General features: G+C 67.0%; 57 protein-coding genes and 4 pseudogenes (2 of these 61 only partly in view). 29 read left to right on the top strand and 32 right to left on the bottom strand.

Translation table 11 applies throughout. From position 1 onward, the window contains the following. The 3 genes from BLQ77_RS17290 to BLQ77_RS17280 form a co-directional block, all read right to left on the bottom strand. A protein-coding gene (locus BLQ77_RS17290; RefSeq protein ID WP_089961475.1) for a DEAD/DEAH box helicase crosses the window boundary here: on the bottom strand, positions 1-1376 show its beginning. 3565 nt of this gene lie to the left of the window's left edge; the window shows 1376 of its 4941 coding nt (coding positions 1-1376); it begins with the start codon at positions 1374-1376; its stop codon lies beyond the left edge, outside the window. Further along, complete coding sequence (locus BLQ77_RS17285; RefSeq protein ID WP_131822031.1) at positions 1373-4339, bottom strand: hypothetical protein; 2967 nt, start codon at positions 4337-4339, stop codon at positions 1373-1375. Before BLQ77_RS17285 ends, BLQ77_RS17290 begins: the two co-directional genes overlap by 4 nt. Before the next feature lie 303 nt (positions 4340-4642). After that, entirely contained in the window at positions 4643-5527 is an 885-nt protein-coding gene (locus BLQ77_RS17280; RefSeq protein ID WP_110476909.1) for an SAVED domain-containing protein, read from the bottom strand. Between the two features lie 260 nt (positions 5528-5787). On the opposite strand from BLQ77_RS17280, the gene BLQ77_RS17275 reads away from it, so the two are divergent. After that, a complete protein-coding gene (locus BLQ77_RS17275; protein WP_089961467.1) occupies positions 5788-6249 on the top strand; it encodes a type II toxin-antitoxin system RelB family anti-toxin in 462 nt (153 codons plus the stop codon). 112 nt (positions 6250-6361) lie between these two features. Here the strand turns inward: BLQ77_RS17275 and BLQ77_RS17270 are convergent, their stop codons facing one another. The 3 genes from BLQ77_RS17270 to BLQ77_RS17260 form a co-directional block, all read right to left on the bottom strand. Then, positions 6362-7855 carry a pyridoxal phosphate-dependent decarboxylase family protein gene (locus BLQ77_RS17270; protein ID WP_242661765.1) on the bottom strand — a complete coding sequence of 498 codons (1494 nt, stop codon included), beginning with the start codon at positions 7853-7855 and terminating at the stop codon, positions 6362-6364. Between the two features lie 65 nt (positions 7856-7920). Continuing rightward, positions 7921-8205: a nickel-binding protein gene (locus tag BLQ77_RS17265; RefSeq protein WP_089961463.1), complete on the bottom strand. Its 285-nt coding sequence runs from the start codon at positions 8203-8205 to the stop codon at positions 7921-7923. Between the two features lie 28 nt (positions 8206-8233). Next, positions 8234-9319, bottom strand: a complete 1086-nt coding sequence (locus BLQ77_RS17260; protein WP_089961460.1) for a PLP-dependent cysteine synthase family protein — start codon at positions 9317-9319, stop codon at positions 8234-8236. A gap of 125 nt (positions 9320-9444) precedes the next feature. Here BLQ77_RS17260 and BLQ77_RS17255 point away from each other — a divergent pair, with 125 nt between their 5' ends. After that, positions 9445-10995 carry a winged helix-turn-helix domain-containing tetratricopeptide repeat protein gene (locus tag BLQ77_RS17255; RefSeq protein WP_089961456.1) on the top strand — a complete coding sequence of 517 codons (1551 nt, stop codon included), beginning with the start codon at positions 9445-9447 and terminating at the stop codon, positions 10993-10995. A 907-nt stretch (positions 10996-11902) separates the two neighbouring features. On the opposite strand, the gene BLQ77_RS17250 is transcribed toward BLQ77_RS17255, so the two are convergent. Both BLQ77_RS17250 and BLQ77_RS17245 read right to left on the bottom strand, forming a co-directional pair. Next, positions 11903-13024, bottom strand: a complete 1122-nt coding sequence (locus BLQ77_RS17250) for a YfjI family protein (RefSeq protein ID WP_089961452.1) — start codon at positions 13022-13024, stop codon at positions 11903-11905. Further along, a complete protein-coding gene (locus BLQ77_RS17245; RefSeq protein WP_446000279.1) occupies positions 13021-13518 on the bottom strand; it encodes a toprim domain-containing protein in 498 nt (165 codons plus the stop codon). The genes BLQ77_RS17250 and BLQ77_RS17245 overlap by 4 nt, the downstream gene beginning before the upstream one ends. Positions 13519-13574: 56 nt before the next feature. Here BLQ77_RS17245 and BLQ77_RS17240 point away from each other — a divergent pair, with 56 nt between their 5' ends. The 3 genes and pseudogenes from BLQ77_RS17240 to BLQ77_RS17230 all read left to right on the top strand — a co-directional run. After that, complete coding sequence (locus BLQ77_RS17240) at positions 13575-13769, top strand: helicase-related protein (RefSeq protein ID WP_242661764.1); 195 nt, start codon at positions 13575-13577, stop codon at positions 13767-13769. 697 nt (positions 13770-14466) lie between these two features. After that, a complete protein-coding gene (locus BLQ77_RS17235) occupies positions 14467-15408 on the top strand; it encodes a YihY/virulence factor BrkB family protein (RefSeq protein WP_089961442.1) in 942 nt (313 codons plus the stop codon). A 229-nt stretch (positions 15409-15637) separates the two neighbouring features. Next, positions 15638-15895 (top strand): annotated as a pseudogene (locus tag BLQ77_RS17230) (transposase); the annotation flags it as partial. On the opposite strand, the gene BLQ77_RS28845 reads toward BLQ77_RS17230, so the two are convergent. Both BLQ77_RS28845 and BLQ77_RS17220 read right to left on the bottom strand, forming a co-directional pair. After that, positions 15817-16233, bottom strand: coding sequence for an amidohydrolase family protein (locus BLQ77_RS28845; protein WP_165617142.1), 417 nt, complete (start codon positions 16231-16233; stop codon positions 15817-15819). The pseudogene BLQ77_RS17230 and the gene BLQ77_RS28845 sit on opposite strands and share 79 nt — an antisense overlap. A gap of 420 nt (positions 16234-16653) precedes the next feature. Beyond that, on the bottom strand, positions 16654-18288 hold the full coding sequence (locus tag BLQ77_RS17220) for an acyl-CoA dehydrogenase family protein (RefSeq protein WP_089961436.1): 1635 nt from the start codon (positions 18286-18288) through the stop codon (positions 16654-16656). A 165-nt stretch (positions 18289-18453) separates the two neighbouring features. On the opposite strand from BLQ77_RS17220, the gene BLQ77_RS17215 reads away from it, so the two are divergent. Beyond that, positions 18454-18747 (top strand): hypothetical protein, encoded by a 294-nt coding sequence (locus tag BLQ77_RS17215; RefSeq protein WP_008884501.1) that lies wholly within the window; start codon positions 18454-18456, stop codon positions 18745-18747. Positions 18748-18786: 39 nt separating this feature from the next. On the opposite strand, the gene BLQ77_RS17210 is transcribed toward BLQ77_RS17215, so the two are convergent. Then, entirely contained in the window at positions 18787-19245 is a 459-nt protein-coding gene (locus BLQ77_RS17210) for an Lrp/AsnC family transcriptional regulator (RefSeq protein ID WP_008885637.1), read from the bottom strand. 255 nt (positions 19246-19500) lie between these two features. Here BLQ77_RS17210 and BLQ77_RS17205 point away from each other — a divergent pair, with 255 nt between their 5' ends. Then, positions 19501-20559 carry a Glu/Leu/Phe/Val dehydrogenase dimerization domain-containing protein gene (locus BLQ77_RS17205; protein ID WP_089961434.1) on the top strand — a complete coding sequence of 353 codons (1059 nt, stop codon included), beginning with the start codon at positions 19501-19503 and terminating at the stop codon, positions 20557-20559. Between the two features lie 311 nt (positions 20560-20870). Here BLQ77_RS17205 and BLQ77_RS17200 read toward each other — a convergent pair whose 3' ends face one another. Both BLQ77_RS17200 and BLQ77_RS17195 read right to left on the bottom strand, forming a co-directional pair. After that, entirely contained in the window at positions 20871-21698 is an 828-nt protein-coding gene (locus tag BLQ77_RS17200; RefSeq protein WP_089961432.1) for a nitrogen fixation protein NifZ, read from the bottom strand. Continuing rightward, on the bottom strand, positions 21698-23212 hold the full coding sequence (locus tag BLQ77_RS17195) for a nitrogenase component 1 (RefSeq protein ID WP_089961430.1): 1515 nt from the start codon (positions 23210-23212) through the stop codon (positions 21698-21700). The genes BLQ77_RS17200 and BLQ77_RS17195 overlap by 1 nt, the downstream gene beginning before the upstream one ends. A gap of 216 nt (positions 23213-23428) precedes the next feature. On the opposite strand from BLQ77_RS17195, the gene BLQ77_RS17190 reads away from it, so the two are divergent. Then, positions 23429-23860 carry a DsrE family protein gene (locus tag BLQ77_RS17190; protein WP_089961427.1) on the top strand — a complete coding sequence of 144 codons (432 nt, stop codon included), beginning with the start codon at positions 23429-23431 and terminating at the stop codon, positions 23858-23860. Between the two features lie 322 nt (positions 23861-24182). On the opposite strand, the gene BLQ77_RS29425 is transcribed toward BLQ77_RS17190, so the two are convergent. The 5 genes and pseudogenes from BLQ77_RS29425 to BLQ77_RS29060 all read right to left on the bottom strand — a co-directional run. After that, entirely contained in the window at positions 24183-24347 is a 165-nt protein-coding gene (locus BLQ77_RS29425; RefSeq protein WP_242661763.1) for a hypothetical protein, read from the bottom strand. Between the two features lie 45 nt (positions 24348-24392). Beyond that, complete coding sequence (locus tag BLQ77_RS29420; RefSeq protein WP_242661762.1) at positions 24393-24716, bottom strand: nitrogenase component 1; 324 nt, start codon at positions 24714-24716, stop codon at positions 24393-24395. Continuing rightward, complete coding sequence (locus BLQ77_RS29415) at positions 24713-24904, bottom strand: DUF3364 domain-containing protein (protein ID WP_242661761.1); 192 nt, start codon at positions 24902-24904, stop codon at positions 24713-24715. The genes BLQ77_RS29420 and BLQ77_RS29415 overlap by 4 nt, the downstream gene beginning before the upstream one ends. 140 nt (positions 24905-25044) lie before the next feature. Next, positions 25045-25464: pseudogene (locus tag BLQ77_RS29790) on the bottom strand (nitrogenase component 1); the annotation flags it as partial. Next, positions 25459-25706 (bottom strand): annotated as a pseudogene (locus BLQ77_RS29060) (AAA family ATPase); the annotation flags it as partial. The pseudogenes BLQ77_RS29790 and BLQ77_RS29060, both read right to left, overlap by 6 nt. A 313-nt stretch (positions 25707-26019) precedes the next feature. Here BLQ77_RS29060 and BLQ77_RS17175 point away from each other — a divergent pair. Both BLQ77_RS17175 and BLQ77_RS17170 read left to right on the top strand, forming a co-directional pair. Beyond that, a complete protein-coding gene (locus BLQ77_RS17175) occupies positions 26020-26493 on the top strand; it encodes a MarR family winged helix-turn-helix transcriptional regulator (RefSeq protein ID WP_089961425.1) in 474 nt (157 codons plus the stop codon). Further along, the gene (locus BLQ77_RS17170; RefSeq protein WP_089961423.1) at positions 26490-27599 is read left to right on the top strand and encodes an FUSC family protein; all 1110 of its coding nucleotides are present in this window, start codon (positions 26490-26492) and stop codon (positions 27597-27599) included. The genes BLQ77_RS17175 and BLQ77_RS17170 overlap by 4 nt, the downstream gene beginning before the upstream one ends. An 80-nt stretch (positions 27600-27679) precedes the next feature. Here the strand turns inward: BLQ77_RS17170 and BLQ77_RS17165 are convergent, their stop codons facing one another. The 5 genes from BLQ77_RS17165 to BLQ77_RS17145 form a co-directional block, all read right to left on the bottom strand. Then, positions 27680-28177 (bottom strand): superoxide dismutase family protein, encoded by a 498-nt coding sequence (locus BLQ77_RS17165; protein WP_008884018.1) that lies wholly within the window; start codon positions 28175-28177, stop codon positions 27680-27682. 226 nt (positions 28178-28403) lie between these two features. Beyond that, positions 28404-28946 (bottom strand): peroxiredoxin, encoded by a 543-nt coding sequence (locus tag BLQ77_RS17160; RefSeq protein ID WP_008883752.1) that lies wholly within the window; start codon positions 28944-28946, stop codon positions 28404-28406. 229 nt (positions 28947-29175) lie between these two features. Continuing rightward, positions 29176-29763, bottom strand: coding sequence for an FAD:protein FMN transferase (locus tag BLQ77_RS29685; protein ID WP_278184706.1), 588 nt, complete (start codon positions 29761-29763; stop codon positions 29176-29178). Beyond that, positions 29760-30506 carry an FAD:protein FMN transferase gene (locus BLQ77_RS29680; RefSeq protein WP_278184705.1) on the bottom strand — a complete coding sequence of 249 codons (747 nt, stop codon included), beginning with the start codon at positions 30504-30506 and terminating at the stop codon, positions 29760-29762. Before BLQ77_RS29680 ends, BLQ77_RS29685 begins: the two co-directional genes overlap by 4 nt. Before the next feature lie 75 nt (positions 30507-30581). Then, positions 30582-30869, bottom strand: coding sequence for a 2Fe-2S iron-sulfur cluster-binding protein (locus BLQ77_RS17145; RefSeq protein WP_089961421.1), 288 nt, complete (start codon positions 30867-30869; stop codon positions 30582-30584). Between the two features lie 405 nt (positions 30870-31274). On the opposite strand from BLQ77_RS17145, the pseudogene rsxA reads away from it, so the two are divergent. The 4 genes and pseudogenes from rsxA (at position 31275) to BLQ77_RS17125 (ending at position 34181) form a co-directional block, all read left to right on the top strand. Continuing rightward, a pseudogene (gene rsxA / locus BLQ77_RS17140) lies at positions 31275-31855 on the top strand (electron transport complex subunit RsxA). A gap of 20 nt (positions 31856-31875) precedes the next feature. Beyond that, on the top strand, positions 31876-33291 hold the full coding sequence (locus BLQ77_RS29405) for an RnfABCDGE type electron transport complex subunit C (protein WP_242661760.1): 1416 nt from the start codon (positions 31876-31878) through the stop codon (positions 33289-33291). A gap of 9 nt (positions 33292-33300) precedes the next feature. Next, positions 33301-33441, top strand: a complete 141-nt coding sequence (locus BLQ77_RS29400; RefSeq protein WP_242661759.1) for a hypothetical protein — start codon at positions 33301-33303, stop codon at positions 33439-33441. Continuing rightward, entirely contained in the window at positions 33441-34181 is a 741-nt protein-coding gene (locus tag BLQ77_RS17125; RefSeq protein WP_089961419.1) for an electron transport complex subunit E, read from the top strand. Before BLQ77_RS29400 ends, BLQ77_RS17125 begins: the two co-directional genes overlap by 1 nt. Positions 34182-34410: 229 nt before the next feature. Here BLQ77_RS17125 and aroB read toward each other — a convergent pair whose 3' ends face one another. Then, complete coding sequence (gene aroB / locus BLQ77_RS17120; protein ID WP_089961416.1) at positions 34411-35523, bottom strand: 3-dehydroquinate synthase; 1113 nt, start codon at positions 35521-35523, stop codon at positions 34411-34413. Then, positions 35520-36098, bottom strand: a complete 579-nt coding sequence (locus BLQ77_RS17115) for a shikimate kinase (RefSeq protein WP_089961413.1) — start codon at positions 36096-36098, stop codon at positions 35520-35522. The genes aroB and BLQ77_RS17115 overlap by 4 nt, the downstream gene beginning before the upstream one ends. Before the next feature lie 97 nt (positions 36099-36195). On the opposite strand from BLQ77_RS17115, the gene BLQ77_RS28835 reads away from it, so the two are divergent. From BLQ77_RS28835 to BLQ77_RS17100, 4 genes are all read left to right on the top strand, one after another. Continuing rightward, positions 36196-36345 carry a hypothetical protein gene (locus tag BLQ77_RS28835; RefSeq protein ID WP_008884661.1) on the top strand — a complete coding sequence of 50 codons (150 nt, stop codon included), beginning with the start codon at positions 36196-36198 and terminating at the stop codon, positions 36343-36345. Next, positions 36335-37942, top strand: a complete 1608-nt coding sequence (locus BLQ77_RS17110; protein WP_242661758.1) for a hypothetical protein — start codon at positions 36335-36337, stop codon at positions 37940-37942. The genes BLQ77_RS28835 and BLQ77_RS17110 overlap by 11 nt, the downstream gene beginning before the upstream one ends. Beyond that, positions 37939-38865, top strand: coding sequence for a site-specific tyrosine recombinase XerD (locus BLQ77_RS17105; protein WP_008884377.1), 927 nt, complete (start codon positions 37939-37941; stop codon positions 38863-38865). The genes BLQ77_RS17110 and BLQ77_RS17105 overlap by 4 nt, the downstream gene beginning before the upstream one ends. A gap of 86 nt (positions 38866-38951) precedes the next feature. Continuing rightward, entirely contained in the window at positions 38952-40286 is a 1335-nt protein-coding gene (locus tag BLQ77_RS17100) for an HlyC/CorC family transporter (RefSeq protein WP_089961409.1), read from the top strand. Here the strand turns inward: BLQ77_RS17100 and BLQ77_RS17095 are convergent. Then, positions 40243-41415, bottom strand: coding sequence for a histidine kinase dimerization/phosphoacceptor domain -containing protein (locus BLQ77_RS17095; RefSeq protein WP_008885159.1), 1173 nt, complete (start codon positions 41413-41415; stop codon positions 40243-40245). The genes BLQ77_RS17100 and BLQ77_RS17095 overlap by 44 nt on opposite strands. Before the next feature lie 209 nt (positions 41416-41624). Here BLQ77_RS17095 and BLQ77_RS17090 point away from each other — a divergent pair, with 209 nt between their 5' ends. Then, positions 41625-42233, top strand: coding sequence for a nucleotidyltransferase family protein (locus BLQ77_RS17090; protein ID WP_040383998.1), 609 nt, complete (start codon positions 41625-41627; stop codon positions 42231-42233). Positions 42234-42289: 56 nt separating this feature from the next. On the opposite strand, the gene BLQ77_RS17085 is transcribed toward BLQ77_RS17090, so the two are convergent. Beyond that, positions 42290-43561: a glycerate kinase type-2 family protein gene (locus BLQ77_RS17085; RefSeq protein WP_089961652.1), complete on the bottom strand. Its 1272-nt coding sequence runs from the start codon at positions 43559-43561 to the stop codon at positions 42290-42292. 60 nt (positions 43562-43621) lie between these two features. Then, positions 43622-44068, bottom strand: coding sequence for a lipocalin/fatty acid-binding family protein (locus BLQ77_RS17080; protein ID WP_089961406.1), 447 nt, complete (start codon positions 44066-44068; stop codon positions 43622-43624). A 180-nt stretch (positions 44069-44248) separates the two neighbouring features. Here BLQ77_RS17080 and BLQ77_RS17075 point away from each other — a divergent pair, with 180 nt between their 5' ends. Next, positions 44249-44443, top strand: coding sequence for a hypothetical protein (locus BLQ77_RS17075; RefSeq protein WP_089961403.1), 195 nt, complete (start codon positions 44249-44251; stop codon positions 44441-44443). A 7-nt stretch (positions 44444-44450) separates the two neighbouring features. Here BLQ77_RS17075 and BLQ77_RS17070 read toward each other — a convergent pair whose 3' ends face one another. Together BLQ77_RS17070 and BLQ77_RS17065 are read right to left on the bottom strand one after the other, a co-directional pair. Continuing rightward, positions 44451-45167, bottom strand: coding sequence for an RlmE family RNA methyltransferase (locus BLQ77_RS17070; RefSeq protein WP_008884792.1), 717 nt, complete (start codon positions 45165-45167; stop codon positions 44451-44453). A gap of 77 nt (positions 45168-45244) precedes the next feature. Further along, positions 45245-46153: an AAA family ATPase gene (locus tag BLQ77_RS17065; RefSeq protein WP_089961401.1), complete on the bottom strand. Its 909-nt coding sequence runs from the start codon at positions 46151-46153 to the stop codon at positions 45245-45247. 418 nt (positions 46154-46571) lie between these two features. Here BLQ77_RS17065 and BLQ77_RS29395 point away from each other — a divergent pair, with 418 nt between their 5' ends. From BLQ77_RS29395 to BLQ77_RS17055, 3 genes are all read left to right on the top strand, one after another. After that, entirely contained in the window at positions 46572-47036 is a 465-nt protein-coding gene (locus BLQ77_RS29395) for a hypothetical protein (RefSeq protein WP_242661757.1), read from the top strand. Between the two features lie 23 nt (positions 47037-47059). Then, positions 47060-47425, top strand: coding sequence for a hypothetical protein (locus BLQ77_RS29390; protein WP_242661756.1), 366 nt, complete (start codon positions 47060-47062; stop codon positions 47423-47425). A gap of 391 nt (positions 47426-47816) precedes the next feature. After that, on the top strand, positions 47817-48755 hold the full coding sequence (locus BLQ77_RS17055) for a phosphoadenosine phosphosulfate reductase (protein ID WP_089961398.1): 939 nt from the start codon (positions 47817-47819) through the stop codon (positions 48753-48755). Positions 48756-48761: 6 nt separating this feature from the next. Here the strand turns inward: BLQ77_RS17055 and BLQ77_RS17050 are convergent, their stop codons facing one another. Next, complete coding sequence (locus BLQ77_RS17050) at positions 48762-49529, bottom strand: GNAT family N-acetyltransferase (protein ID WP_089961395.1); 768 nt, start codon at positions 49527-49529, stop codon at positions 48762-48764. Positions 49530-49538: 9 nt separating this feature from the next. After that, positions 49539-49991, bottom strand: coding sequence for an outer membrane protein assembly factor BamE (locus tag BLQ77_RS17045; RefSeq protein WP_008884053.1), 453 nt, complete (start codon positions 49989-49991; stop codon positions 49539-49541). A 95-nt stretch (positions 49992-50086) separates the two neighbouring features. On the opposite strand from BLQ77_RS17045, the gene BLQ77_RS17040 reads away from it, so the two are divergent. The 6 genes from BLQ77_RS17040 to BLQ77_RS29385 all read left to right on the top strand — a co-directional run. Then, complete coding sequence (locus BLQ77_RS17040; RefSeq protein WP_089961392.1) at positions 50087-50701, top strand: YceD family protein; 615 nt, start codon at positions 50087-50089, stop codon at positions 50699-50701. A gap of 175 nt (positions 50702-50876) precedes the next feature. After that, positions 50877-51083 (top strand): 50S ribosomal protein L32, encoded by a 207-nt coding sequence (rpmF, locus tag BLQ77_RS17035; RefSeq protein WP_008884064.1) that lies wholly within the window; start codon positions 50877-50879, stop codon positions 51081-51083. A 21-nt stretch (positions 51084-51104) separates the two neighbouring features. Then, the gene (plsX, locus tag BLQ77_RS17030) at positions 51105-52217 is read left to right on the top strand and encodes a phosphate acyltransferase PlsX (protein ID WP_040383995.1); all 1113 of its coding nucleotides are present in this window, start codon (positions 51105-51107) and stop codon (positions 52215-52217) included. Next, a complete protein-coding gene (locus BLQ77_RS17025) occupies positions 52214-53185 on the top strand; it encodes a beta-ketoacyl-ACP synthase III (protein WP_089961389.1) in 972 nt (323 codons plus the stop codon). The genes plsX and BLQ77_RS17025 overlap by 4 nt, the downstream gene beginning before the upstream one ends. A gap of 109 nt (positions 53186-53294) precedes the next feature. After that, the gene (ihfA, locus tag BLQ77_RS17020) at positions 53295-53597 is read left to right on the top strand and encodes an integration host factor subunit alpha (protein WP_040383992.1); all 303 of its coding nucleotides are present in this window, start codon (positions 53295-53297) and stop codon (positions 53595-53597) included. Positions 53598-53603: 6 nt separating this feature from the next. Then, positions 53604-54004, top strand: partial view of a MerR family transcriptional regulator gene (locus BLQ77_RS29385; protein ID WP_089961388.1) — the 5' portion only. The gene runs 1030 nt beyond the window's last position; only the first 401 of its 1431 coding nucleotides appear in the window; its start codon is at positions 53604-53606; the stop codon falls past the right edge of the window.

Genomic DNA, 54004 nt, shown 5'->3' with positions numbered 1-54004 from the left:
GACTCCTGGCTCACCGCGAGAACCCCGATCGAGATCAGCCCGACGAGGGCCGGAATGGCGTCCTCGCCGGCATTCGGAAAGACCTCGCGCGCCAGTGTGCCGATCGGCATGGCCCCGCTTTCCAACTGATGGGCAATGGCATGGATTTCCTCGAATCCGGAAAGGCGCTCGATCAGGGCGTCCCCGATCGAGGGGGCGTCCTCGAGGGCAAGTTCGGGCAGGTCGAGAAGATCGGCCTCGAAGTTCCAGTCCTCGACGGTGAGCGGAGTGCCGTTCTGTTCCGCCTCGCCGGCGGCTGCGGCGAGAGCCCCGGCCTGCGCCCAGCGCGCCGCGTCGAGGCCGCTCCCGGACGGCGTCCGCGCAAGGCTCGGATGAGCCTTCCTCTGCGAGGTGATGACCGCGGCCTCACCGGCGAAGGGCTCGCCGAAAAGGCGTGACGCGAAGCCTGCGAGTTCCGTCTTGCGGCCGGGATCGAGCGAGGCGGATGTGCCGACACAGCGGACATGCTCGTCCGGGATTCCGAGATGCGCCTTGAGGCGGCGCAGAAGGAAGGCCACCTCGATCGCTTGGGCGCCCGCGTAGGTGTGGATCTCGTCCAGAACGATCCAGCGCAGGTCCGCGCCCGCCAGTAGTTGGCGGTTCGTTGGCAGGAGCAAGATATGCTCGAGCATGGCGTAGTTCGTGATCAGAATGTGTGGCGGCGTGGCACGCATTTCGGCCCGCGAGAGAAGCCAGTTCCCGGGGACGTCCGCATCCTCGCCGAAGGCCTCGACGAAACTCGGGGTCGAGCGGAGGCGGGTGACCTCCTCCTCCCGGGTGGCGCGGGACTTGACCTGACCCGTGTAGCGACCGAGCGTGATCCCCGGGTCGCCGAGGTCGCGAAACAGCAGCTGGGAAATCCGGCCCAGCTGGTCGTTCGCCAGGGCATTGAGCGGGTAGACGAGGATCGCGCGCACACCCGGCCTCGAAAGGTCGCCCTGGGCGAGGATGTCATCGACGAGCGGGTAGAGAAAGCTCTCGGTCTTGCCCGACCCGGTGCCGGTCGCGACGAGGTAGTTTTCCTCGCGGCGGAGGGCTTCGGCCTGATGGGCGTGAAGGGGCCTGGTCCAGACGGACGGAGCATTCTCCGCGAAGGCCGACCATTCCGGCGCCAGCCGGCCGCGCGCATGCAGCTCGGCGAGGCTCTCCCCCTTCTCGAAGTCCGGAAGGGTCTCGACATAGGGACCCTTGACGAAGTTCAACGCGCCGATGCTCCGGCGGAGCTGCTCGGCAAGTTCCGGTGCGCGGATCTCGTTGATGGGCGACGAGGTCGCCACGAAACGGGCCATCGTCTGGTTGAGATGATCGCGGAACTGGTTGGGGTCGAGGTTGGTCATGCGGAGACGTCCTGTTCGATGGCGCGTGTCCAGAGCGCGCGGAAATAGACGAAGAACTCGACCCCTGCCCGAAGGATGAGAGTCAGGACCTGGCCGACCTCGTGCCGCGACAGGCCCGTCCGGAACTCGATGTCGTCGATGAAGGCCGCGGCGCGGCGCGCCGCGCAGGCGCGCGCAAAGCGCTCGATCAGTGCCGCGAAGCGCGCGGGACGAGGGTCGCCGCCGCCGCCCTGGTCGAAGGAGCGAAGCAGGTCGAGTTCGGCGACATGGGTATCGCACAGGAGGCGCGCCGTGCTGGCCTGCGTCCCCTGCCCCTTGAGGATGCGCAGGTCTGTCTCGTTCAGCCTGAAACGCAGAATCCTGAACGCGTGCTGGAGGGCGGCGGCATCGAGACCCGGGGGGATGGCGTCGTCCGATCCCAGGCGCTCCAGCCAGTCCGCCGCCGGTGTGTCGCCATGGACCGATGGTGCGGCTGCGGGCGCCGGGATGTCCTTCATGCGGTCGAGCGGGGAGAGGCCCGAGCTCTCGGGCAATCCGGCATAGGCGTGCAGCGGCGCCTCGAAGAGCCAGGGCGCCACGCCGGCGAGGTCGTGCCGTGGCGGCTCGCCATCCTGGCGGGAGACGCCCAGGACCGACTTCACCGGGCTCAGCATCCCGGACCGGGCAAAGGGCGCGAAGGCGGCCTCGTAGGCGGGCGCGATCGCCGCCGACAGCTGGCCACCCAAAGCGTCGGGCTCCGGGTCGGAAAGAAACCGGGCAAGCTGCAGCAGGTCCCGAAGGGCCGGGTCATTCATCTCCCCCGGCAGGCCCAGCGCGACGGGCGCGCCGGTCGCATCCCGGAGCGGGGTGAAATCCTCCTCGCCACCGGTGCGGACGAGGAGCATCGCACGAGCGGGTCCACGATGCCGCCGCTTGTCGATCGTGACGGCGATGCGGCCTGCCTCCATCTCGTTGTCGACGCGGACGCCGTCGAGCGGCGCGTTCGGCGCGGGGTGGCGCCCGAAGGTGTGGTCGCCCTCCCGGGCGTGCCCTTGCGTGTCCTCGATGCGCAGACGCAGCGCGTCGAGCGGCCGGGTCGGCGCAAAGACGAGGCGAAGAGCGTCGTCGCTCTTGTCGACGGACATGGCAGCGGGATCGTCGAGGCGCCGGATCCGCGCGAGAAGATCGACGCGTCCTTCAGCGCGCCGGAGGGCAATCCGGTCATCGCCGCCCTCCTGCATCTCGAGCTCCGACGCGCCGATCTCGAGACTCTGACGCTGCAGAAACGGCCTGCGTTTCTCCTTTCCCAGGACCAGAAGGGCGGCGTCGCGGTCGGGAGACCTCAGAAGCAGCGTGTCGTGCCGGTTCTCATGGCCAAGGGTGAGCGTTGCGCCGCGAGGAACGTAGTGCCGCTCCCCCGTGGCAATGCGACAGTGCCAGAGCTTCTCGCTGCGCGCGGCGAGCCGAAACTCCCTCGTGTCACCCTCTCGCCGCAGGGCGAGGATCGGCGCCTCCATGTCGGAGCGCGGATCGACGGAGACTGTCCGGGGCCCCACGGTGAGCCCTGCCGATCTTGCCGGATCGAAAGTCGCGGGCAGCGGCGCGTCTTCGAGATCGCCCTGGGGCGCGGCAATGCCCGGCCAAATCCAGCAGGTGGTGGACAGTTCCGCGCGCGCCTCGAGGTCTCCGGCTGCGCCCGGAGCGAGAACCTCGAAGAGGACCGGGCGGGGATCGGCCGCCACATCAAGTCCGAAATCGGCGAATGGCAGTGTCGCGAGACCGTCGGCACCGACCCGGATGGAGACGAACCGCGTCTCGCCTTCATGCCGGGCCCTGACGATCCGGCCCTGGCCGCCGATCTCGGGGTCGATCCGAAGCACGAGACCGCCGTCGCAGGAGAAGAGCGCATGGCTGCCGTCGCGTCCAAGGGCGGTTCCGTCGATCCAGAGGGCGGCGTCCGTGGGCGTGTGAAGCGTGAGGTCGGACCTGTCCTCGAAGCGGAGCGTCTCGCCCGTCTCGACCCATGCGACGAAGATCCCGGGATCTGCGGAAAGGATCGCGTCGCCGAAGCTGGCGCAGCGGAAGGGCGACCGCGACAGGGCGACCAGGTGCAGGGCGGCAATGTCGGCCGCATCCTCGGACCGGGTCACCCGGGTCAGGAATGCACCGCTGTCGGCATCGAAAAGGAGAACCTCACCGGGCGCGGGCGCGAATGGGACATCCTGATGGATATTGCCGGCGCTCCAGGCCACCTTGCCGGGCCAGGGTGGAGCAATCCGCAAGCGCTGTGACCCGGACATCTGGGTCGGAAAGAGTCCCGTCTTAATGCGCTGGGTCATGCGGGATGCCTCGGCCTCAAGGGCGAGATGGCCTCCGGTCCAGAAGACCCTGGGCGGGCCCACGAGGTCGGCCCGGGTGCGACCAAATAGCCGTGCGGCGACGTCATACGCCTCGAACAGCCGTTTCTCTGCCTCGCCCTGCGGATCGATACCGCGGCGCCATGCCTCGAACCGCCGCGCACAATAGGCCGATCGATCAAAGTCGATCGCGGCATGAAGGCGCGTCAGGGTGGGACAGCGATCCCGCACCGCTCGGCGCTGCCAGGCCCGTGCGGCGGGCGTGTCCTCGATGGCTGGAGGGCCGACATGCAGGGCAGCGCCCACGAACGCCCGCGCAAGATCCGGATGTTGGGAATGCGCCGGCCCCAGCGGGGCGAAGAAGAGATCCGTGGGTTCGTTGCCGGACACCGGAAGCCCGAGGTGGCGCGCAGCGCGCCGGAAGCGGGATTTGAGGTCGTTCCTCGAGGAGGTTTCGGAAAAGTCCTCACGGACGAAATCGCTGATATGAGCGTAGACGTCCCGCGTCGAGATCCCGTAGCGCGCGGCGAGAGGATAGAGGACGGCCCACACGCCGAGGGCGGGCGCGCGGGTTAGGAGCCGCCAGAGAGGTTGTGCGCTAACAACGGAGATCGCAGTTTCCCGCATTGCCGTGCCCAGCCGGACATCGGCGATGAACGGGGTCGAGCCAGCCCCCGTCCAAGCGGAGACGATGGCGTTTTCGATATCGCTGAGACCAGGGTGTTCAGATATTGGGGTTGGAATCTCGACACCTCATACATGGCATTACTGTGCGAAGCAGGAAACTATGAAAGATCCTCAACGATAATCACTGCATAACCAATTTTTCCAAATCGGATCAAAATGATTCCGATAGCCATTCATTTTTGTGACACTCCTCAAGTATCTATGCGGCAGGCCAGAAATTGAAGGAAGACGGATTATGCGGCCTCATGGCTCGATACGCAAACGGCGGAGGAACCCCTGCTCCGGGACCCTGTCATAGACATCGAAGCTCGGCTGCGCCTTCGGTTGCCATACCCGGCCGAACTCCACGGAACATGATAGCGGCGTTGCTGGAAAGACAGACAGATCGACATCGTGCCCATGCTGGTTCTGGATCTCGTCAAAGGTGCGACGCGCGATCTCCCGGAACCGCCTGAGGTCGTCCTTGTGCCGGATGATGCCCGCGCGATGAACATCGCTGCTGATCTCCCAGATTGAGACGTCGGCTCCGAGCGCTTTCACCACGGCATCATCGTCGACTTCGTTGGTAATGGAGAGCTTCAGAGCAACCTTCTTCCCGCCCTGTTCCCCGCGGTGTAGCGCGAACTGGACCTCCTCGCGGTCTTCAGGCCAAGACCACTGCACGGGTTCGCGTTGTAGTTCGAAGACGTCGGCATCCGAGATGTCGGAGAGCAGGCGCCCCAGCTCCATCAGGAGGGGGATCGGGGCGAGGCCGAAAACCGAAAGATGGCGGATGTCACCGCCCTCAAACCGGCCAAGCACCTTGCTTGCGAAATCCGTCCGAAGCACGTCCGGCTGCACCTGCCAATAGGTCGGGTCCGTATCCTTGTAATGCATCCCCTTGACCTTGATCTCGATGGGCCTGGCCTCCGCCGGTGTGCGATGCGGCAGGATGGCTGTCACGCAATCATCGAAAGGAACGGCGGTTTCGTTCGGGCCGATCGGCGCGCTGAACTGGAGAATGTGAGAGCGGCGGTTCGGTCCGGCCGACAGCACCATGTCAACCCATGCCTCATGATCCCGCTTCATCTGTCGTAGGCGCTCAGGCGGATATCCGCCCTGACTGTCGACCCTTAGCGAACGGCCCATACCGGTCACTCGACCTTCCTCAGGAATGCTGCGTCTGCAGCCCCCTTAGCCGCCATTCGCTGCACCGGCAGGATCGGATGCCTTGTGGCCTCACAGATCGCGGAACTTTGAGGGGAGTCGCTCCAGTCGCGCCAATGACCGCATCGCAAATGTCCACATAAGCGCCCGTCTGGTCCGTCGTTCAAAAACAACAAAAACAACAAAAAAGTTGACCGCGCGCGAAACTTTGTTATTTTTTAGGCAAAGCTAACGGAGTTCACATGATAGAATCGTTAAAGTTCGAGACGCAGAGCTTCTTTGCGCCTGACGGTACGGAAATGGTGATCGTCCGGCGCAAAGATTGGGACGCCGTTTGCTCTCTTGCTGACACCGCTGTGGCCAAGCTCGAGGAGAAAGCAATGAATATCCCTGACGACGTCAAGCAATATCTGAAGCAGGGTCGCAACCCCGTTGCTGCGTGGCGGCTCCATATAGGCCTGACCCAGGCAGAGCTTGCAGACAAGGTCGGCTTAACACAGGCGGCAATTGCCCGAATCGAATCCGGGCCGACTGGTACCGGTCGCGACGATACATTGACTCGTATCGCCAAGGCACTTGGAGCGCCGCTCGCGCACATCAATCCACCGACTGAGACGCAGGCCGAGCGGATCCGCAAGGCCGTAGCCAACAGCGCCGACGCGAAGACTGAGCGCCTGCTCCAGCGTGCCAATTCTCGCCGCTAAGACAATTCGGCCCATTCCGGCCATTCATTCCATGCTTTGATGCAGCAGTGCGGCTTCCCCAGACCGGACTTTGATCAAAGGTGCAGCAACTCGTTTGAAGCGATGTGCTGGTTCAGTTGGGTCGTGCATCATCCAACGCACCGACCGGCGATATTTTGGCGCCGATCCACAGCACTTCTTGCACCAAGAGGTCAATATCTTCGTCCTGTGTGCGGTGGTTACATATTGCGACGCGCAGGCAGTGTCGGCCGCGGATCGTGGTATCGGTAATGACCGCGATACCGCTTTCCTGAATACGCAGCATGATTTCGGTGTTGTGGGCGCGTAACTCAGCTTCGTCCAAGCCGCCGGGCACGTGGCGGAAACAGACGACGGTGGTCGAGGTCGGTGCCATCAACTCCAATTCAGGTGCGGCATCAATCAGCGCCGTGAGGTGAAGGGCCTGCGCAATGTTGCGGTCGAGGATGTGCCCGAAGGTCTCCACCCCGTGATGCCGCAGCATCATCCAGACCTTGAGCGCGCGGAAGCCGCGCGTCGTTTCAAGGCCGTAATCGTGCAGGAACTCGGCCGCTGCCAGACCACGGGTCGCCACCTGAAGGTACTCTGCGTTCTCTGCAAAGGTCGCGCGGTGCACTTTCTGGTCGCGCAGCAAGGCGCATCCGACGTCGAAGGGCGCGTGGAGACCCTTGTGCAAGTCCAGGGCAAGCGAGTCCGCCCTTTCGATACCCGCAACCAGGTGCCGGTTCGATGCCGCGATCGAGAACATCGCTCCGATACAGCCATCCACATGCAGCCAGATACCCTGTTCGCGGCACAGGTCCGCGATCTCGGGCAGTGGGTCGATGGAGCCTGTGTTGGTCGTGCCGGCCGTGGCGATCACGCAGGCGGGGCGGACACCTTGGCTGCGGTCGGCCTGAATTGCGGCGCGCAGCGCATCAAGGTCCATGCGAAACGCGTCGTCCGTCGCAATTCGCGTCAGCGCGGTGCAACCCACTCCCAAAAGGTTCATCGCCTTCATGTGACAGGAATGTACCTGGTCCGAGGCATAGAACCGCAGCGGCGCGCCAATATCGGCGACACTTTGAGCATGCAGATCCACGCCGGCCATCGCATTTCGGGCCGCTGTCAGCCCCACGATGTTTGCCATCGATCCACCGTTGACCAGCGTGCCGCTCGCGCCCTCGGGAAAGCCCATCATCTGACGCAGCCAGTCCGTGACCTGACGGTCCACCTGATTGGCGCCGGTATCGCCCCCGCCAAGATTCGAGCCGTCGATGGCGGCAAGAAAGTCCGCCAGCGCGCCCGTCAGGCAGCCCGCCCCCATGTACCATGCCCAAAAACGGGGGTGAATGTTGCCCATGGCATGGGGGTACAGCTTGTTTTTCACATCGGCATAGACCGCTTCCAAAGGGGCGGGATCTGTCGGCGGCGGGCCATGAAACTCTGCCTTCATCGCATCCGACATGGGTTGCCAGACCGGTTTGTCGCGCAGGCCCTGCAGGCGCGAGATGGCATCGTCCACCATGAGATGCGCCAACCTGCGCATGTCGTCCCAGTCGGCCGGATCGAGGCTGTCTTCCATATCGATCCTCGTATCGTGAGCCATGGCTTGCTCTCCGTTCCGTTGGAAACCGGACCTGCCTGCCCTGGCAAGTCCAGTTTCGACGTCTTTCAGTCAGGGTCGGGCCGCACGACCACGGTTGCGCCGATCGACAGGATGTCATCGCCCGGCATGCCGACGCTGCGCGCATGTTCCCTCAAGGCGTCCTCGTCGACCGCCTCGTAGATACATGCCGTCCCGAGCCGTCCGTCGCGCTCCTTGATCACGTAGGACCGGATCCAGCGCACCTTGTCCGGCATATCTTCGTTGCCGATGCGGGCCGAGATTTCGGCGGTCTTTTCAAGCTCGCCCTGATCGGCCCAGGCACTGGGGCGGCGTATCATGTAGAGGCCCATGGGTCTTCTCCATGGGGTGGTGCACCATCTATTCGGCCGCCATCCGGTAGCCGGGCGTCGAGTCCGACAGGGCGCGTTCGTCGTCGTCCATGTCTTCTGGAATGTCGGCAAAGAGCGGGGTCGACAGATAGCGCTCTCCGGTGTCGGGCAGCATGGCGAGGATCACCGCGCCCTTTTCCGCCCGTTCCGCAACCTGCATGGCAATGGCGAAACTGGAGCCGCCGGAGATCCCGGTCAGGATACCTTCTTGCGCCGCGAGCTTCTTGGCCCAGGCAACACCGTCGGCACCGGCGACCGGAATCAGCTCGTCATAGCCGCCATTGTCCAGCACTTCTTGCAGCACCAGCGGGATGAAATCGGGTGTCCAGCCCTGGATCGGATGCGGCTCAAAGGCGGGATGACTGCTTGCGGGCGCGCCGCCTTCGCCGCGATCTTGTGCGACACCGCTGGCGATCATTGCGGCATTTGCCGGCTCGCTCAGGATGATCTTGGTTTGGGGACGTTCCTTGCAAAGAGCACGGGCCAACCCGGCGACCGTGCCACCTGTACCAAAGCCGGTTACGACGTAATCCAGCCTGTCGTCTTTGAAATCGTTGATGATTTCTCGTGCCGTGGTCGCCTCGTGGATGTCGGCGTTGGCGTCGGTCTCAAACTGGCGGGCGAGGAACCATCCGTGCTTCTCAGCCAGTTCGGCGGCCTTGCGGTACATGCCGGTGCCTTTCTCGGCGCGCGGCGTCAGCACCACCTTTGCGCCCAGCATCCGCATCAGCCGCCGCCGCTCGACCGAGAAACTGTCAGCCATCGTCACGACCAGGGGATAGCCTTTCTGGGCGCAGACCATGGCCAGCCCGATCCCGGTATTGCCGCTGGTCGCCTCGACCACGGTCTGGCCCGGTTTCAGCGTGCCGTCACGCTCTGCCGCCTCGATGATGTTCAGCGCCAGCCGGTCCTTGACCGACGCCGCCGGGTTGAAGAACTCGGCCTTGACGTAGAGCTTGACACCCTCCGGCGCGAGATTGTTGATGCGGATCACGGGGGTATCCCCGACAGTGTCGAGCACGGACCCAAACAGGCGTCCTCTCCCTTGCGTTGTGCGGATGTTCTTGGCGGTCATGGCAACCTCCCTTTGTTCGGTCATTCGATTCCAATTTCTCCATCTTGGACCTGTTTCATCCTGAAGCGCTTGATGCCGATCTGAAGATTTCATGAAGAAACGCGGAAACTGGGTTATGCTGTGCCATGGCTTGGCTTTTCGATGATCACCGGCTCGACCCGGACCTGTTCGAACTCACCCACAAGGGTGACATTGTGCATGCCGAGCCTCAGGTGCTGTCGCTCATCATTCTCTTGATCCGAAATCGCGACCGGATGGTCGGCAAGGACGAGATTGCCAGACATGTCTGGCCCGGTCGCGTCGCGTCAGACGCAAGCATCGCCAGCCGAATCCGGTCGGCGCGACAGGCGCTCGGCGATGATGGCGGCGCGCAGGCCGTCATCCGCACGATCCACGGCAAGGGGTTCCGGTTCGTGGCCGAAGTCACGGAAAGCAGCCCGGCCCAGCCCGTCCATGACGTGCCTTTGCCATGTGAGAGCGGCGCCGACATGTCCCGTCCCTCGGTTGCGGTGCTGCCCTTCCGCCCCCTCGGCGCGTCGCCGGAGGTCACGATTCTGGCGGAGGCGATCCCGCATGAGATCATACAAGGGCTGTCGCGCCTGCGCTGGTTGGCGGTGATCGCGCGCGGATCGTCGTTTCGGTTCCGTGAAGGCCGGGGCGATCTGGATCTGGTCGGAACGGCCTTGGGCGCCGGCTATGTCATGACGGGTCTGATCGAAAGCCTGGCGGGCACGGTCGCCGTGGTCATCGAGCTGGCCGATGCCAGCCGCGGAGAGGTGATCTGGGCCGACCGGCTGACCGCGCCGATGGACGGGATCGAGGATTTGCGCCAGCGGGTCGTCGCCCAGGTTGTGACCGCGCTCGACATGCACGTGCCGCAGAACGAGGTGCGCCTGGCGTCGCAAACCGGGTCAGACCGTCTGGATGCCTGGAAGACCTTTCACCTCGGGCTGACCCAACTTTACCGCTTCACGCCCGACGCCAATCAGATCGCCAAGAGGCATTTCGAGCGCGCAGTCGAGCTTGACCCACGATTTGCACGGGCCCATGCCGGGCTGTCGTTCACGCGCTTCATCGACGCATTTCTGAATCTCGGGCCCGATGGCCAAGAGGCCGCGACGGCCGCAAGGCGCCATGCCGAGCGGGGCATGGAACTGGATCCGATGGATCCGTTTACCCACTACACGATGGGACGATCCTTCTGGCTGTCCGATCAACCCGAGATCGCCAAGGGGTGGTTCGACCGGGCGATCGAACTCAATCCCAACTACGCGCAGGGCTATTACGCCAGTGCCTTCACGGCGCTCATGACCGGCGACATCAACACCGTCCACCTCGGGCTCGATGACGCCCTCCTGCTCAGCCCGCTGGATCCGCTGCTATACGGAATCCACGGCGTACGTGCGCAGGCGTTGATCCAGGTCGGCGATATGCGGGCGGCTGCCCGGCTGGGCGACCGCGCCGCCTCCACGCCCGGGGCGCATTACCTCATCTCGATGGTGGCGGCGGTGGCGAACGGGCTGGACGGTCGCCACCAACAGGCCAACCGCTGGCGGCAGGACGCTCGTCGGCGCAAACCGGATGCCTCGGCCTCCCAGTACTTTGCGGCCTTCCCAATCCGCAACCAGGAGGCGCGACGCCGGATCGCGGCGGAGTTGAAGCGACAGGGATTCTGATCGACAACACCGATGGCGGTGACATTGAAGAAGATGCTCATCCTGCGGAGTGCCGAAGAGCCATGCTTTGAGCATTGTGCCGACGGCCGCAGCTGTCCGGTTGCCCGGTACCCGTCGTTCACGGGCGCAACAGAAGCCTGAGAGCGCAAAGCGTTGAATGACCGCTCTCGCCTCAACGAGCTTGTTATCGAACGCTTGTAGCGAAGGTCGGCTTCCCGCCCGTCGTGGCGATGCCAGGCTCGTGCGTGGCTCAGGGAACTGGAGCCGGTCCTCCGGCGCTTGATTCTTGAATTGACGGTATCTGACCGAAACTTTGTGGAATCTCACAACAACCGCTCCCGCCGCACAACGTCGGCTACCTGTGTCAATTTGAACTTGGGTTAAGTCACCGAACAGAGCGAAACGCAGCTTGTACCAACATTCTCAAGCTGGAGTATGCCGAGTGAAGTCCCCTAGCTGCTTTCAGCCCACTGTTCATCCATGAAAGCTTTCAACTCCGCCTCGCTCAGTGTCGCCTCAGTTGATATCGCTCGCGCACGTAGCTGCACTGACGCAATGCGCTCCACCAGGTTGCTTGGCCGGCCGACTGGTTGGTCATCAGATTGTGTCGGCTTCTGCATTAGCTTACTCTCCTGAGACCTAAGACCCGAGGGCAACCCTATCAGAACTTTGCTGACGATCAAATTTCTGGGGTGTTTGAAAGCTGGTACTTTCGCCGGGTCCCAAAGGCCGGAGAAGTGCGCTTAACGCAAAGGCGCGAAGCGCTGCGATAGTTGATGTCTCCGCGCTTCGCGCCTTTGCTATCCCAGCCTTCGTCGTAGCAAGCGTCAGCCCACTCAAAGCGCGTGTCATCTGTCTTGAAAAGCCCTGATGGGTTTCTACGCCCACGTGTGTCGGGTAGCTCTGCCTATGCGTGATGATTTACGTGTCGATCAGCAGCATAGCCCGTGATGTTGTAGAAGTCGCCGCCGGGTGCTTGCTGCCCCTCTACGTGGTCCGAGTAGGCGATTATCATCTCGCGGGCTTTGCTCGACAGCGGCAGGGTGCGCGGTTCAAGCTCGCGGGTCTCGGGGTCCATCGGCAGGGGCGTTGCCAGAATGCGGGCGAGGCGATCCGAGAATGCGGCGAGGGCGCTTTCGTCGGGCCGAACGCGGGATTGCAGGCGGGTGCCGATGGTGCTGGGCGGCTCGCACATCAGGAAGCGTGGCAGGAAGCCTGTATCCGCCGCCTTGCTATCGGCCATGAAGTCGCGGGCAACGCCGGGCTGCACCATGAGATGCATGGCCGGCCGCCGCCCGTAGAGCGTAAATGAGCCTTCCCCGGCGCGGGTGCGTCGGATCGGGTTGCCCTGCCAGAGGTCATTGAGCGCGGCCAGCGTCTTTTGGCGGTTATCGCTGCTCATCGCGAAGCCGCCCAGGAACTGCCCCCCTTCATCCGAGAAAATGCCAAGCGTGGGCATCCCCTCGGCATATTTCCGGGTCAGCCCTTCATATGTCGGTTCCGTCACGGTGCGGTCGGGCGACGGCGGCGCGGCGGGTTCCTTACCCAGAGCGTGCAGATCGGCCTCGGCTGCGGAGCGCTTCTCGCCTTTGCCCTTGCGAGCTTCAGCAAGGATAAGGATACGGTCGCGCTCGCCCTTCCAGAGAGCATGAGCGTTTTCCCATGAGCTCATGTCGTCGCGGAGTTCCCTGGCCTGCTCTTTCTCGAAGGTGCGAAGTGCCGCCATCAGCGGCGCATCGCCGGACGATTTGCGCTCGCCAGATTTGGCGATGGTCATGGCGTAGAGCGACAAGGGGCGAGTTCCGCCCAGCGTCTCCACATCGCAGAAGCCCTGTACCGCCAGAGATGCTACGGACAGGGCCGATGCGGCTGGTATCGCGACAGGGGCGAGGGTTTGCCCCTGCACCGCCTGCACGGCGTCCCTGAGCGGCCCCAGCGCCTCCACGGGATACGGTTCGCCTTGCGGGATTTCGCGCAGCAGCGGTTGTGGCTCCTCGGCCTTGAACGGGATCAGTTCGGGCGCGTTCATGCTCGCTCCCCTTTCATGATAATGTCGTTCCAGTCTCTGCCATCCGGTGCAGGCAGCAGGGACACGGCCCAGCCATGCGCGTGCGCCCGTTCGGCCAGCGCAGTGGCAGCGGCCCGGCCTGCGTCGTCGCCGTCCGGGGCGATGGTCAGGCGTCCCGGCAGATCCGGCAGGCGCAGGCCGCGAACGCCAGAGGTCGAAAGCCCGGCCCAGACCGTCGCAGGGGCGCGCAGCAGGCCACAGGCGAGGCTGAGCGCGGTCTCGATGCCCTCGGCCACCACAAGCGGGCCTCGCGCCTCTGAGACGCAGACTGCGCCGCCCTGCGTCTTGCCTAGCGCTAGCTTCGCGGTGCCTTCAGGGACGGCGGCCTTGCCGGTGCCGTCCGGGCGCAGGTAGGTGCGATGCACTGCAAAGCGGTCGCAGCCGTTAACGCGGGCGATCATCGCCGGGTAGCGGCGGGCGGTCGGGCCGTGCCAGCACTCGGGGTGAAAGCGCAGGGTATCGGGCAGGGCACCGGGAGATGCAGTTCCGATTTGCGGAGATAGTTCGCCATATGTTTGGTCTCGAACGTATCGACGTCATCAACGGTGACACGCCGATTCCGAGGAGGCAGGAGATCGTCAATCGCTTCCAGAAGCATCTCAAGTCCGATGCCGGCTTTGACATGCTCATTCTTGGCCCGAAGGCAGCCGGCACCGGCCTAACGCTGACGGCAGCCACGCACGTCATTCACCTCCCACGCTGGTAGGATCTCGCAGTTGAAGAACAGTGCAATGACCGGGCTCACCGCATAGGACACCCTTGCTGATATTCCGCGGGAATGCCCCACCCTTCATCCGCTCACCTCGCAACATGAGAAACTTCGAAAGAGGAAGATTACCAAAGGGTCCCGAATAACTGCTTCTGATAAGTTCGTAGACGTCACTTGCCATCGAATTTCTCCATGCTTCGCTGACAGGAGATCGGTCTTTTTTCAATCATCAAAAACTGTCGTCATACTGATCGACGGAGTGCAACGCGCGGCTCAGCCCCTCGCGACCAACCTGTGATTGCGAGACGATGACCATCGGCCAAGCTCCTTCCCGATTGAAGGATGCCTGGAGATCCCAAATCATCTCGGGGTCAAACCAACCTCTCGTGACATTGCTGCGCAATGCACTGACGGTCAACGGATCGTCAGAGAGCCAAGGCGCTTGAGCGCTTCATTGTCGGCTGGCCAGTTCCTGGTCTTGTAGGCCGGGGGGTGTAGGTTGGCTCATGGAACCCAGCTACCACACTGGGTTCACAAGATGAATCGCTCACGCGATTTGTGCAACAGAGCCGTCCAGATCCGTACCATGGCCACAGGCGCTCTTGGCCCCCCTGCGCTTTAGGACAGGATGGTTGGTGGTCCGGCCTACATGAGCGACCTAGTTAAGACATCAGCTCAAAGTGACGGAGGGCGAATGGCTGAACGTAAGCCGACCGAAGCAGGTCGTGATGCCGTCATCACTCATGGCATCGTCACCGACAACCCGGAAGCACTGCTACGTGGCACCGGTTGGCGCGCTGTATGGGCGGTCTGCCGCGAGGGCGGGCTGCGGCTGTGGAGCGATGATGCCTTCGGGCTGGCCGGGAACGTGGCCTTCCGCGTGATCATGGCCATCTTTCCCTTCCTGATCTTCACGTCCTCGCTGACAGCCTTCATCGGGACTGACGGCATGGCGGAAGATCTGATCTCGTTCCTCATCGCCATCGTGCCGGAGGCGCTGATCGAGCCGATCGTTTCGGAAGTCCGCCAGGTGATGACCGTCCAGCGCGGTGGCGTCCTGTCACTGGGTGTTCTCCTGACCATCTGGTTCGCGCTTGGCGGTGTCGATGGCATCCGCGTGGGCCTCAATCGCGCCTACGGAATTCGCGAGACCCGCCCGTGGTACGTCCTCTACCCCTTGATGGCCCTGATGGTCGTGATCGCCAGCCTGGTCCTGGTGCTGGTAGGCTATCTGCTTGTCCTCGCCCCGCGGGCCGGCTCGTGGCTGCACATCCTGTTCCCCGACTTCGATCCGGCCTCCGTGACGGTCAGCCTCGTGCGCTATCCGGCGGCCGCGCTCATCCTCATCGCATCCCTGTTTCTGGCCCATGTCCTCCTGCCGGCGCGCCGCACGCGCTTTTCCTCGACCTATCCCGGGGTCCTCTTCACGGTCGTCTCGTGGATCGCGCTGACCGCCGCCTTCTCGTTCTACCTCGGACACTTTGCCGCCTACGCCAGCTACTACGGAGGCCTCGCTGGCATCATTGCGGCGCTTTATTTTATGTACCTGGCTGCCCTGGTTCTCATCTTTGGCGGAGAGCTCAACCGCGCGATACGTATCCGCCGCTTGTCGCGGGCGATGCGCGGACCAGACTAGGAGCCGATCAGTCTTGACGCGTTGGCAGGAGCGGCCCGATCCTGCGGCCCGTGACCACTGCAGATCGACACCAAGCTTCGACATCGAGGCCCAGAGAGCCGACATCCGCCGCGTCATGGATGAACTGCAGCGATGCGCAGGCAGCGGACATCTGGCATGGTGACCAGGGTCAGGATGCGTTGATGTCTATGACGCCGCGTGATTCACAGCTCCGAAACGGAGCGGTGACATGAGCGATCTCTTCTGGCTGATCGACACGCAGCTGGCACATTTGGCCCCCTTCTTTCCCAAGTCACATGGGAAGCCCCGGGTTGACGACAAGCGGATGCTGAGCGGGATTATCTTGATCAACCGCAATGGCGTGCGCTGGCGCGACGCTCCTGCTGCTTATGGCCCTCACAAAACGCTTTACAGCGGATGGAAGCGTTGGAGCGAAAAGGACATCTTCGCGCGGATGATTGCCGGACTGGTGACCGAAGGGGCCGAGAGCTTCCCCCAGGCGATGCCGCCCTCGAACAGCGACAGCATGGCCCCCTCGTCCGCGCGGCCCCGGTCCTCCAGCGAAAGCAGGACGACGTGATCGGGCACCATGGGCACCGCGAGCCCCGCGATGGTCTCCTGCAGCTGCGCGATCACCGAAGGCGCCGCGAAGAGATAAACATACCAGCTCCGGACGGCGCAGGTCGCGGCGGTGGTGTCGATCCGCGCGGTGGCGGCGGCGATGTCATTGGCCGAGGTTCTGTGCAGGTTGATCCTGACCCCGCGCACCCCCAGCCCGTGCAGCCGGTCGAGCTCCGCCGCGCCCTCGGACCCATCGAGTTGCACGGCGCCGCGCCGAGCTCTGCCATGGCCTCGAGCATCAGGCCGTTGTCGGCGCCGAACACGCTCACCCGGACAACGACGACCCGGGAAATGCCGCAATCGCGCATCATCTGGCGGGCGGCATCGGCGCGGATGATTCCGGGCATGCAGGACCGGGCAGAGGCCATGTCTGAGCCGGGATAGACCACCTGGATATGGCTGCCCGCCGCCCTGTCGGCGGGTCGTTCAAGGTCGCGCCGAAACCTCTCAAGTGTTTGGGAGATTCGCGTCTATCGGCGCGCGGGATACCAACCCAAACGGCGAATTTCCCCGAAGAGTGACCTCGGACAGGGTCTTTCCGACGTTTCCACAGGGTGCGTGGCAGCCACTCGGAACCGGGGTGTCAGGCGCGCAACGGGCACGGATCGCAGGTCATCCGACCCGTCATCCCCCCGGCCCGAGCCGGTCGATCATCGCGCCGGCATCCATCGCCGGGATTGCGCCGGGCGTGCGGCCGCGGGGGCTCAGGAGGCGGGTGTCGATGAAGGCCTCGGCGATCTCCGCGGGCACCGTGCGCAGAAGCGCGGCCGCGGCCAGCAGAAGCGCCGTGCGCTCGACGAAGGCGCGCGCCTCGGCCTCTTCGGGCAGGCCCGGCCAGCGGGTCTGATGTTCGCTCAGCGCCGAGGCGAAACGCCCGCTCGCGGCAGAGGCGGCGCTGAATTCGGCCATCAGCACCTCGCGCGCCGCGGGATCGCGGGTCAGCGTCCGCAGCACATCGAGGCAGATGACATTGCCCGAGCCCTCCCAGATGCCGTTAAGCGGCGCCTCGCGGTAGAGCATCGGCAGCGGCCCGTCCTCGACGTACCCCGCGCCGCCGAGGATCTCCATCGCCTCGCAGACGACCACGGGGCAGAGCTTGTTTGAGAGGTACTTCGCCAGCGCCACGCCAATGCGGGCGAAGGCGCGGTCGGCCTCGCCCGTGCCGTCGAAGGCCCCCGCCACCCGCAGCCCGAGCGCGAGACTGCCCTCGAGATCCAGCGCGAGGTCGGCCAGCACCGTGCGCATCAGCGGCTGGTCGATCAGCCTTCGCTGAAAGGCCGAGCGGTGGCTCACCCAGTGACGCGCCTCGGCCAGCGCCGCGCGCATCAGCCCCGCCGGCGCCATCGCCGTGTCGAGCCGGGTGTGGTGGATCATCTCGATGATCGTGCGCACGCCCTCGCCCGGTGCCCCGAGCGGCCATGCCAGCGCGCGCTCGTACTCGATCTCGGACGAGCCGTTGGAGCGGTTGCCGAGCTTGTCCTTCAGCCGCGCGATGCGGATGCCGTTGCGGCCACCCTCGAGCCAGCGCGGCACGAGAAAGCAGCTCAACCCCTCCGGCCCCTGCGCCAGCGTGAGGAAGCCGTCCGACATCGGCGCAGAACAGAACCACTTGTGACCGGTGAGCCGCCAGACGTCGCCGTCGGGTTCGGCGATGGTGGCGTTGCTGCGCACGTCCGACCCGCCCTGCTTCTCGGTCAGCGCCATGCCGAGCGTCGCGCCGGCTTTCTGCGACAGCTCGCGCACCGAGGGGTCGTAGTGCCGCGACATCAATGCCTTGCGCCAGCGCTGCGCGACCGCGCCATGCTGGTCCGAAAGCGCCGCGATCCCGGCGTAGGTCATGGTCAGCGGGCAGCAATGGCCGGGCTCCACCTGGCTTGCCAGATAGACCATCGCCGCGTGGGCGAGGTGCCCACCGCCCTGCCCTTCCCACGGCAGCGCGTGGTAGCCGGCCGAGACCGAGAGCTCCATGAAAAGGTGATAGGCCGGGTGGAAGCGCAGCTCGTCGAGCCTCCGCCCGCCCCGGTCGTAGCCCTGCAGCTCGGGCGGGTTGCGGTTGGCGTCGCGGGCAGCCCACCGCATTTCCTCGCGCCCGAGCGCCAGCCCGTAGGCGGCCAGCTCGGCGCTGCGCGCAGCATCCAGCCCGGCAAGAGCGTCCTGCAACGACCGGTCGCCGCCCACGAGGTCCAGATCACCGCGGCCGGGCGGCTGGTTCTCGACCCGGTGGGTGCCCAGCTCGGCTTCTCCCTCGATCGCTGCCATGGCGCGTCCTCCCTCGTGCCGGGAGAAATGTAGCAGCGCGGGCCGCCACCGGGCAAACGCGCCGGGGTCCACGCCGCACGCGATCACACGGGGACGTTTCTTTGCGCGACGGGCACACGATGCTATAGTGGTGCCGCTACGGACTGTTCTCTGGGGGAGGAGATCATGCAGACCGAACTGGAAACGCGGCGTCGCGTCCTGCACGTGACCTACGAGCGTTACCTCGCCGCCGATGCCGCATGGCAAGCCGCGCTGAGCGAGATGAGGCGCTGGTTCCCGGCCAGCTCACGGCCCTATCGCGTGGCCATAGGAGACCCGGGCTCACCGATCCGCGCGCTGTACGAGTCGCGCTCCCGTGCCCTTGCCCAGCTCGAGACCGCGCGGGTGAAGTTCGAGACCGCGAAGCGCCGGCTGGCGGCGCGGAGGGAAAGGACCACGGTGCACATCCTGCTGCACTGAGGTCCAGTAACCTTCTGAAAACATATGGCCGCGGCGCGCTCAGTCCCGCGAGGGCAGACGGTTGCGCCCGACGAACTGGCGCAGCGCGAAGCGCGAGCGCACCGAGCGGATGCCCGGAATCCGGGTCAGCCGATGCTGCAGGAAGCGCTCGAAGGCGTGCAGGTCCTCGACCACCACACGCAGCAGGAAATCCTGGCTGCCGGTCATCAGGAAGCCCTGCACCACCTCCTCGAAATCCATCACCCGCCGTTCGAAGAGCTCGAGGCTGTCGGCCTCCTGCCGCTCGAGTTCGATCGAGACGAAGGCGGTGATCGGATAACCCGCCCTCTCGTGGTCGATCTCGGCGCCATAGCGGGCGATGAGCCCCGACTCCTCCATGCTGGCGATGCGCTTGCGGCAGGGCGTGGCCGAAAGCCCCACCTGCTCGGCCAGCTCCACCACGGGAATCCGGCCGCGGCTTTGCAGGACGTCGAGAATCTTGCGGTCGATGCGATCCATGGCGGAATCCTCTCCTCCGAGGGCCATTTGGCAGAGATTATCGCTCCGGATGGCGTTTGCGCAAAGCGTATTCGATCACAAACGCTCCGGCACCCGCAGTAGACTTGGCGCAACCACGTCGCGGGAGGAGCGGCGTGGGTGGCGGGCCGCTGCCCTGTGGGGAGCAAGGGGCGCGGCTTCGCCGTACCGTCGCTGCCGGCCAGAGGGCCGTGCGGTGGCGGCGCAGGCAGGCAATGCGAGCACGAGGAGGATGCCGTGCACATCGAGAAGATCACGACTGGAACCCATGAAGAGGTGCTGTTCTGCACCGACGAGCGCAGCGGGCTGCGCGCCATCATCGCGGTGCATGACACCACGCTCGGCCCGGCGCTGGGGGGCTGCCGTTACTGGCGCTACGACGGGGTCGAGGATGCGCTGGCGGATGCCATGCGGCTCTCGGCGGGCATGACCGCCAAGGCGGCGCTGGCCGGTGTGCCCTTCGGCGGCGGCAAGGCGGTGATCATGGCCGATCCGCAGCACGAGAAAACGCCCGCCATGATGCGCGCCTTCGGGCGCTTCATCGAGACCCTGAACGGGCGCTACATCACCGGCGAGGACGTGGGCGTGTCGCCCGCGGACATGGCGCATGTGGCCGAGGAGACCACCCACGTGGCGGGCCTCACCACCGGGCGCTTCGCCAGCGGCGATCCCTCGCCGATCACCGCCGAGGGCGTCTTCCGCTGCATGAAGCTTGCCGCGGCGCAGGTGTTCGGAAGCGACAGCCTGCGCGGCCGGATCGTGGCGCTGCAAGGGCTCGGGCATGTGGGGCTGTCGCTCGCAGGCAAGATGCGCGCGGATGGCGCGCAGGTCGTGGCGGCGGACATGAACCCCAAGGCGGTCGATGCGGCCCGCGATCTCGGCGTGCAGATCGTCGCGCCGGACCGCATCCTGACGCAGGAGGCCGACATCCTCGCGCCCTGCGCGCTGGGGGGCGTGATCGACCACGACAGCATTGCCGGGCTCAGGGTCCGCATGATCTGCGGCGCGGCGAACAACCAGCTCGCGACGCCCGATTGCGCGCAGGAGCTGCACCGCCGCGGCATCCTCTACTGCCCGGATTACGTGGTGAACGCCGGCGGGCTGATCAACATCGCCCGCGAGGCGCTGCAGATCGGCGATGCGGACTGGGCCTCGGACAAGCTCGAGGCGGCAGTGGCCAATTTCGGCGAGTTGATCGCCTGGGCTGCCAAGGACCGCCGCCCGCCGCTCGAGGAAGCCGACGCCATGGTGCAGAAGATCCTGCAGGACGGCTGGCGCCAGAGCCACGCGATGTGATCGGGGGATGGTCGCCGGGGGGCCTGTGGGGACGCCCTCGACGACACTTCAGCAAAAGCCGGCGCGGAGGTGCGTGGCATCCCCGGGTCGTCACAGGGGTGTCTTTGAAATCCCTTTGAACGTCAGACCTTAGGGGGCAGTCCAAGCCGCCCGCCCCACGTTCAATGCGCCTCTCCAAGGCGCCAGTCTGCCGCCTCCAAGGACGCACCCCCAACGAAACCTCATGGACCGGGCCGCCTGCCACCACCGGGCGGCCCGGTCGGGACGCGCTCGCGGAGAGGTGCCGCGACGTCCCATCGCTTGTCCGAGACTTAGCCCTCGGGAACCGTGAGCATCTCGCTCAGCGCCGCGACCGCCAGGTCGAGCCACGTGATGCCGAGCTCGTCCAGAAACCGCGCCTCCATCCGGGTGAGCGGCCCCGGCATGACCGCGACATGGCCCTCGGCCGAGCGCTTGCCGATCTGGCGCGCGAAGGTGCGCAGCATCTGGTCATCGCAGCGGCAGCCGAGGAACAGCAGCGGACGCCCGGTGCAGCGGCGCTGCACCTCCTCGGGGATCGGGCGCTGGATGTCGATCTCGGTCAGACCCTCGACGTAATCGCTGTCGGAGATCAGGAAGGACGCCCCCGGCCGCGCCAACCCGTGCGGCTTGTGGAGCAGCGTCTTCCAGTCGGCGCTGGCCTCACCGACCTCGGTGCCGGCGCAGTCGTAGGCGCGGGTAAAGATGTCGATCCACTCGCCGTTGCGGCTCCCGCCCTGCACGAGCCCCCAGTCCTTGACCCGCTCGAAGGCGCGCAGCAGCCCGTCGTCGTACCACGTGTCCGCCACCATCGGCGGGCGCACACGGGCGAGCCAGTCGTGCACCGGGTTGGCGAAGGCCGCGGCGAGCGCGAACTCGCGCTCGCGCATGCCGACGATGCTGGCGCGGTCGACGAAATCCACGGCGTAGATGTAGAACTGCTGCAGGAACACGCCGATGTCGCGGACGTAGCCGACGCCGCCCTTTCGGACCACGGTCTCGCAGATCTCCTTGCCGGCCATGGTGCCGTCGTTCTTGATGTTCTTGTTCGAGATCACCTTGTCGCCGGGCATGTAGGCCGGGTCGCGGTAGACCTCGATCTCTCGGTCGTCGGTGGACATCAGGCGCCCTCCTTCAGCTGGGCGAGCCGCGCGGCGGCGGTCTCGCGGATGATGTCTTCGGGAACGTCGAGCAGCGCCGCCACGTCCTCAGTCCCGCCCTGCTCGGCCACGGTGTGGCGCACCCGCATGTCGTCGTCGGCAACGAAGAGCTCCGGGCGCCGCAGCGCCACCTCGCGCCGGACCAGCGGATCGGGATCGGCGCGGAAACGGTCGAGCCAGTCGGGCCCGATGCGCCGCGCCACGATGCGCCGGATCTCGGGGTCGGCATCGCCGAGCATCACCGCCAGCATCCCCGGCTCTGCCCGCCGCGCCACGATCGAGCGGACGTAGCTGTCCTCGTCGCGGGTCATCGGCAGCAGCTGGTCCCGCGGCAGCCGGTGGGCCACGGCGATGCGCACCCGGCGATCAGGGTCGCGGATCTTGCGCTCGGCGTGCCTCGGCGGCAGGCGCAGCACCGCCATCCCCAGCTCCTGCAGCGCCGCCACCACCGACCAGCTCTGGTGGCCGCCGCTGTAGAGCAGCACCTTGCGGCCCTCGACGCGGCGGCGGAACGGCTCGAGATCGGCCCGGATCGCGGCTTCCTCCCCGGCGATCAGCGACTCGCAGCGGTCGAGAAGCGCGGGATCCGTGCCCTGCGACACCATCAGGCGCCACATCTGGCGCAGGCTGTCGGAGGTGTCAGAGATGCCGTAGAACGAGCCCTCGAAATAGGGGAGGCCGTAGCGCTCCTCGAGCTTGCGGGCGACGTTGATGAGCGCCTTTGAGCAGAGCATCATGGTCACCTTGGCACGGTGCATCATGGCGACCTGCCTGTAGCGGGCGTCGGCGGCGAGCGAGCCGAGGATGCGGATGCCCAGCCTGTCGAGCAGCGGCTTCAGCTGCCAGAGCTCACCGCTGAGGTTGTAGTCGCCGACGATGTTAATGTCGTAGGGGGTCAGCTCCGCGGGCTCGACGGTGCCGATGACGTGGTCGAGCATCGCCTCGCCCGCGAGCTTGTTGCCGAGGTTCTTCGAGCCCACGTAGCCCGGCGCGTTCACCGGGATGCAGGGTGTGCCGAACCTGGCGGTGGCGGCCTTGCAGACCGCGTCGATGTCGACGCCGATGAGCGCGGGCACGCAGGTGGAATAGACGAAGACCGCCGGCGGATCCTCGGCCTCGATCACCTCGCGGATGGCGCGGAAGAGATTCTTCTCGCCGTAGCTCATGACGATGTCGATCTCGGTCATGTCGGTGGTGAAGCCGGTGCGATAGCGCTGGAAGCCCGACGAGGCCGCGCCCTGGTTGTCCCAGCCATTGCCCTCGCAGGCCAGCGGCGCGTGCACGAGGTGGGCGACGTCGACGATCGGCTGCAGCGCGATCTTGGCGCCGTCGAAGGCGCAACCCCCGGCGGCGGCGCCCGGCGTCAGCGGCCTGGCGCAGCCCTTCTTGCGCTGCTGTTCGCTCTTCGAGACGTTGGTCCCGCAGGCAGGCTCATCGAAGACATCGGCGATCTTGTTCTTCAGTGCGTCGGCCATGGCGGGATCCCTGTGTTTCAAGGGGATCAAGCAATCATCGTGCCAACTCCGGAAGCCGCCTGTTTTCAGCCACTTGGCACGGGTGCCCAAAGGCCGCCGGCTTGTCGCGGTCCCGACAATGAGGTATCCTGGCCCTAGCGCGGGGCGTGCAGAAGCCCGTATCTAATTCTCGCATTCGCATATATGTTTTCTCCTGTCTAAGGGAGGAGACACCAGATGATCAGGAGATACGCGCTTGCCGCTATGCTGGCGGTTGCGCCGCTAATGGCCATGGCAGACGGCAAGACCCATCACGTGGCGATCCACGTCGACCAGAACGACCCGCACACGCTCAACATGGCGTTGAACAACGCCCAGAACCTGGCCGCCTACTACGAGGAACAGGGCGACGAGGTGGTGATCGAGATGGTGGCCTATGGACCCGGTCTGCACATGCTGGTCGACGGCAAGAGCCCGGTGAAGGACCGGATCGAGACCATGTCGCTCGAGCTCCCGATCACCTTCTCGGCCTGCGCCAACACCATCGCGGGGATAGAGAAGAGGACCGGCGAGACGGTGACGCTGCTGGACGAGGCCGAGGTGGTGCCCTCGGGCGTCGTGCGTCTGATCGAGCTGCAGGAAGAGGGCTACGCCTACATCCGGCCCTGAGGCGCGCCCGCCGCGGCCCGCCATCATGGCGCCGGACCGGCCGAAGTGGTGCGCGGCCAACGCGCCAAACGCCGAACCGGCTGCCGTGTCCCGCGCCGAACGACCCAAGTGCCGAACCGACCACGGACTTCGCTGGCCCATGGTCCAGATGCAAAGCCGGTCGCGACCCCACGCGACCCGCCATCCAACGGTCGCACCCGGCTGCGGTGTCCCGCGGCCATGGACACGAACTCACCGGCTACGGCCCTTGCTGGCCCAACGCCCAAATTAAAAAACCGGCCGCGGTGTCCCCGCGGCCGGTGTCGTCTCTGCCCTGCCCGGCTCAGCGGGTCAGGTCGTAGCTGTAGTCGGTCTCGCCCGGGATGATGGTGTCGTCGTCGAGCTTGTCGAACACCGTATCCAGACGCTTCACCAGCACGTTCAGAGCGCCCTGGTAGCCCATGGTCGGGAAACGGTGGTGGTGGTGGCGGTCGAAGATCGGGAACATCAGACGGATCAGCGGCGTGCCGGTGTCACGCTCGAGATGCTTGCCCTAGCTGTTGCCGATCAGCATGTCGCAGGGCTCGGTGTTGAGCAGCGCCCGCATGCAGGTGGTGCTGACCGCGATCATCTTCGGATTGTAGAGCGCCTTGGTGTTGGCGAGGCCGTCCACCATGTTGTTGAGCCCGCCGACCACCGCCGCGTCCTCGGTCATCGACGACGACACGCAGGAGCTCGGCTCCTTGAAGTGCCGCGAGAGGTGCGAGCGATAATAGGCGACGCAGCCCTGCGAGCCGTGCACGAAGGGCATGGTGGCCTCGTAGCCCTGGCTTGCGAACACCGCACCGAGCGGCTGGCAGGCCTTGGCGGGGTTCACCGTGAGCGCCTCGCGGGCGAGGTTCTTCTCGCGGTATTCTCAAGACTTTGTCCAGTCGCCGATCTCCTGCACATCTCGTCGGGATGGCAGTATTCGGACTTCACTTTCTTGTTGGCCAGCATGTCCTTGTATTCGGGTTGCTGGAAGAGCGGTGCGTGATCGAGCACCTTGTCTGCCGACTGAGACATGGCTGCAATCCTTCTCTTGGCCGTCCGCATTCCGAGACGCGCCGGTGATGTGAGGAAGACATTGGCCCGCCGGAGGACACGGGAGCAGGCGCCCCCGGCGGCAGGGGGCACTCGGCGGCGATGGCCGGCCCGGTCTCGGGCTTGTCCCATGGCGCGTCGTACATCCCCCGGACGGGGTTGTTGATCGCAAGGTCCATGTCGCGGGCGAAGATGGCGAAGCCGTCATAACCGTGATACGGGCCCGAGTAGTCCCAGCTGTGCATCTGGCGGAACGGAATGCCCATCTTCTGCACCGGGTACTTTTCCTTGATGCCGGACCCGACGAGGTCGGGGCGGATCTTCTCGATGAACTTCTCCAGCTCGTAGCCGGCGACGTCGTCGTAGATCAGCGTGCCATCCTTCACGTAGTGGCCGGTCCGCTTGTAGTCGTCATTGTGACCAAACTCGTAACCGGTGCCGGCGATGACCATGCCGAAGTCATCGTAGGCGGTCACCACGTGACGAGGGCGCAGGCCGCCGACGTAGAGCATCACCGACTTGCCCTCGAGCCGGGGGCGGTAGCCGACCTTCAGCACGTCCTCGAGTTCGAGATCCTCTACCGAACCCATCTCGGCGGCCATGTGGACGACGGTGTCCTGGGCCTTGGAGTTCAGGATCAGACGGGTGGAGTCGGCCTTGGGGCGTAGCCGACGATCAGGATCTTCTGGCCAAGCTCGACGAGAGCGGCGAGCGTGTTCTGCGAGGTGGTCGACTTTCCGATCCCCCCCTTGCCGCAAAAGGCGATCTGACGAAGTTCGCTCATAGCGTGTTCCTTTGGTCTGTTGGGTCGTTTCAATCACACGAGGGTGAGACGGCTCATGACCGCGCTCAGGAATACCTGAGCAGGAAGCGTGCCAAGCATGGGAAACCCCTAAAATCACAACTTTTTCGATGTTTTGACGGCAGTTTTCGGATTGGCGCAAAGGCGACAAAACCCGACAATCGCCATTGCGCACTGTCCGACAGTCGAACTCGCGCCCTGCCCGGCCCTGTCGCACGCGCCCCTTGGACCATCGCATTCGAGGTGGCATATAATTTGAATTGCAAATCAAATTATATCACCCTATCTCGCGATCATGACCCAGGACACCCGCCCTCCCCGATTCCGTTTCGGACTGCGCTTCGCGATGCTCGCCCGTGCCTGGCGCCGGACGCTCGACGCGCATCTCGCGCAGGCTGGCCTCACCGACGCCACATGGGTGCCGCTGGTGCACCTGTCGATCTCGGGCGACGGCATCTCGCAGAAGACGCTGGCGCATCTCGTCGGCGTCGACGGATCAAGCCTCGTCCGGGTCATCGACATTCTCAGCCGCGAGGGGCTCGTCGAACGCCGCCCCGACGCAAACGACGGCCGCGCGCGGCTCATCCACCTCACGGCGCAGGGCAAGCGCCGCGTCGCCAAGATCCAGGCAGAGCTCGAGACCGCCGAGGCCGAGATGCTGTGCGACATCGGAGACGACGAGATCGAGACGATGCTCGACGGGCTAGAGCGCATCGAGGCACGGGTGAAGCGCATGCAGGCCGGCACCGAACGGGAGACCCACGCATGAGCGCGCAACCGCCGTCCTTCCCCCCCCGCAGGCTCGACGCCGCCCGGCACCTGCTCTCCCCCGACCACCTGCTGGGGAGCTTCGCGCTGGGACGTCAGCCGCATCTGCGCAACTCTCTCCTCGCCGGGCTGCAGGCCGGGCTTACGGTGGTGATCGCGCTGCCGCTCTTCTACCTCTCGCCCTACGCGCATCTGGTGGGCTTTGCCGCGCTGGGCGCGCTGGTGGCGCTCTTCGGCCGCTTCGAGCCGCGCGCCGGACGTAGCCGCAAGGTCCTGCTGGCGGCGCTCTGCCAGATCGCGGCGGTCCTCTTCATGTCCGCGGTAAGCTGGTTCGGCGCCGGGGTCATGCTGCAGCTCTTGCTGCTCGCGCTGGCCTGCGGGGTGTTCTTCTTCATCACCGTGACCGGGAGCTTCGGCCCTCCGGGCGCGCTGATCTTCGTCTTCGCCGCGGGCGCCGCGCAGCATCCGGTGACCGGCGGCATCGAGGTGTTCGAGCGTTCGGCCGCGACGGCCGTCGTGGCGCTGCTGGCCTGGACGATCTGCCTCGCGACCGAGAAGCTCCGTCACCTGCCGACGCCCGAGCGCCCGATGCCCGCCGAGCCGCCCCGCCCGCTCGGCCACCGGCTCATCGCCTCGGCCCGCATCGTGGTGGGCGCAGGCATCGCGCTTTTCGCCAGCCACTCCTTCGGCGCCGACCACCCGATCTGGGCCGCCATGGGTGCGCTCGCCGTGCTGCAGGGGCCGCAGCTTCACATCAACATGCACCGCGCACTGCAACGGATGGCGGGCGCGGTGCTGGGCGCGATGCTGGCCTGGCTGATCCTCGTGCAGGACCCGTCGGTCTGGGCGATCATTGCCGCCATCTTCCTGCTGCAGCTGCTGACCGAGCTGGTGATCGGCGCGAACTACGGGCTCGGCCAGATCTTCGTGACGCCGATGGCGCTGCTGATGAGCCACCTCGCCGCGCCCGGATCCGCCGGGGCCGAGATGGCGCCCGAGCGCGTGCTCGACACGCTTCTGGGCGCCAGCGTGGGGATCGTCGTGGCGGTGCTGCTCTCGACCCTCGACGACCGCCACCACGTCGCGACCCATCTCGCCAAGCGCTGACAGCCGGGCGCCGGCCAAAAGAAAAGGACCCCGTGGCAGGACGCTGCCACGGGGCCCTTCTGCTTCCCGGAAGGCCGGTCTTACTCGAAGACGCCGCAGGCGATCCGCCCACCCGCGTCGCCCGAGGGCTGGCTCTCGTAGTCGTCGGCGCCCGAGTGCACGACGAAGGCCGCGCCGTCATCGTCCATCAGGAACTCCTCGACCGAGAAGTCAGGCTTGAAGGCCTCGACCATCAGCACACCATCCTCACCCACGTGGGCGTTGGGCAGGTCGCCCGGATGGGGGCCGTTCTCGGCCATGATGCCGTGCTCGGCATCTCCCGCGATGTGGCCACCGGCCGAGCTGAAGTCGTCGGCCGAGCAATCGCCGGTCTCGTGCATGTGGATGCCGTGGACGCCCTCGGGGATGTCCGTCAGGTCGACCGTGACATGCGCGGTGCCCGAGGCGGTGTCCTCGACGGTGACGGTGCCGATCGAGTTGCCCTCGGCATCGTTGACCGTTGCGGTCGCGGTGGCGGCAAGGGCCGGGCCCGCCATCAGGGCGGCGACGGTGCTGAGAAGGGCGAGACGTTTCATCATGAGGTCCTCCGTGTTCGTGTCACGTGATCGTATCACATGGGCCAACCGCCCGCCCGCGGCGCGAGTTCCTCAAACTTCTCGTGACCACCGCCGGGCCGGGCCCCGGACCTGCCCGCAATGGCCGCTCCTGACAGGCTCCGGGCCGGAAAAGAAAAACGCCCCCGCAGTGACCTGCGAGGGCGTCTGAACTGGTCGGGACCGGCAGGCGCCCGTCCCTGTCGTCCGATCACTCGGCGGCAACGGCCTGCTTGAGGTAGGACAGCAGGGTCTCGGGCGAGGACTCGCCGTAGGGATCGTCCGGGCAGTTGTCCATCAGGCCGGGCTCTTCGAACCATGCCTCGATCACGCCGTTGTTGACGATGGCCGCATAGCGCCAGGAGCGCGGGCCGAAGCCGAGGTTGTCCTTGTTCACCAGCATGCCCATGCGGCGGGTGAATTCGCCCGAGCCATCGGGGATGACCTTGACGTTCTTGATGCCCTGGGCCTTGGCCCACTGGTTCATCACAAAGCTGTCGTTGACCGACAGGCAGTAGATCTCGTCGATGCCGTTGGCCTTGAACTCTTCGAAGTTGTTCTCGAAGCCCGGCAGCTGGTAGGTCGAGCAGGTCGGCGTGAAGGCGCCCGGCAGCGAGAACAGGATCACGCGCTTGCCTGCGAAATAGTCGGCAGTGGTCATGTCCTGCCAGCGGAACGGGTTCGGGCCCTCGATGGATTCGTCGCGCACGCGGGTGCGGAAGGTGACATCGGGCAGCTTGGCGTTGGTTTTCATGGCTTCACTCCTGTCGAAAACACGATCTGTCTCTGTGCATCCGGCGCGGGGCCGGACTCTCCTCCCGAAGCGTGTGCAAGGCGGGTCGACCGTCGAACCCGGGAGGTACGGAACTGGTGAAGCAAGCTCCGTGCCAGCCCGCCCTCCCCGACGGAAAGCCATGCAGCACGAGGCGCTTGTCGGCCGTCATGGCGGAATTGTCGAGTCCCGGACGGGACTTTTCCCGACATCAATCTTCCCCGCAGCGGGCACCTGCCGAGGGCGGCGGCAATTGCACGATTTCCACCGCTTGCGGAAACCCGCCTGCCGCCGGTTCGAGCCGCGCGATCATCGCGGGCGTCGCCAGCATCGTGCCGTCGTCGGCGATCATCAGCACAGAATCGACGCCCATGTCGGCGGCGACCTGCGGCCACTCGCTGCGGCCCGCAACCGAGAGCGCCGTGGCCGCCGCATCGGCGCGGCTGCCGTCGGTATCCAGCACCGAGACCGAGACGATCTCCTGCACCGGCCAGCCGCTGCGCGGGTCGATGATATGGGCAAAGCGCGCCCCCTCATGTTGGAAGAAGCGCTCGTAATTGCCCGAGGTGTAGAGCACCTCGCCCGGAGCCAGGGAGATCGCGCCCACCGCGCCCCAGACGAAGGGATCGCGGATCGCGACGCGCCACGCCCGGTCACCGTGGCTGCCGATGACGTTGACGTCGCCGCCGGCGTTAAGCACCGCGTCGCCAATGCCGCGCGCTTGCAGGAGCGCGCCCGCGAGGTCCAGCGCCGCGCCCTTGGCGTAGCCGCCGAGGTCGAGCTGCACCGCCGGGTTCACCGAGCCGACCGTGCGCCGTCGAAGCGCAGATCGCTCATCCGAGGCGCGCGGGCCGTGAGCGCCGCGACGGCGGCGGCATCGGGCATTTCGCCCTCGGGCGGGCTGTCCTCGTGGAAGCCCCAGAGCGCCACCAGCGCGCCGATGGCGGGATCGAAGCGACCGCCGCTCTGGCAGGAGAGCGCGACGCCCTCACGCAGCAGATCGGCGAGGCGGGCATCGGTGCGGAACGCCCCGCCCTCGGCGATCGCGGCATTGAGCTTGCCAAGGTCTCCCGCCTCCCACGCGTGCCAGTCGCAGTGCAGGGTCTGGAACAGCGCGCCCACCTCGGCGGTCGCCTCGCGGGCGGCACTGTCCCTTACGCAGTGGATCACCAGCTCCACCAGCGTGCCGAAGACATAGAGGGTCTCGTGATGGTCCGGCTTGGGCTGCGCCGCGCGGCCTGTGCCGTAATAGAGCAGCACGATGCCGAGCCCGCCCACGATCACTGTCAGGGTCTGGATGAGCGCGCGGTCGTCATCGCAGCGGGCCTCCCGCATCGTGGGGCCTGATTCCGCCGGAATGATGCAGTCGGGCTCCATGCACACGGACAGGCACTGCGGCATGTCGTGATCCGGCTCGCATTCGGTGCAGGTGGCGGCGTTGATGTAGTACAAGCCCTTGCGCGGGACGACGGCAGCGGTCGGGCAGACCGGCTCGCAATCGCCGCAGGAGGTGCAGAGGTCGGCAACGATGGACATGGCCATGGGGAGGTTCCTTTCTTCGCTTCTGTCATGCGCCCGCAGGCGCGGAGGGGTTCAGTCGTCTTGACGGTCGCGAGCTCAGCCCGGCCGCACCTTCACGGCCCCGTCCAGCACCTGGCACTGGCAGGCGAGCCGGTCGTTGTGGCCGGCGAGGTTTTCCTTCAGCACCCGCGGCTCGAGCGCCGAAGGCTCGGACAGGTTCTCGGCCCCCTCGAGCACGCGGGTCAGGCAGGTGCCGCAATCGCCTTTGCGGCAGCCGTAGGTGATGCCGGCGCCGATCTTCTCGGAGATCTCGATGATCCGGGTGCCGGCGGGCACGTTCACCGTCAGATCGACGTCGGTGAAGGTAAGCTGTGACTTCGCCATGGCGGCCTCCTGATCCTCGCGCCCCCGGAGCGCGGAGGCTTTCCCGGGGATCAGCAAGGACCGTGCCAGGCACGATGTCTCGCGCAGGTAGCCCGATCCGGTGGTGACGGGCCCAGGCGCCAAGACGCGCGAGGCCCCTGTCGGACATTTTGTCGGCACCCCGACAACCGGCCTGCTGGCGCCGACATCCGCCGGCCCGGGACAGAGGCGGCAAGCCAGCGCCACAGCCCCAACGGCCCCGGAAGATCCGCGCGAAAAGCCTCCGCGAGACGCGGACCGCACGCCCCCCCCCGAGACCGCCTGGCACGGTGCTTGCTCCGACAACAGCCAAGGACGCCGACGTCCCGGGGGGCACCAGACGCAGCCCCGGGGCAGGCCCTCTCCCGAAGCCTGACGGAGACCCGCATGCAAGAGGTCTTCATGATCCTGCACGGCACGGCGCTGGTGAACACGTGGTGCTGGTGAAGGTCCTCGGCCTCTGCCCGTTCATGGGCGTGTCGCGCAAAATCGACGCGGCGGTGGGCATGGGGCTTGCCACCACCTTCGTACTGACGCTGGCCTCGCTGGCAAACTGGGTGGTCGGGACCCTGATCCTGATCCCGCTCGACCTCGGCTTCCTGCGCATCCTGAGCTTCATCCTGGTGGTCGCCGCCATCGTGCAGTTCACCGAGGTCGTCATGCGCAAGCTCGCGCCGGGGCTCTACCGGGCGCTCGGCATCTATCTGCCGCTCATCACCACCAACTGCGCGGTGCTGGGGGTGGCGCTGCTGAACATCCAGGAGCGCCACGGCTTCGCGCAGAGCCTGCTATACGGCTTCGGCTCGGCGCTGGGGTTCACCGTGGTCCTCGTGATCTTCGCCGGCATGCGCGAGCGGCTGGCGCAACTGTCGGTGCCCGCGCCCTTTGCCGGACCGCCCATCGCCTTCATCTCGGCCGGCCTGCTGTCCATGGCGTTCATGGGTTTCGCGGGCCTCGTTCCGAACTGATCCAGCGAGACCAGACACAGATGATTGCCGCCGCCGCCTCCATGTCCGCCCTCGGGCTTGGTCTCGGGCTCCTGCTCGGGGCCGCCGCCAAGAAGTTCCACGTCGAGACGCCGCCGGTGATCGACGAGATGAAAATGACCCTGCCCGGCACCAACTGCGGCCAGTGCGGCTATCCCGGCTGCCGGGGCGCCGCCGAGGCCATTGCCGGGGGCACGACGCTCTGCCCGCCGGGGGGCCGCGACGTGGCGCTGCAGCAGTACATCGGCGCCCCGGCCGAACCGCTCGTCTCGCGCGATGACCGCGTGCTCAAGGGCCAGCTCATCGCCCGCTCGCGCGGGCCGATCTCGGCCAACCCGCACGCGCCGACCTCGGGCACGGTGATCGCCGTCGGGCATTTTCCCGCGCCCCACCCCTCGGGGCTGCCTGTGCCCACCATCACCATTCGCGCCGACGGCAAGGACGAATGGGCCCCGCGCCTGCCGCGGCTGCGCCCCGAGGACGCCGATCCCGCGGAGATCGCCGCCCGCGTCGCGGAGGCGGGCATCGTCGGCATAGGCGGTGCCACGTTTCCCACGGCGGTCAAGCTGAACCTGCGCGACCGCTACGCCCTGCACACGCTCATCATCAACGCCGCGGAATGCGAGCCCTACCTCACCTGCGACGACCGCCTCTTGCGCGAGAGCGCCGAGGAGGTTGCGGATGGCGCGGGCATCATGGCCCGCGCGCTTGGCGTCGACCGGATCATCGTCGCCATCGAAAGCAACAAGCCCGAGGCCGCCGCCGCCATGCGCCGTCACAACATCGGCATGGGCTACCCGCTCGAGGTCCGCATGGTGCCGGCGCAATATCCGATGCACGCCGCTCATCGACACCTACATCCGCCCCCGCATATTCGGCCGCAGCCGCTCGGGCAAGCCGCTGTCGCTGGGAGAGACGCCATGAGCGCCGCGCCCCACACCCCGCGCCAGCCGCTCGCCGCGCGGCTGAAAGGCGCCGCCGCCAACCCCGGTGTGCTGCTCGCGGCGTTTTCGCTGGCGACCGCGCTGATCCTCGCCGGGTCGGACGAGCTGACCAGCGGCGCCATCGCGACCCGCGCCACCGAGGACCTCTACGCGTCGCTGTCGCAGGTGGAGCCCGACGGGCTGCACGACAACGACCTCACCACCGACACGCGGGTGATCGCCGATGCCGAGGAAGGCGAGGTGCCGGTCTATCTCGTCACCGCAGGCGGCACCCCCACCGCCGTGGCCTTCGGGCTCACCGGCTACGGCGGCCCGATCCGGGTGCTGATCGGCATTGCCCCCGATGGCATGCTGCTGGGCGTCCGGGTGCTGTCCCATGCCGAGACGCCGGGGCTCGGCGACAAGATCGAGCCTGCCAAGAGCGACTGGATCGAGGGTTTCACCGGACATTCGCTGACCGATCCCTCCCCCTAGGGCTGGAAGGTGCGCAAGGACGGCGGCGTCTTCGACCAGTTCTCGGGCGCCAGCATCACCCCGCGCGCCGTCGTGGGCACCGTGCACCGCGGGCTCGCGTTCTTCGCGCGCAACCGCGACGCGCTGCTGGCAGCACAGGAGGCTGGCTGATGTCCGACACCTACGCCAGGATCGCCCGCGACGGGCTCTGGGACAACAACGTGGTCTTCGGCCAGATGCTGGCGCTCTGCCCGCTGCTGGCGGTGACCGGGACCGCCACCAACGGGCTCGGCATGGGGCTCGCGACCACGGCGGTGCTGGTGGCTTCAGGGCTGGCGGTGTCGCTGCTGCGCGGCGCCATCCTGCCCGAGATCCGCATTCCCGCCTTCGTGCTGGTGATCGCCTGCATCGTAACCGTGGTCGACATGGCGCTCAACGCCTGGAGCCACGACCTGCACCAGGTGCTTGGCCTCTTCATCCCGCTCATCGTCACCAACTGCGCCATCCTGGGACGCGCCGAGGCCTTCGCCTCGCGCAACAGGCCGCTGGCCTCGGCCTTCGACGGGCTGATGATGGGCTTGGGCTTCACCGCGGCACTTGTGGTGCTGGGCGCGGCGCGAGAGATCCTCGACTCGGGCACGCTCTTTGCCAATGCCGCGGTGCTGCTGGGCGAGAGCTTTAGCTTCCTCGAGATCACCGTGATCCCCGACTACCAGGGCTTCCTGCTGCTGATCCTGCCGCCCGGCGGCTTCATCGTGCTGGGCGTCCTTCTGGCGCTGAAGGCGCTGGCCGACCAGCGCGTCCGCACCGAGGACGCGCGGCGGGACGCTCCGCAGGGCCGGGTGTTCACCGCCGTGGGCGTGCAGAGGCCGCCCGCCCCCACGCCAGCCCCCGAAGGAGAGACGTCATGAATGTCGGCATCGCCTACGCCAGGCCCACCGCGCAGATCTGGCGCAGCCTCACCATCGCCGAGGGCGCGCCCGTGCGGCGGGGCTCACCGATGCCAGCGGCTGGTGCCCCTGCGATGCCGGCGGCGCCTCGCGACCGCGCGAAGGCGCGGCGATCATCGGGGATGCGCGCCGCGATGCTCTGCGCACCGTCGAAGGGGCCCTGCGCACGGTCCGCGACGCGGTCTGAGGATCAGCGCCCGGCGAGGCCGTCGCGCAGCACGCCCAGCACCGTCTCGCGCGGAGCGTCGGACGAGACGAAGGCCTCGCCGATGCCGCGGGCAAGGATGAAGCGAATGGCCCCGTCGACCACCTTCTTGTCCTGCCCCATGAGCTCGTAGAGCGCCTCGGCCGAGGGCAGTTCTCCGGGAATGTCGGCCAGATCCGCCTTCATCCCCATCTCGCGCAGGTGCACGCGCAGACGGGACGGATCCTCCTGCGGGCAGAGCCCGAGCCGCGACGACAGCTCGAAGGCCAGCGCGCAGCCGATGGCGACGCCCTCGCCGTGCAGCAGCCGGTCGGAATATCCGGTGGCCGCCTCGAGCGCGTGGCAGAAGGTGTGGCCGAGGTTGAGCAGTGCCCGGTCGCCCTGCTCGGTCTCGTCGCGCACCACGATCCCGGCCTTCATCTCGACCGAGCGGGTGACCGCGTGGGTCAGCGCCGCGGGATCGCGGGATTCCACCGCACCGGCGTTGTCCTCGAGCCACTCGAAGAACGCCGCATCGCCGAGCAGACCGTATTTCACCACCTCGCCGTAGCCCGCGAGGAAATCGCGGTCGGTGAGGCTCTGGAGAACGTCGATGTCGGCCAGCACCAGCGAGGGCTGGTGAAAGGCGCCGATCAGGTTCTTGCCGGCGGGCGAATTGATGCCGGTCTTGCCGCCGACCGAGCTGTCGACCTGCGCCAGCAGCGATGTCGGGATCTGCACGAAGCGCACGCCCCGGCGCAGCACCGCCGCCGCGAAGCCCACGAGGTCGCCGATGACGCCGCCGCCGAGCGCGATCACCACGTCGCGGCGCTCGACCTTCTGGGCCAGAAGCCACTCGACCACGCGCTCGAGCTCGCGCCAGCATTTCGTCGCCTCGCCCGGCGTCAGGGTCAGCGCCGCCGAGCCGATGCCCTCGGCCTCGAGCGCCTGCGTCAGCGTCGCCAGATGCGCCTCGGCGACGGTCTCGTCGCTGACGATCACCAAGCGCGGGCGCTTCAGCAGCGGCGCGATCTCGGCACCGGCACGGGCCAGCAGCCCCTCTCCGATGCGCACGTCATAGGCGCGCTCGCCGAGCGCCACGTGAACCGTCCCGGTCATTCCCCGTCTCCCTCCGTCAATACGTCCGGGCGCGTCTTCAGCGCCTCGATCACCCGCTGCGCCATCGCATCCACCGACTTGCCCTGTTCCGAGGACACGGTGAGGTCGGACAGCGCGTAGATCGGCACCCGCTTGCAGTAGATCTCACGCAGCGTGGCATGGGGATCGGCGGTACGCAGCAGAGGACGCGTGTCCTTGTGCTTCACCCGGTTCCACAGCACCGGCAGCGCCGCATCCAGCCAGACCGCGACGCCGCGCTTGGTGATCATGCGGCGGTTTTCCTCGCGCATGTAGGCACCGCCGCCAGTGGACAGCACCGAGGGCCGGCCATCGAGCAGCCGTGCGATCACCTGACTTTCCCTTTCGCGAAAGAACGGCTCGCCATCGCGCGAGAAGATCTCGGCGATGGTCATGTTCGCGGCCAGTTCGATCTCGGCATCCGAATCGCGAAACGGCACACGCAGGGCGTGCGCCAAGGCCTTGCCGACCGCCGTTTTGCCCGCGCCCATCATGCCCACGAGGACCACGGTCTTTTTCAGCTTGAGTGCCTGCACCCTTGTATCTCGGCCATCCATCGCCAATTCTGACTTTCGAGGCCGTGAATGACGTGAGTTTGCCGAAAAGGCTAGGTATAAGTTCTGAAAAAGACACGAGGCAGGACCAGCAAGCATAATGGGACGTATCATCAAATGGCTGTTCATCCTTCTGATCCTCTGCGGGATCGGACTGGTGGGCTATGCCTATGTCGGACCGTTCTTCGGGGCGGATTTTTCGCCGCCGCAGACGGAGATTCGCCAGCCTGTGGAGCTCGATGCGGACTGAGCCCCTCCTCCTGACGCTGTTCATTGCCGCCGCGGGCCCTCTCGCGGCGCAATCCCCCATGTCGGCCATCGACTGGCTCAACGACGACGGGACGGCGAATGCGCCTGCGGTGATGCAGCCGCAGCAGCCAGGCGCGACGCCGATGTTCGGGCTGCCGCAATCGAACGGCCGCTTGCCGCCGCTCAGGCTCGACGAGCCGCCGGTGGCGAGCTCCGTCACCAGCCCCGAGGTCGAGGTGCAGCAGCTGGGCCAGCCCTCGCCAGAATCGGCGGGGCTCCTACCCATGTCGGTCACCGGCCTGCCGCCCAGCCTCTGGCGCGCCAGCGAGGCGTCGGTGCTGGTGCCGCTTCTCCATGACGTCGATCCGGCGGTGCCGGCGCTGTCGGCGCTGCTCTTCACGCTGCTGCTGGCCGAGGCCGACGCACCCCGCGGCTCGGGCGACGGCGCCCCGCTGCTGGCGGCGCGGCTCGACCGGCTGCTGTCGGAAGGCGCGGTCGATCCCGGCCTCGCGCTGGTGGACCGCGCGGACGGCAGCTCGGATCCCGAGCTCTTTGCCCGCTGGTTCGACCTGTCGCTGCTCTCCGGCGACGACGAGGCCGCCTGCCGCGCGCTGCAGGACAAGCCCGAGCTGTCGAGCGATCTGGCCACGCGGATCTACTGCGACGCCCGCGTCGGCGACTGGGACCACGCCGCCACGGTGCTGGGCACCGCCCGCGCGCTGGGGCAGCTCAACGACCGCGATTCCGAGCTGCTGACCAGGTTCCTCGAGCCCTCGCTCGCCGATGGCGCCGATCCGGTGCCGCCGCCGGCGCAACCCACGCCGCTGCAGTTCCGCCTGTTCGAGGCGGTGGGCGAGACGCTTCCCACCCAGCCGCTGCCGCGCGAATTCGCCGCCGCCGATCTTTCGGGGCGCAGCGGCTGGCGGGCGCAGCTCCTGGCCGCCGAACGGCTGGCGCAGCGCGGCGCGCTGTCACCCAACCGCCTGCTCGGGCTCTATTCCGACCGCGATGCCGCGGCCTCGGGCGGGGTCTGGGACCGGGTCGACGCGATCCAGGACCTCGAGACGGCGCTGGAAAGCGACCGCCCCGACCTGGTGGAGCCCGCGCTGGTGCGCGCCTGGTCGCAGATGCGCAGCGCGGGGCTTCTGGTGCCGCTGGCCGAACTCTTCGGCGAAGAGCTGGGCCAGCTGAAGCTCGAGGGTCGCGCCGCGACACTCGCCACGCGCGCGGCCCTGCTCTCTGCCGGCTATGAGGCTGCCGCGGCGCGGGTCACCACCAGCACCGGGCGCCTTGCGACCGCTGCCGCCGTGGCGCGGGGCACCGCCCCCGATCCGCTGCCCGAGGCCGCGCTCGATGCTGCCGTCGCCCGCGCGTGGCAGGATCCTACCCCGCCCGCCGAGCTTGCGCGCATGTTGCAGCAGGGCCGGCTGGGCGAGGCCATCCTGCGCGCGATGCAGCTTTTCGGCTCGGGCGCCGACGGCAACCACGAGGATCTGACCGAGGCGCTCGCCACCCTGCGCAGTGTCGGGCTCGAGGACACGGCGCGCCGGGCGGCGCTCCAGTTGCTGATCCTCGAGGATGAAGGCGCGTTACGATGAACGCCGCACATTGGATCGGCGGGTTTCTCGAGGCGCAGGCCGCCGAACGCGGCGCCGCCGACAACACCACCGCCGCCTATGCCCGCGATCTCGCGGACTTCACCCGCTGGCTCACGGCCCGGGGCGCCGGGCTCGACACCGCGCAGCGCGCCGATGTCGAGGATTACCTCGTGACCTGCGAGGCCGAGGGGCTGGCGATCTCGACCCGCGCCCGGCGGCTGTCGTCGATCAAGCAGCTCTACCGCTTTGCCTTCGAGGAAGGCCTGCGCAGCGACAACCCGGCGGTGCAGATCTCGGGCCCCGGCAAGCCCAAGCGCCTGCCCAAGACGCTCTCGATCGAAGAGGTCGACCGACTGATCGAGGCCGCCGCCTCGCAGGGCCGGACCGAGGACGACCGTCTGCGCAACGCCTGCCTGATGCAGCTTCTCTATGCCACCGGCATGCGGGTGACCGAGCTGGTGACCCTGCCGGTCTCGGCGGCGCGCGGCGACCCGCGCATGCTGCTGATCCGCGGCAAGGGCGGCAAGGAGCGGATGGTGCCGCTCTCGCCCCCTGCCCGCGTGGCGCTTGCGACCTGGCTCAGCCGACGCGACGAGCAGGAAGCGGTGGCCCATGCCGCGGGCAAGCCGGCTTCGGTGCATCTCTTCCCATCGCGGGGAAAGGCCGGGCACCTGACCCGCCACGCCTTCTACCTGCTGATCAAGGAGATCGCCGTCAGCGCCGGCGTCTCGCCCGGGAAAGTGACCCCGCACACCCTGCGCCACGCCTTCGCCACGCACCTGCTGCAGAACGGCGCCGACCTGCGGGCGATCCAGACCTTCCTCGGCCACGCCGATGTCGCCACGACCGAGATCTACACCCACGTGCTCGAGGAACGGCTCAAGGAACTGGTGCTGGATCACCACCCTCTGGCCCGCGGCTGACCGGGCGGCGACACAAGCACCGCCCTCTTGAACACGGCCATCCGCGCCCCCATAACCCCTAAGAACCACAGGAAAACACGAGCCCCATGGACGCCTCCACCGTCGCCGCCTCTTCGACCGACACGACTCTCTGGATCACCGCAGGGGCCATCCTGGTCCTGATCCTGCTGTCGGCCTTCTTCTCCGGATCGGAGACGGCCCTGACCGCCGCCTCGCGCGGCAAGCTCAGGGCGGCGCAGGACAGGGGCTCGAAGGGCGCCGAACTGGCGCTCTCGATCACCGAGGACAACGAGCGGCTGATCGGCTCGGTGCTGCTCGGCAACAACCTCGTCAACATCCTCGCCACCTCGCTCGCGACGGCGCTCTTCACCTCGCTCTTCGGCGACAGCGGCGTGGCGCTGGCCACGCTCATCATGACGCTGCTCGTGCTGATCTTCGCCGAGGTGCTGCCCAAGACCTACGCGATCACCAACCCCGAGCTTGCCGCCAGCCGCGTGGCGCCGCTGATCCGGGTGGTGATCCTCGTCTTCTCGCCGGTGGTCGCCGCGATCCGCGCCTTCGTGCGCATCGTGCTGCGCGTCTTCGGGGTGAAGACCGACCCCGACAGCCAGATCCTTGCGGTGCGCGAGGAAATCGCCGGCGCGCTGCAGCTCGGCCACTCGGAGGGTGTCGTCGAGAAGGAAGACCGCGACCGTATCCTCGGTGCGCTCGACTTGGCCGAGCGCACCGTCGAGGAGGTCATGCTGCACCGCTCGAACATCGAGATGATCGACGCCGAGAGCGACCCGCGCACGATCCTCAAGCAATGTCTCGAGAGCAACTACACCCGCCTGCCGATCTACAAGGGCGACCCCGAGAACATCATCGGCGTGGCTCATGCCAAGGACCTGATGCGCGCGATGTACGAGACCATCGACCAAGCCGGTGACCGGGCTGCCGAGGCGCTCGAGGTATTCCGCATCACCGACGTGATGATGAAGCCCTACTTCGTGCCCGACACCACCACGCTCGCCGACCAGATGCGCAACTTCCTCCGCAAGCACACGCACTTCGCGCTGGTGGTGGACGAATACGGATCGCTTGAGGGGCTGCTGACGCTCGAGGACATCCTCGAGGAAATCGTGGGCGAGATCACCGACGAGCACGACCCCGACGCCGAACATCAGGTGAAGGCGGGCGAGGACGGCTGGTTCTGGCTAGACGGCGCGATGACGATCCGTGACCTCAACCGGGCGACCGACTGGTCGCTGCCCGACGACGAAGCCAACACCATCGCCGGTCTGGTACTTCACGAGGCGCAGATGATTCCGACCCCGGGCCAGCGCTTCAGCTTCCACGGCTTCCGTTTCGAGGTCATGGAACGCGAGAACAACCGGATCACTCGGCTGCGCGTGCGGCCGCTGGATCACGTAGAGGCCTGACCGGCTCTTCCTCGGCGCGCGACGGGTCGATGGGCACCTCTGCCCGCAGCACGAAGCCACCCGTCTCGCGGCCCTGGATCAGCGTGCCGCCGACCTGCGCCGCCGCCGCCTCCATCAGCCGCGCCCCGAGCGCCGTCGAGGACAGCGCATCGCTCTCGTCGGCGCAGGTGCGCTCGGCGCCATTGTCGGCACAGACCAGCGCCATGCGATTTTCCCCGATGCGGGTCAGCACAAAGCGGATGGTCATGGTCTGGCCCGGGCCGGGCCTGGCGTATTTCGCGGAATTGGCGGCGAACTCGTTGGCGACGATGCCGAGCGAGGACGCGACGCGGCTGTCCACTTCGATGGGGTCGGCCTCGACCTCGACCCGCGTGCCGGCAGGGGCATGGCGCTGCAGCAGCAGTGCCACCCGCTCGAGGTAATTGTCGAGCCGGACGTGGTGCATCTTCGAGGTCATGTTGAGCTCGGCGTGCAGTGATGCGATGGCATCGACCCGGCGGCCGATGGCGTCTAGTGCCTCGCGCGCCTCGGCGCTCTGGGTGCGGGCCTTGTAGAGCCGCACCGTCGAGGCCACCGTCTGCAGCGAGTTCTTGACCCGGTGGTCGATCTCCTCGCGCAGCACTTCCTTGTTCTTCAGGGTGCGCTCGAGGTCGAGCTGGCGCATCACCTGCCCCGCCATCACCGTCAGCAGCTTGCGCTGGGCCGCGGTCAGCTTGCGCGGGCGGCGGTCGAGCACGCAGAGCGAGCCGATGCGGTGCCCGGTGCGGGTCACCAGCGGCGCGCCCGCATAGAAGCGCATGTCGGCGAGCAGCCCGCAGCACAGCGGGTTGTCGGCGCTGCGCAGGTCGAGCAGAGTGTCCTCGATCTCGAGAATATCGTCCTCGAGAATGGCGTGCGAGCAGATCGACTGCCCGAGCGGGGTCTCGGCGGGCTCGAAGCCATGCCGCGCGCGGAACCATTGCCGGTTCTCGTCCACGAGGCTGATCAGCGCCACGGGCATGTCGAGCATCTCGGCCAGCAGGTCCACGACCTCGTCGAACGCGGGGTCAGGCGCGCTGTCGAGCACGTCGAAACTGCGCAGCTCGGCGAGCCGGTCCCGTTCGTTCTCAGACTTTTGCGCTAGCACCATCGCATGACATCCCACTTCGTGTTCCAGAAGTGGCACTGTAAGCCGCACCAGAGCGCGGTCAACTGTCGGAAACCGGTCGGCCGCAATTGTGATCACACGAAATTGTTTCAGCCGGAGCGACCTCGCGGTAAACGTGCGTCATGTAACCTTCACTTTCGATTAACGAAAAAATTCCGCCGATGGCGCAAACATCGTCTATAAGCCGATCCATGGGAGGAATCGCTGTTCTGATTCCCGCTGCCGGCGCCAGCCGCCGGATGCGCGGGACCGACAAGCTTCTGATGGATATCGGAGGCATGTGCTTGCTGCGTCGCCAGGCCGAGGCGGCACTTGCCGCCGCGGATCACGTCGCCATCACCATTCCCGGCCACCAGCACCCGCGCGCCAAGGCGCTGGCGGGGCTGCCGGTCCAGATCGTCGAGGTGCCGGATTCGGATCTCGGCATGTCGTCGTCGATCCGCCGCGGCGTGGGCTTCCTGCCGCGCGATCTCGATGGGGTCATGATCCTGCCCGCCGACATGCCCGAGATTACCACCGCCGACATCACCGAGGTCATCCGGGCCTTCCGCAACGTACCCCGCCCGACCATCCAGCAGGCGGTCACGGCGGACGGAACCCCCGGCCACCCGGTGCTGTTCCCGGCCGATTGCTTCCCGGCGCTGCAGGCGCTGAGCGGCGACATGGGCGCGAAGGCGGTGCTGAAGGCCAACATCCACCGCGTCCGGCAGGTGCCGCTCGCGGGGCAGAGGGCGCTGGTCGATCTCGACACCCCCGAGGCCTGGGCCGAATGGCAGGCCGCCCAGCAGGCGGCTGAGTAGCGCTGACAGCAGAGTGAAGACCGGGTCGCGCCCGGCCTCCTTCCGGTTCGGGCCCCTCAGGCTCTGGTGACCAGGATCGCGCGGAAATCGTTGACGTTGGTGCCGGTGGGACCGGGCACGAAAAGCGTGCCCGCCCGCTCGAAGGCGCCCCAGGCGTCGTTGCGCGAGAGCATCGTCATCGCGTCCTCGCCCCCTGCCCGCAGCACTGCCGCCACCGTGCCGTCGGCGAAGGCGCCGGCGTTGTCCTCGGTGCCGTCGATGCCGTCGGTGTCCGCCGAGAGCGCGTGGATGCCCTCAATCCCGTCGATGGCATGGGCAAAGGCCAGCAGGAACTCAGTGTTGCGCCCGCCGCGGCCGCCGTCCCCGCGCAGGGTCACCGTGGTCTCCCCGCCCGAGAGCAGCACCACCGGCGCCGCGAAGGGCCGCCCGCGTGCCGCGATCTCGCGGGCGATTGCGGCATGCACCAGCCCCACGTCGCGGGCCTCTCCCTCGACGCTGTCGGACAGGATCGCCGCCGGGATGCCCGCCGCTTCCGCCTTCTGCGCCGCCGCCTCGAGCGACAGCCGGGCCGAGGCGACCACGTGCACCTCGTTGCGGACAAAGACCGGATCGTCGGGCATCGGGGCGGCCGAGGCCTCGCTGCGGATGTGGTCGAGCACCTTGTCCGGCAGCTTGATGCCCCAGGCGTCGATCAGCCCGAGCGCCGCAGCCGCGTCCACATGGTCGGGCACGGTCGGCCCCGAGGCCACCTGCGCCGGGTCGTCGCCGGGCACGTCCGAGACGATGAGGCTCACCACCCTGGCAGGCGCGCAGGCTGCGGCCAGCCGCCCGCCCTTGATCCGGCTCGCGTGCTTGCGGATCGCGTTCATCACCCCGATCGGCGCGCCGGAGCCCAGCAGCGCGCGGTTCAGCGCCTGCTCGTCCTCGAGCGTCAGCCCCTCGGGCGGGGCCGGCAGCAACGCCGAGCCGCCGCCGCAGACCAGCGCCACCACGAGATCGTCCTCGGTCAGCCCCGAGACCGCCTCGAAGAGCGCCGCCGAGGCCTCGAGCCCCGCCGCGTCGGGCACCGGGTGCGATGCTTCCATCACGCGGCAATGCGTGCAGGGCGCGGCGTAGCCGTAGCGGGTGACCACAACGCCCTCGACCGGTTCGCCCCAGAGCGTCTCGAAGGCGGCGGCGAGCTGCGCCGCCCCCTTGCCGAGGCCTATGACCACCGTGCGCCCCTTCGGCTTCTCGGGCAGCGCCTTGCGCAGTGCCTGCTCGGGGTCCGCCGCGGCCACCGCCGCCTCGAACAGCCCGGTGAGGAATGCCTGTTGATCCTGCATCATCTGCTCTCCCATGTTCTGTCTGCCGCGCGCGCGCCCCGTGGCGCCGCGGCCCTGTCGCGCTCAGCTGCCGTCGAGTCGCCGAAGGTCGTAGCCGTACCACTCGAGGATCTCACGTGCCGCGGTCAGCCGCTCTCCCGGGCGGCCGGTGCGGTCCATGATCCAGACTCGCGCGCCGCCCGGATCGCCCACCGCGGCGGTGCGGTTGTCGGCGTCGAGCCAGTGGATCCACAGCGTCTGCCCGCCAACCGCATAGCGCCCGGGTCCGGTCTCGGCCAGCGGCATGTTCACACCGTCGAGCGACATCGCCCCGTCCGAGAACCGCAGCCGCGCGCCGGGGGTCAGCCCCGCGCCCTGCACCACCACCCAGTCGCCGCCGAGCCGCCCCTGCGTGACATCGGCCTGGCTTGCCACCGGGGCGGCCGGATTGCGCAGAGGAATCGGGGCCTGCGGCAGCTCGGGCGCTGCAGCACAGCCGCAGAGCACGAGCGCGAGCGCCAGCCGCCTCATGCGCGCCCCGTGCTGATGTCGTTGAAGAATTTCGCGCTCATGCCGCCTCACCCGTGGTTGCGGTCAGACTGCGCCAGCGCCTCTCCGGGTGCAAGGCCCCGTGCCGGGCACCGTTGCGCGGATCGCAAGCTTAACGGGCGGGTAAGGCATTTGCGGCAGCATGTCCGGTCAGGAGGAGCCATGATCACCCTGCAGCCCCAGTCGCCACTGCCTGTTTCGCCCCATCCCGGCGCCCCCGGCCGTTTCGGCCGCCGCAAGAGCAGCGCTCGCACCGAGGACACACCATCCGGTTTCGTCGAGATGAGGGTCGTCTCACCGCATTTCGCGCGGGTCTTCCAGCAGCAGGCGGCAGAGTCACTCCGCCCGCGCCCCTGAGGCCGTCTCAGCCGCGGAAGCCCGTCGCCACCACGAACTTCTCGGAGGAATCCGCCCGGCTCGACGGCGGCTTCACGTTGTACACCTTGTCGAAGCGCTGCTTGAGCAGGCTCTGAAGCCCCTGCTCTGCACCGCCCGCCAGCACCTTGGCAACGAAGGTCCCGCCCTCTTCCAGCACGTCGAAGGCCAGCTCCGCCGCCGCCTCGCAGAGCGAGATGATGCGCAGGTGGTCGGTCTGCTTGTGCCCCGAGGAGGACGCCGCCATGTCCGACATCACCACGTCGGCGCGGCCGCCCAGCCATTCCTTGACCTTGTCGTCAGCGCCCATTTCGAGAAAATCGAGCTGGTAGATATCGGCGCCGGGCACGGGCAGAACCTCCTGCAGGTCAACGCCCAGCACGAAGCCCTGCGGCTTGTTCTTCTTCTCGCCCAGCGAATTGACCCGCGGCACCGCCACCTGGCACCAGCCCCCCGGCGCGCAGCCAAGGTCGACCACGCGGGCACCGGGCTTCAGGAACCCGAAGCGCTCGTCGAGTTCGAGGATCTTGAACGCCGCGCGGCCGCGGAAGCCCTCGTCCTTCGCGCGCTTCACATAGGGGTCGTTCAGCTGACGTTGCAGCCAGCGCGTCGAGGACAGCGTGCGTCCGCGCGCCGTCTTCACCTTCACCTTCAGGTCGCGTTGCCCGCGCCCCGACGTGTTCTTTCCCGTGGGCTTCTTCGCCATGGCCTCGTGCCGTCCTGCTGCCGTCGTGCTTCAGATCACGGGTACATGCCCCCGACGCGGCGATAGTGCAAGTTTTCTCAGCCCGCGTCCAAGGTCTCGCGCGCCTCCCTGAGCAGCCGGGCGGCCTCCGAATTCTGAATCTTGGCGATGTCGTCCTGGTATTTCAGGATGGCGCCCAGGGTGTCCGAGATCAGCTCGGGCGACAGGTCCACCACGTCGAGCGCCAGCAGGCACTTGGCCCAGTCGATGGTCTCGGCGACACCGGGCTTCTTGAAGATGTCCTCGGTGCGCAGCGCCTGCACGAAGGCCACGATCTCGCGGCTCAGCCGGTCCGCAATGCCGGGCTCGCGGCTGTGCAGGATCTCGACCTCGCGCTGGAAATCCGGGTAGTCGACCCAGTGATAGAGACAGCGCCGCTTCAGCGCGTCATGCACCTCGCGCGTGCGGTTCGAGGTCAGCACCACGATCGGCGGCTCGGGCGCCTTGATGGTGCCGAGCTCGGGGATGGTGACCTGGAAATCCGACAGCGCCTCCAGCAGGAATGCCTCGAACGGCTCGTCGGTGCGGTCGAGCTCGTCGATCAGCAGCACGGGCGCGCCGTTCTCGTCCGGCCGCATCGCCTGAAGCAGCGGGCGCTCGACCAGGTAGTCAGGCCCGAAGAGCTCTTTTTGCAGCGCCGTGCGGTCGGCCCCGCCCTGTGCCTCGGCGGTGCGTATGGCGATCATCTGGGCCGGAAAGTTCCACTCGTAGACCGCGGAGGCCGCGTCGAGCCCCTCGTAGCATTGCAGCCGGATCAGCCGTCTGCCAAGCGACGCCGCCAGCGCCTTGGCGATCTCTGTCTTGCCGACGCCGGCCTCGCCCTCGAGGAACAGCGGCCGGCCAAGGCGCAACGACAGGAAGACCACGGTGGCCAGCGCCCGCCCGCAGACATAGCCCGTATCGGACAACATGGACTGCACCGCATCGATGGTCTGGGGGTTCTGCATGTGACGGCCTCCTCCTGCCCTAGGGCTTGCCCGGCTCCGCAGCTCCGGTCAATACCCACTTGGTCGCAATACCTTGGCGCATCCTTCCTGCAACGCTCCCCATCCTACGGGGGGTCCCCCGCAGATCGACGGCTCTAAACCGAGATGCGATGGTTTTGGCGCAAGGCAAGGCCACGGAGGACCACCCTCCGCAAGCGGCGGCAGACCGGGCAGGCCCATGGGTCACCAGAACAGCAACGGGACCGCAGAGGTGCCGCGATGCGCGTAACAGCGGAGACATGCGTCAGAAACGAGGGCGCGTTCCTGCTGGAATGGATGGCCTACAACCGCTTCCTCGGCGTCACCGGCGTCCTGATCTGCTCCAACGATTGCAGCGGCCGCACCGATGTGCTGCCGGACGTGCTTGCGCCCTTGAGGCGTGGCGCAACTTCCCAACCCCGCGTCGGGCCGCAACGACCAGATGGAGGCGCTGAGAGATGCACAGAAACAAGAGCTTGTGACCCGCGCCAACTGGATCTGGGAGGCGGACGTGGACGAGTTCCTCAACATCCACGCGGGCGATGGCGCGCTCGCGGCGCTGGTCGACGCCTGCGGCGCCCCTCAGGCCATTTTGCTGAGCGACCAGGTCTTCGCCAATGACGGCGTGCAGAGCTTCGAGGACCGCCCCGTCATCGGGCAGTTCATCCACTCGCACAACCCGGACCTCTGGTGCGCCGGGCCAGGGATCGAGGGCAAGACGCTGGTGCGAAATGATTTTTCTCGACACCCCTACGGCGCTCAGCGGCAGTTCTTCCGCGAAGGGCTGGCGCGCAGGGCACTGCCGCGCGCACGCGCCAGATCCACAGGCGTCCCGCTGCCGGTGCCTGGCGTCACGCCACGCTGAACCACAACGCGTTGCGCTTGCTCGTGAGCTATCTCGTCAAAAGTGACCGGGCCGACGTGAACCGCGCGGGCCGCGTCTTCGACGCCCACCACCGCCGCGCGCGCTATGACCCTGCCTGGAAAGACCTCACGATCCGGCGCTACGTGCCTGCGCTGAGGCAGAACCTCGCGGAAATGAAGGCGGGACAGCTCGGGGCGCTGCGTGCCGATGTCGCGGCGAAACATGACAGAAAAATTAAGGGAATCAACAAGATGGAAGAGTCTATTCTCCTTGGACAACATCTCCTGATGCTGCCCTCCCTGCCGCCCAGAGAGCGTGAGCTGAAGGACGAGCCAGGGCTCGCACCGTGTGCTATCGGAGGATCTGTCTCGGCCTGTCGACGACCGTAGACCCCACTGACTCGCCCATGACCTCGCCTGCGGCATCCCCCATGTCGTGGCGCTGTCGAATGACTGCGACGACGGCACTGATGCGCCGCTCGACCGGGTCGAGCAGTTGGGCCACGTCAGCCGCCGGCGCAACCGCCGTCGCCACAGGCCGAGCGGATGCTGTGCGGGCGCGCGCGGGGCGACGCATCGTGACCGGGTAGCCGGGCGTTAACCAAGTGCGCCCAAATTGCGCCACATCGGCACCCAATCATTCCCCCCTTTCTGCACAATTCCGCCCCATGCACCGGGCATTGTTTCGATCAACCACAGAGCATCCGCAGAACGCGACGGCGCGAGAATGGCAAACGCAAGACGGCAGAAATGTCAGGAACGGCAGAACGGCGGGCAACACATGCAGGGGCAGCTTGATCTTTCATCGGTCGATCTCACCGGGGTTCGCCGGGGTCAGTGGATTGCCGCGATCTCAAAGATCGGCGAGTCCGAGGGCTTTGCGGAACCGCTCGGCAAACGTCATCACGCGGTGTTCGTGGAGCGCGGCGACACGCTTCTGGTGAGCTTCGAGACCCTGCCGGGCATCGAGGCGCTTTCCGACAACGCGACCCCGCTCGGCTGGAACATGGCGACGGCCAAAGGCTGGTCCTCGCTGGTGCTGGTCTCGTCGCGCGACACGTGGTTCCGCGACGAGCTGATCTACGGCTTCTTCGACCAGCTTCAGGACGACGGTTTCTTCGACGATTTCGAGACCGTGGTGTTCTACGGCGCTGGTCCCTGCGGCTATGCTGCCGCCGCCTATTCCGTCGCGGCGCCGGGCGCGCGGGTGGTGATGCTGCAGCCACAGGCGACGCTGGACCCGCGAGTGACCGAATGGGACGGGCGCTTCCCAGAGGTGCGGCGGCTCGATTTCACCTCGCGCTATGGCTACGCGCCCGACATGCTGGACGCCGCGCACCGCGGCTGGGTGCTCTACGATCCGCGCGAACGGCTCGATGCGATGCATTCGGCGCTCTTCGTGCGCCGCAACGTGAGTCGCTTCCGCCTGCCCTTCATGGGCGACGCGTTGCAGGGTGACCTGCTCGACCTCGACCTGATCGCGCCGATTCTGAGCGCCGCCGCCTCGGACCAGCTCGACGGACTGAGCTTTGCCCGGATGATGCGTCGGCGCCGCGATCACGCGCCCTACCTGCGCAAGCTGCTCGCCCGGCTCGAGACCACGGGCCGGCTGCGGCTGGCGCAGGCGCTGTGCGAGAATGTCACCGCGCGGCTCGACGCGCCGCGCTTCCGCCGCAGGCTCGAGGCGATCCGCACCAGCCGCAGCCGGGCCAGCGCCTGAGGCCCCTCAGTCGGCGATGGACCGCAGCACCCGCACCCGCGCCGGCGGCACCGACGCCACCTCGACGCCGGTGAAGACGTGCAGCGTGTTCATGGCGCGGTCGATCACCGCGTGGTCGCTGACCCATCCCCCCATGCCCAGATAGGTGCGCAGAAGCGGCGGGATCAGCTTCATGGCGGCCCGCGCGTCGGCGCCTTCGGAGGGGAATCGCACCCGTTCGGGCGCCTTCTCGCCGACCCGCCAGCGCTCGGGCGCCATGTGGCGGGCGCGCAGATGTGCGAAGGCGGCGGCATATGGCGCAGGATCGGTGCCCTTGAAGCTGGCGCAGCCGAACATCAGCCCCGCGCCGCCCCCGTCCACCAGCCCCGCGATCGCGCCCCAGGCGAGGCGCAGCACGTCCGGATCGGTGAGCCCGGGCCGGATGCAGAAGCGCCCGAGCTCGAGCATCGGCTCGGCAAATGTCTCGAGCCGGGACAGGTCGTAATACTGGGCGGAATAGCTCTCACCGATGCCGCGGCCGTCATCGAGCCAGAGGTAACGGAAGCAGGCCACCAGCCGCCGCTGCGAATCGTCTTCGATCAGCACGTGGCGGCAGCGCCGGTCGAGCGCGTCGACATCCGCCGGCCCGTCCTCGCCTAAGAAGGCCAGCCCGCGCAACGCCTGCGCCGCCGCGAGATCGTCACCGCCTGCGGCAAGGCGGACGCGGTAGCGCCCGCGCCGCAACAGCGTGCCGTCCTTCTCCCCCGCGGCACCGATGCTCTGACGGGGGATCATCGCGGCGCCCTACTGGTCCGTGAACTGGCTGAGGCTGATGCCGCCGATGTTGCCGAACAGCCTGCGGATGAAGCTGAGCTCACCGTCGGAGGTGCGGGTGATGCGCCGGGTCAGCGGCACCACGTTGCCATCCTCAAGCCCATAGCGGGTGATATTGTCGACCACACCCGCGTTGTCGAAGGTGATTGCGAGAATCTCGCGGTCCACCACCTCGGGGGCCCGCCACGCGAAGCTGCGCATCTGGGTCTCGATGTAGTAGAAGCCGCTCTCGTTCAGCACGCCAGAGGCGCTGGGAACCCCGATCACGTCCTCGACGGTGGAGCGGGTGTCGATGCCGGGGACGATCTGCTGGAGATCCTCTTCCGAAGGCGCGTAGCCGTGCAGGTCGTACTGCGCCGAGCAGGCGCTCAGCCCAAGTGCGAGGGCCGCTGCCACCAACGCATGTCTTCCGGATATCGCCATTGGCTGCGTTCCTGCCTCTTGTCTTGTCCCTTGCGGGTTTCTATCCCCGATTACATAACCAAGCCAAGCCGTTCAAGCAGAGGAAGGGCCCGCCGATGAGCAGATCGGGTTCCGCACCGGAAAGACTGCGCGTTGCTGCGCTTCGCAACAACACGCCGACCACCTTCGATATCCGCCCCGATGACGAGGCGCGCGCCGCGCTGGCCTCGGAACTGGGGCTGCTGGGGCTGCGCAAGCTGCGCCTCGCCGGCGAGATTCGCCCCGAGGGGCGCGGCTCGTGGCGACTGGTGGCGACACTGGGCGCCACGGTGACGCAGCCCTGCGTGGTCACTCTCGCCCCCGTCACCACCCGCATCGACGAGGAGATCGAGCGTCTCTGGCGCCCCGACGAGGACCTCTCCGTCGCCGGTGAGGGCTCGGAGATCGAGGTCCCCGACGACGATGCCGACCCGGTGCCCGACGTCATCGACCTTCGCGAGGTGATCTCCGAGGCGCTGTCTCTGGCGCTGCCGCTCTATCCCCACGCCGAAGGCGCCGCGGAAGCCTCGGGCGCGCTGGCCGCCGAGGTCGAAGCGGAGGCCGCGGCCGATGCCGAAGAACGCCCGAATCCCTTTGCGGCGTTGGCCGGACTGAAGGAGAAGCTGGACCAGGACGGCGGCGATGACGACGGGGAAGCGGACGATGACAGGGACGTGACGGATAAGCCCTGACAGCCCGGCGCGAGACGGCGAAATAACGCTTGCGGTTTTGCAATAAAGTCCTATTTTCGCGCCTTCATCGGAATTCCGGGTTGCCATGTCCTCTTGCTTGCGACTAAGAGGCCGGGCACGCCCGAACGGAACCGGGCAACGAATTGCCCTTCACGCGAAAGATCGAGGTTGAGACATGGCCGTCCAACAGAACAAAGTATCCAAATCGCGCCGCAACAACCGCCGGGCGCATGACGCTCTCGTTGCCGGCAACCCGAACGAGTGCACCAACTGCGGCGAGCTCAAGCGCCCGCACCACGTGTGCCCCTCGTGCGGCCACTACGCAGATAAAGAGATCGTCGCCATGGCCGACGAGATCGAACTGGACGAAGACGCAGCGTAAACCGCTCAAGGCCCGCGCCGCATGAACTCCTCTCGGGACAATTCAAAGGCTGGCGGGCCGCTCGTGCTATCCATCGACGCCATGGGCGGCGACCGCGGGCCGGCAACCATCGTTGCCGGCCTCGCTGCCTTTGCACGACGGAACCGCGAAGCCCGCTTCATCGTCCACGGACCCGCCGACGAGCTGGGTCCGCTGATCGAGAAGCGCAAGCTCACCAAGCGTTGCGAGATCCGCGACGCTCGCGGTGTCGTGTCGATGCAGGACAAGCCGAGCCACGTGATGCGCAACGGGCAGGACACCTCGATGTGGTCCGCGCTCGATTCGGTGCGCAACGGCGAGGCCACGGTTGCGGTCTCCTGCGGCAACACCGGCGCGCTGATGCTGCTGTCGATGGTGCGGCTGCGCAAGCTGCCCGGGGTCAACCGCCCCGCCATCGCCGTGCTCTGGCCGTCGAAGAACCCGCAGGGGTTCAACGTCATGCTCGACGTCGGCGCCGACATCCGCGCCGATGCCCAGGACCTGCTGAAATACGCACTGATGGGGGCGTCCTACGCCCGCAACGGCCTCTCGCTCGAGCGTCCGCGCGTCGGACTGCTCAACGTCGGGACCGAGGAACACAAGGGCCGCGCCGAGCTGAAGCAGGCGCATGAGCTCATCGCCGCCTCGGCCGAGAGCAACAATTTCGAATTCATCGGATTCGCCGAAGGCGGCGACATCCCCGGCGACCGCTGCGACGTGATCGTCACCGACGGATTCACCGGCAACATCGCGCTGAAGACCGGCGAGGGCACCGCCTCGCTCATCGGCCAGTTCCTGCGCGAGGCCTTCGCCTATTCGCCGCTGTCGCGCGTCGCCGCCCTTCTGGCCCTGACCTCGCTCAAGCGGCTTCAGGCACGGATCGACCCGCGCCGCAAGAACGGCGGCGTGTTCCTCGGCCTCAATGGCACGGTGGTGAAGAGCCACGGCGCCGCGGATGCGACAGGTGTGGCAGCCGCCGTCGAACTGGCCTACGATCTTGCGCAATCGGGCTTTGGCGACCGACTCGCCGCCCGCATCGCCTCGGCGGCCACCGCCGCGGAAGAAAGTGCCCCGCAGCCGGGCACCGAGCAGAAGAAAGACGGAACGAATCCATGACCATACGGGCGCAGGTGGCCGGGGTCGGGCACTATCTGCCCGAGCGCGTCGTCCCCAACTCCGAGTTCGAGAAAACCCTCGACACCTCTGACGAGTGGATCAGGACCCGCTCCGGCATCGAACGGCGTCACTTCGCCGCCGAAGGACAGACGACCTCCGAGCTCGCGACCCGCGCGGCGCTTGCCGCGCTCGAGGACGCAGGGCTTGCCGCGTCGGATCTCGACGCGCTGATCGTCGCCACCTCCACCCCCGACCTGACCTTCCCGTCGGCCGCGACCATGGTGCAGGCCCGGCTTGGCATGGACCAGGGCTTCGCCTTCGACGTACAGGCGGTCTGCGCCGGCTTCGTCTACGCGCTGACCAATGCCAACGCGCTCATCGTGTCGGGCGCCGCGCGCCGGGTCATGGTGATCGGGGCCGAGACCTTCTCGCGCATCCTCGACTGGAACGACCGCTCGACCTGCGTGCTCTTCGGAGACGGCGCCGGCGCGCTGATCCTCGAGGCCGGCACCGGCGAGGGCACCTCGGACGACCGTGGCGTGCTCTCGGTCGACCTCCATTCCGACGGCCGCTATCGCGACCTGCTCTACGTCGACGGCGGCGTCAGCACCAACTCCATCGGGCACCTGCGGATGGAGGGCAAGGAGGTCTTCCGCCACGCGGTCGGCAAGCTTGCCGCCACCGCCGAGGCCGCGATGGAGAAGGCCGGGCTCACCGGGGCGGACATCGACTGGATCGTCCCGCACCAGGCCAACATCCGCATCATCCAGGGCACCGCGAAGAAGCTTGGCCTGCCCATGGAAAAGGTCATCGTGACCGTCCAGGACCACGGCAACACCTCTGCCGCCTCGATTCCCATGGCGCTCTCCGTCGGCAAGGCCGAGGGCAAGATCCGCCGTGGCGAGCTGGTTGTGACCGAGGCGATCGGCGGTGGCCTGGCATGGGGCGCGGTCGTCCTGCGCTGGTGAGCCGCTTTTTCCCGGCGAATCCGCGCTTTGTGGCACTCTCTGCAAGTGCCTGATATTGACTCGTAAAATCCCGGGGCCCATGCTGGCCCTCAAACCGGGAGGGACGGGTATGAGCGAAAAGACTCTGACACGTATGGATCTTAGCGAAGCTGTCTTCCGCGAGGTGGGGCTGTCGCGCAATGAAAGCGCCGAGCTGGTCGAGACGGTGCTGCAGCACATGTCCGACGCTCTGGTCGAGGGCGAGCAGGTCAAGATCTCGTCCTTCGGGACCTTCTCGGTCCGCGACAAGGCGGCCCGCGTCGGCCGCAACCCGAAGACCGGCGAAGAGGTCCCGATCCAGCCGCGCCGCGTGCTGACCTTCCGCCCGTCGCACCAGATGAAAGAGCGCGTCGCCGCCGGCAACAAGGGATAAGGTCCCATGAACAAGTCCCGCGATGCCTTCCGCACCATCAGCGAGGTTGCGGAGCTGCTGGACACCCCTGCCCACGTCCTGAGGTTCTGGGAAAGCAAGTTCACGCAGGTCAAGCCGGTCAAGCGCGCCGGCGGGCGCCGGTACTACCGGCCCGGCGATATCGGCTTGCTGGCCGGGATCAAGAAGCTGCTGCACGAGGACGGCATGACCATCAAGGGCGTGCAGAAGATCCTGCGCGAGCAGGGCGTGCGCCACGTGGCCTCGCTGACCCCGCTGCCCACCGACGCGCCGGGGGCCGAGGAAATCATCGAGGACGCGCCCTACATCGAAGCCGAGCCCGAGACCGGCACCGTCCTGCCCTTCGCCCCCATCCCGCCCGCCGCGCCTCCTGAGGCTCCTGTGCCCGA

Origin of the sequence: Salipiger thiooxidans (genome assembly GCF_900102075.1) — a bacterium.
Taxonomy (GTDB): Bacteria; Pseudomonadota; Alphaproteobacteria; order Rhodobacterales; family Rhodobacteraceae; genus Salipiger; species Salipiger thiooxidans.
The sequence above is the reverse complement of the archived record's forward strand: the minus strand, read 5'-3'. Positions and strand labels throughout refer to the sequence as shown.

What these genes read in the sequence shown, in the direction of transcription:
- ihfA (WP_040383992.1), top strand. Translation starts at nt 53,295, where the DNA reads ATGAGCGAAAAGACTCTGACACGTATGGATCTTAGCGAAGCTGTCTTC.
- BLQ77_RS17025 (WP_089961389.1), top strand. Translation starts at nt 52,214, where the DNA reads ATGACCATACGGGCGCAGGTGGCCGGGGTCGGGCACTATCTGCCCGAG.
- BLQ77_RS17195 (WP_089961430.1), bottom strand. Translation starts at nt 23,212, where the DNA reads ATGGCCGACGCACTGAAGAACAAGATCGCCGATGTCTTCGATGAGCCT.
- BLQ77_RS17070 (WP_008884792.1), bottom strand. Translation starts at nt 45,167, where the DNA reads ATGGCGAAGAAGCCCACGGGAAAGAACACGTCGGGGCGCGGGCAACGC.
- BLQ77_RS17250 (WP_089961452.1), bottom strand. Translation starts at nt 13,024, where the DNA reads ATGAACGCGCCCGAACTGATCCCGTTCAAGGCCGAGGAGCCACAACCG.
- BLQ77_RS17050 (WP_089961395.1), bottom strand. Translation starts at nt 49,529, where the DNA reads ATGATCCCCCGTCAGAGCATCGGTGCCGCGGGGGAGAAGGACGGCACG.
- plsX (WP_040383995.1), top strand. Translation starts at nt 51,105, where the DNA reads ATGAACTCCTCTCGGGACAATTCAAAGGCTGGCGGGCCGCTCGTGCTA.
- BLQ77_RS17110 (WP_242661758.1), top strand. Translation starts at nt 36,335, where the DNA reads ATGCGGACTGAGCCCCTCCTCCTGACGCTGTTCATTGCCGCCGCGGGC.
- BLQ77_RS17215 (WP_008884501.1), top strand. Translation starts at nt 18,454, where the DNA reads ATGCAGACCGAACTGGAAACGCGGCGTCGCGTCCTGCACGTGACCTAC.
- BLQ77_RS17100 (WP_089961409.1), top strand. Translation starts at nt 38,952, where the DNA reads ATGGACGCCTCCACCGTCGCCGCCTCTTCGACCGACACGACTCTCTGG.
- BLQ77_RS17235 (WP_089961442.1), top strand. Translation starts at nt 14,467, where the DNA reads ATGGCTGAACGTAAGCCGACCGAAGCAGGTCGTGATGCCGTCATCACT.
- BLQ77_RS17080 (WP_089961406.1), bottom strand. Translation starts at nt 44,068, where the DNA reads ATGAGGCGGCTGGCGCTCGCGCTCGTGCTCTGCGGCTGTGCTGCAGCG.
- BLQ77_RS17285 (WP_131822031.1), bottom strand. Translation starts at nt 4,339, where the DNA reads ATGCGGGAAACTGCGATCTCCGTTGTTAGCGCACAACCTCTCTGGCGG.
- BLQ77_RS17170 (WP_089961423.1), top strand. Translation starts at nt 26,490, where the DNA reads ATGAGCGCGCAACCGCCGTCCTTCCCCCCCCGCAGGCTCGACGCCGCC.
- BLQ77_RS17065 (WP_089961401.1), bottom strand. Translation starts at nt 46,153, where the DNA reads ATGCAGAACCCCCAGACCATCGATGCGGTGCAGTCCATGTTGTCCGAT.
- BLQ77_RS17075 (WP_089961403.1), top strand. Translation starts at nt 44,249, where the DNA reads ATGATCACCCTGCAGCCCCAGTCGCCACTGCCTGTTTCGCCCCATCCC.
- BLQ77_RS17165 (WP_008884018.1), bottom strand. Translation starts at nt 28,177, where the DNA reads ATGATGAAACGTCTCGCCCTTCTCAGCACCGTCGCCGCCCTGATGGCG.
- BLQ77_RS17045 (WP_008884053.1), bottom strand. Translation starts at nt 49,991, where the DNA reads ATGGCGATATCCGGAAGACATGCGTTGGTGGCAGCGGCCCTCGCACTT.
- BLQ77_RS29680 (WP_278184705.1), bottom strand. Translation starts at nt 30,506, where the DNA reads ATGGCCATGTCCATCGTTGCCGACCTCTGCACCTCCTGCGGCGATTGC.
- rpmF (WP_008884064.1), top strand. Translation starts at nt 50,877, where the DNA reads ATGGCCGTCCAACAGAACAAAGTATCCAAATCGCGCCGCAACAACCGC.
- BLQ77_RS17085 (WP_089961652.1), bottom strand. Translation starts at nt 43,561, where the DNA reads ATGATGCAGGATCAACAGGCATTCCTCACCGGGCTGTTCGAGGCGGCG.
- BLQ77_RS28835 (WP_008884661.1), top strand. Translation starts at nt 36,196, where the DNA reads ATGGGACGTATCATCAAATGGCTGTTCATCCTTCTGATCCTCTGCGGG.
- BLQ77_RS17240 (WP_242661764.1), top strand. Translation starts at nt 13,575, where the DNA reads ATGTTTGGTCTCGAACGTATCGACGTCATCAACGGTGACACGCCGATT.
- BLQ77_RS17160 (WP_008883752.1), bottom strand. Translation starts at nt 28,946, where the DNA reads ATGAAAACCAACGCCAAGCTGCCCGATGTCACCTTCCGCACCCGCGTG.
- BLQ77_RS17105 (WP_008884377.1), top strand. Translation starts at nt 37,939, where the DNA reads ATGAACGCCGCACATTGGATCGGCGGGTTTCTCGAGGCGCAGGCCGCC.
- BLQ77_RS17260 (WP_089961460.1), bottom strand. Translation starts at nt 9,319, where the DNA reads ATGACCGCCAAGAACATCCGCACAACGCAAGGGAGAGGACGCCTGTTT.
- BLQ77_RS17040 (WP_089961392.1), top strand. Translation starts at nt 50,087, where the DNA reads ATGAGCAGATCGGGTTCCGCACCGGAAAGACTGCGCGTTGCTGCGCTT.
- BLQ77_RS17125 (WP_089961419.1), top strand. Translation starts at nt 33,441, where the DNA reads ATGTCCGACACCTACGCCAGGATCGCCCGCGACGGGCTCTGGGACAAC.
- BLQ77_RS17270 (WP_242661765.1), bottom strand. Translation starts at nt 7,855, where the DNA reads ATGGCTCACGATACGAGGATCGATATGGAAGACAGCCTCGATCCGGCC.
- BLQ77_RS17280 (WP_110476909.1), bottom strand. Translation starts at nt 5,527, where the DNA reads ATGGGCCGTTCGCTAAGGGTCGACAGTCAGGGCGGATATCCGCCTGAG.
- BLQ77_RS17095 (WP_008885159.1), bottom strand. Translation starts at nt 41,415, where the DNA reads ATGGTGCTAGCGCAAAAGTCTGAGAACGAACGGGACCGGCTCGCCGAG.
- BLQ77_RS17115 (WP_089961413.1), bottom strand. Translation starts at nt 36,098, where the DNA reads ATGGATGGCCGAGATACAAGGGTGCAGGCACTCAAGCTGAAAAAGACC.
- BLQ77_RS17055 (WP_089961398.1), top strand. Translation starts at nt 47,817, where the DNA reads ATGCAGGGGCAGCTTGATCTTTCATCGGTCGATCTCACCGGGGTTCGC.
- BLQ77_RS17090 (WP_040383998.1), top strand. Translation starts at nt 41,625, where the DNA reads ATGGGAGGAATCGCTGTTCTGATTCCCGCTGCCGGCGCCAGCCGCCGG.
- BLQ77_RS17210 (WP_008885637.1), bottom strand. Translation starts at nt 19,245, where the DNA reads ATGGATCGCATCGACCGCAAGATTCTCGACGTCCTGCAAAGCCGCGGC.
- BLQ77_RS29415 (WP_242661761.1), bottom strand. Translation starts at nt 24,904, where the DNA reads ATGTCTCAGTCGGCAGACAAGGTGCTCGATCACGCACCGCTCTTCCAG.
- BLQ77_RS29405 (WP_242661760.1), top strand. Translation starts at nt 31,876, where the DNA reads ATGATTGCCGCCGCCGCCTCCATGTCCGCCCTCGGGCTTGGTCTCGGG.
- BLQ77_RS17220 (WP_089961436.1), bottom strand. Translation starts at nt 18,288, where the DNA reads ATGGCAGCGATCGAGGGAGAAGCCGAGCTGGGCACCCACCGGGTCGAG.
- BLQ77_RS29425 (WP_242661763.1), bottom strand. Translation starts at nt 24,347, where the DNA reads ATGTTCCCGATCTTCGACCGCCACCACCACCACCGTTTCCCGACCATG.
- BLQ77_RS17265 (WP_089961463.1), bottom strand. Translation starts at nt 8,205, where the DNA reads ATGGGCCTCTACATGATACGCCGCCCCAGTGCCTGGGCCGATCAGGGC.
- BLQ77_RS17175 (WP_089961425.1), top strand. Translation starts at nt 26,020, where the DNA reads ATGACCCAGGACACCCGCCCTCCCCGATTCCGTTTCGGACTGCGCTTC.
- BLQ77_RS17275 (WP_089961467.1), top strand. Translation starts at nt 5,788, where the DNA reads ATGATAGAATCGTTAAAGTTCGAGACGCAGAGCTTCTTTGCGCCTGAC.
- aroB (WP_089961416.1), bottom strand. Translation starts at nt 35,523, where the DNA reads ATGACCGGGACGGTTCACGTGGCGCTCGGCGAGCGCGCCTATGACGTG.
- BLQ77_RS17200 (WP_089961432.1), bottom strand. Translation starts at nt 21,698, where the DNA reads ATGTCCACCGACGACCGAGAGATCGAGGTCTACCGCGACCCGGCCTAC.
- BLQ77_RS17255 (WP_089961456.1), top strand. Translation starts at nt 9,445, where the DNA reads ATGGCTTGGCTTTTCGATGATCACCGGCTCGACCCGGACCTGTTCGAA.
- BLQ77_RS17145 (WP_089961421.1), bottom strand. Translation starts at nt 30,869, where the DNA reads ATGGCGAAGTCACAGCTTACCTTCACCGACGTCGATCTGACGGTGAAC.
- BLQ77_RS17190 (WP_089961427.1), top strand. Translation starts at nt 23,429, where the DNA reads ATGATCAGGAGATACGCGCTTGCCGCTATGCTGGCGGTTGCGCCGCTA.